A 55,282-nucleotide genomic window follows, 5' to 3' on the forward strand; every position below is an offset into this window, starting at 1 on the left:
CAAGCAGCGTGCCGGCCGGGCACGGCGCGTGCGCACGAGGCCGGCGGCGCGCACGGCGATCATGCGGCGCGCATTTTTTTCATCGCCATCGCAGATAAGACAGGAGGCCACCGTGGCACATCAACAGGACGCACAGGTTCGGGACCCGTATCGCGGCCACGAAATCCTCGTCTGGGCGCGACCCAACGAACAGGGCGCATGGCGCGACGAGGTTCAGGTGTACGTCAATGGGGCGCGCATCGAGTTGACGGTACCGGCGGCCGCCGGTACCGAATGGCTGACCGAGGTCGAGGCGCTGCGCGCGGGGCTGGAACGCGGCCGCTATCTGATCGACAAGCGCGTGGACGACGACTGACCGGCATGGCGCTTGCGGCGCCGCAGGCCGCGACAGCCGCCCCGCAGCATCTCGTCAACCCACCCATGCCGGCCCGCGCCGGGAGGAACCGATGAGCGATCCGCGTACCCTGCATATCTACCGCTACGACCCCGATCGCGACGCGCAGCCGTATCTGCAGCGCTACGAGATCGACGTGAATCCGGACGACCGCATGCTGCTCGACGTGCTCGGCCGCGTGAAACGCGACGACGAGACGCTCGCGTATCGCCGTTCCTGCCGCGAGGGGATCTGCGGGTCCGACGCGATGAACATCAACGGCAAGAACGGCCTCGCGTGCCTGACCAACATGCAGACGCTGCCGCGCGAGATCGTGCTGCGGCCGTTGCCGGGGCTGCCGGTGGTGCGCGATTTGATCGTCGACATGACCGACTTCTTCAACCAGTACCACTCGATCCGGCCATACCTGATCAACGACACGACGCCGCCCGCGCGCGAGCGGCTGCAATCGCCGGAAGAGCGCGATCAGCTCGACGGGCTGTACGAATGCATTCTGTGCGCGTGCTGTTCGACGTCGTGCCCGAGCTACTGGTGGAACCCGGACAAGTTCGTCGGGCCGGCCGGGCTGCTGCAGGCGTACCGGTTCATCGCCGATTCGCGCGATCTGGCGACGGCGGAGCGGCTGGACGATCTGGAGGATCCGTACCGGCTGTTCCGCTGCCGGACGATCATGAACTGCACGGACGTGTGCCCGAAGGGGCTGAATCCGACTAAGGCGATTTCGGAGATACGGACGATGTTGGTTAGGCGGACGGTTTAGCGCAAAGCATCCCGAAGCGGAACCGCCGGCTCCCGCTATTTCTCGACGAACGCGTCCACATGCGCGGCACGCCGTTGCGCCGCTGCGCGACCCTCGGCCGGATAGAACTGCCGCGCCCAGCGCTGAAACACCGGATACGGTCCGTCGCCTGCGACCGGTGTCCCGTAGCCCGTGTAGTCGCGATGGCTCCACACCATGATGTCTTCCTTGAACACCGGCACCAGCCACAGTCGATGCAGCAACCGGCCGAGCGCGGCGTAGACGATTCGCTGCAACGGCGCCGGCCACCGCGACAGCCACGAAAAGCGGAACGAGATACCGTCCCGGAAGGTCCAGCGCAGCGGCGCGATCTGTACGCCGCACGCGAAGATCTTCGCTTCGAGGCCGATCGCCTTCATTTCATGGTCGGACGACACGCAGCCGAGCCCATGAACGCCGATCAGCGTGCTCCATTTGATGTTCTTCCATGCCATGTCCACCTGCATCGAAATGCGCGGGCCGTCGATCACGGGCGCATGCGGCTTCATGTCCTTCCAGCGATGCAGCGCGCCAAAGTGTTCGAGGTCGTAACCGTTTTCGGGCAGGTTCTGCATCACGCCGCGCAGCGTGAAAGCCTGACCGACGGGCGCCGAGAAGCCGGTCATGTCGACTTCCGGCAGTTCCCACGTCGGCGCGAGGCCGTCGGCGTTCTGCCACACGAACACGAAGCCGTTCCATTCGCGCACGTGCCGGGTGCGAAGCGTCAGCGCCTGCCCGCCCTTCGTGCAGCCGGCGGTGGTGCGCCGGCCGTCGGGGCCATACGCGTAGTGATGGAACGGACAGACGATCTGCTCGCCGTCGACCACGCCGCCGTGGCCCAGATGCGCGCCCTGGTGCGGGCAATACGCGTCGACCGCGCACGCGACGCCCGATGCCGTCCGGTACAGCACGACATCGCGTCCCATGAAAGGCGTCGTGAGCACGGTGCCGCGCTTCAACTCGCGGCTGAAACACAGCGCGAACCATCCGTCCGGATAGGGCAGCGGCGCGGTTTCGTCGACGGGGCCGGTTGCATGCATCGCGCGCTCCTGCATTGGCACGGCGTTCATCGCGCGAATTCCCGATCGGCGTGCGCGACAGCCGCCGGCACGGCGTCGCGTTGTCCGTCAGGCGCGTCGCCGCCGGAAGCCGGGTAGAACTGCGCGGCCCAGCGCCGGAACGTCATGATCGGCATCTCGCCCGCCATCAACGTCGGGCGCGCGTCGTAGTCGCGGTGATCCCAGATGCGCAGGTCGCGCTTGAATTGCGGCACGAACCACAACCGGTACGCGGCGCTCACGAGTGTCTCGTGCAGCGCCCGGCGCAGCGGCGACGGCCACGCCGACGCGCGCTCGACGCGCAGCGCCACGAATTCGCGGCAGGTCCAGCGATCGGCTTCGATCTGCGTCGGGAACAGCACGACCCGCGCATGCAGCCCGAGGTCCGGCAGTTCCATGCGCGCGGCCATGCAGCCCAGGCCGTGCATCGTGATATCCAGCAGCAGCCGTTGGCCGAGCAGCACGAGCGTCGAGCGCATCGTCATCCGGTGGCCATCGGCTTGCGGCGGCTCGAGCACCGGATTCGACCACCCGTGCACGGGGCTGAAATGGTTGACGTCGACGCCGTTCTCGGCCGGATTCTGCAGGCTGCCGTTCAGCGTGTGGCACTGGCCGCGCGGCCGCGAATAGCCGTCGAGGTCGAGTTCGGGCAGCGACCACGACGGCGGCGCGCCCGTACGGTCCTGCCATGCGAGCACGAGGCCGTTCCATTCGCACACGTGGCGCTGCCGCAGCGCGGTGGCAGGCGGCTTGCCGTCGCGCCCGGCGCGCACGCAGGTGCCGTCCGGCGCGAACGCGAGGTGATGGAACGGGCACACGATCTCCTCGCCGCGCACGACGCCGCCATGCCCGAGATGCGCGCCGAGATGCGGGCAATGCGGCGCGACCGCGCGAATCAGGCCGGATGCCGTTCGATACAGCACGACGTCCTCGCCCATGAAGCGCGTGACGACGAGTGCGCCGCGTTTGACGTCGCGGCTGTAGGCCAGCGCGAACCAGCCGTCCGGATAGCGATGTCGGGAAGCGGCCGCGGGTTCGGGCACAACAGGGATCGATGCGTGCATGCGCGTCTCCAGTCATCGGGGCGAAGCATGCCGGTCCGCCGCCGCGATTTCCTCGAGCGTCGGCAGTGGCGTCATCGCGACTTCGCCGCCGGCGAAGCGGCCGCCGCCGAGATCGTCGCCGTGGTAGCGGGTGCTGAACGCGTGAAATTCCGCGTTGCCCGCGCTCATGTAGCCCAGCTCCGTCACGTAGGCCTGCGCGTCGGGGTCGTCCGCCAGCGCGCCGGTCGCGACCGCTTCGCGCGCGTCGATCAGGCGGCCCTCGTTCGACGTGCAGAGTGCCGCGAGCCGGTCGAGCGCCGCCTGCACGTTCAACTGCTCGACGCGCATCAGGATCCAGACGGCATTGAATCGCTCGTGCGCGGAGCGTTCCTTGCGAAACGAAAACAGGTCGTTGACGAGGATCACCGAATCGATCGTCCTGTCCCGTGCGTCGGCCAGCGCCGCGTGTTGCGCGAGGCGCTGCTCCATGTCGATGTCGAGCGCGTATTCGGTGAGCAGCGTGATCCAGTGGCCGAAGCCCTCGACGCGGCGAAACGCCAGATAGTCGTCGAGCGACAGGCGCGATGCGTCGGTCGCCGTCGGATCGGCCTGCGTACGGATCTGGTCGCGGATGCATTCGACGAAGCGCTGCCAGAAGGCCGGGCGCGCGTCGCACCGGGTGCGCATCAAGCACAGCGTGTCGTGCAGCAGTCGCGCGGCGGGCACATCGGCCGGCGGCGGCGTGCCGTCGACGGCCGCCAGAAAATGATCACGCAACGTGTCGAGCCCCGCCTGGTCGCCGGTGCGCGCCAGATGCGTGAACGCGTCGTCCATCAGCGTCGTGACGTTCATCATGCGATGAATCGTGTACACGCGATCGGGCCGCGCATTCGGGTAGCACAGGCTGCCATACGCGGGAATGCGCTGCGCGAGAAAACGGCGTGCCGCCGCGTCGCTGCGATAGTGCCGCAGGATGGTCGGATAGTCGTCGATCGCGAGCTGCTGCTCGATCGCTGCGTGCCGCGGGTGCCGGGCAACGGGCAGCGAGAGCCGCGGCAGCGGCAGCACCAGCGTGTGCGTCGCGCTCGGCGGGGCGCTGTCGGCGTGCGGCGTTCCGGATGCTTGCATGCGGCTCTCCGGGTTACGCGTCCGGTTTGACCGCGACGATGCTGTAGGTCGATACCTTGTTCTTGATCAGCGCGACGGACCAGTTTTCGGCGAGCACGCGCAATTCTTCCAGCGTGTCTGGCGCGCGGTGCGGGAAATGGCGGTCGATGTTGGCCTTGGCGTCCATCAGCCAGCGCGCCACGTCGATGTTCGACGGCAGCACGCGCATGTCGCGGATCGCGAACCCGGCGTCGATCAGCACCTGCCTGAAATAGTCGGGCGTCTTCCGATGCTTGCACGCGATCCGGTCGATCTCGTCCGGCGTGTCGGACTCGTATTCGTTGAGTGCGACGTTGTACAGATTATCGGAGATGATCACCGACCCGCCGCCGCGCACGCGCGCATGCAGTGCGCGCATGGCTTTTTCGTACAGCGCGTTCGGGAAATGCGAGATCACGCCGCGAATGATCGCGAGATCGTACGGCGCCGCGGGATCGGGCAGTCGATCGACGTCCTGCGCGTTGCACTGATACAGGTTGATGCGTTCCGCGAGCCCGTGCTGCGCATGAAAGCGTGCGCAGTACTCGAGTTGCTCGCGACTGACGTTGATACCGTCGAGGCGCATGCAGCCGGGGAAGCGGCCGGCCAGATACTTGAGGATGTAGCCCCAGCCGCAGCCGATGTCGAGAATGCGCTCGACGCGTGCGGGAACGGGGTCGTCGAAGCCGGCGAGGCGAAGCTGGCGTTCGAAGTAGCGAATGCCCGATTCATCGAGCGAGATCGGCGGCGTGGAGCGCGGATCGTCGTAGACGCCGAACTGAAACAACAGGTACTCGCCGATCGCCTTGCGCCAGTCGTCCGGACTGCCGGCGTAGGTCGCCTGCACTTTCTGCTCGTAGTCGCTCACCGTTTCGCCGTGCAGCACGCGGATAGGCAGCGCGGGCGCCAGGTGCGGCGCGCGCATGTCGGCGATTGCCTGTTCGCTGATCTGATTCATCGAAATCCTCGCGTCGTCCATTTCCGTCAAACCGGACAAAACAATGCCCGCCGATCGAGCGGGAGCGCACGCCTTCACGAACCGCCGGCGCGAAAATGCTCCGCGCCCCGACACGTGCGATCGTGCGATTGAATGAATCGATGTAATGCTTCTGTCGAAGCGTTATGAAGGCGAAAGATCCGTGCGCATTTATAGGACCCCGAATAAATGGCGGAAAGGGCGCGGTGACGCAGTATCGCGATGCAGGCCCCATATCATGCGCGGGACGTCTGGCGACGCGGGGTTGCGCCGGCTGGCCGGTTCGGCTCCGTATGCCGCTTGCGTTTTCACGATTCGGATACTGCGATCGTGAACCGGAAGCGAAGTGTATTCGTTATATGAGAGGCGATTCGTTTTTTCAAGAATCTTCCCGTCTGTTTTAAAAAGACGGGAAAACGGGCATCGGTAAAAAATATTTAAATCGCGATCGTCAATGGCGATTTGGATTGTTTCGATTCGATGAATCGAAACGGGGCAGTCGCGCCGCGAACGTGCGCGCGCGGCTGCCCGGCCGGACGCGGGCCGGCCCGACCCGCCGGCGCCTACGGCCGCGCGGCAATCTCGTCGAGATGCCACAGCAGATCCGCCGGATCGTCGTACACGCGCAGCGCACCCGCGCGTTCCAGTTCGTCGCTGCCGTACCCACCCGCCAGCAGCCCGACCCCCAGCGCGCGGCAGCGGCTCGCGGCGAGCATGTCCCAGATGCTGTCGCCGACCACCACCGTATGCTCGATCGGCACGTTCAGCTTCGCGGCAGCGGTCAGGAACAGGTCGGGGTCCGGCTTCGCATACTTCACCTGATCGCGCGTGACGACCACGTTCTTCGCCGGATCGACGCCGAGCGCCTCGAGGTTGATCGCCGCGGTTTCCATCCGCCCGCTGGTCGCGATCGCCCAGCGAATGCCGGCATTCGACAGCGCGGCCAGCAGCTCGCGCGCGCCCGGCAGCGGCCGGACCTGCGCGCGCAGCCGCTGGTACGCAGCGGCGTGCAGCCGCGCGAGCCGCTCGACACGGTCGGCGTCGATGTCGCCGTCCGTCTCGCGCAACAGCTGGTTCAGGAACAGGCCGCCGCTCATCCCGATCTTGCGATGGATGCGCCACACCGACAGTTCGATGCCTTCGGCATCGAGCGCTTCCTTCCACGCGAGGACGTGCTGATAGACGCTGTCGACGAGCGTGCCGTCGAGATCGAACAGAAATGACGTTTCAATGCGCATGTGAATCTCCTGGCCCGATGGCATTCGGGCAAATCGTCGGCAAAACCCAATTCGTCACATTATCGGCGCACGGCCGTGTCACCGCCATGTCCCGCGCCGCGCGCGGCGGCGGCGTGTCGAACGGCGCTGGTACAATCGCGCCGATGCGCCGGGCGGGCCGCCCGCGCGCGCCCAACCTTCGTCGAATCCCCGTATGGCAACCCCCGACGCCGTCAGTTCCGAGCAATCGTGGTGGGGCGTTCTGGCCCTCGCGCTTTCCGCCTTCATCTTCAATACCACCGAATTCGTGCCCGTCGCGCTGCTGAGCGCGATCGGCGACAGCCTGCAGATGCAGCCGACCGCCGTCGGCCTGATGCTGACGATCTACGCGTGGGCCGTCGCGGTCGTGTCGTTGCCGCTGACCTTCGTCACGCGGCACGTCGAGCGTCGCAAGCTATTGAGTGTCGCGCTGCTGGTGTTCGTCGGCAGCCATGTCGTGACCGGCTTCGCATGGAATTTCACGGTGCTGATGATCGGCCGGCTCGGCATCGCATGCGCGCATGCGGTGTTCTGGTCGATTTCGATCCCGCTCGCGGTGCGGCTCGCGCCGAGCGACCGCAAGAGCCGTGCGCTCAGCCTGATCGCGATGGGCTCCGCGATCGCGATGGTGGCCGGGATTCCGCTCGGCCGCGTGATCGGCGAGGCGTTCGGCTGGCGCGTCACGTTCCTGATCATCGCGGGCGCGGCGGGCGTCACGCTGCTGTTGCTGCGCGCCACGTTGCCGGTGCTGCCGAGCCAGGGCGCCGGGTCGCTGAGCAGCATCGGCGTGTTCCTGCGCAAGCCGGCGCTGGTCGCGCTGTACGCGATCACCGTGCTCGTCGTGTCCGCGCACTTCACGTCGTACACGTATATCGAACCGTTCGTGCAGAGCGTCAACCATGCGAGCAACAGCCGGATCACGTACGTGCTGATCCTGTTCGGCGTCGCGGGCCTGCCGGCCGCGGTCTGCTTCAATCGCGTCTATCCGCACCGGCCCGACGATTTCCTGCTCGCGTCGATCGTCGCGTTGTCGGGCTGCCTGCTGATCCTGTTCCCGTGCGCGCTGAACATCGTTACGCTGTCCGTGCACACGCTGGTGTGGGGCGGCGCGATCGTCTGTTTCGGGCTGGCGATGCAGGCATGGGTGCTGAAACTGGCGCCGGAGGCGACCGACCTCGCCGTGTCGATCTACTCTGGGCTGTACAACGTCGGGATCGGCGCCGGCGCGCTGCTCGGCAACCATATCGCGGGCGATTTCGGGCTGCCGTGGATCGGCACGTTCGGCGGCGTGGTCGCGATCTTCGCGGGCGGTGTCGCGTGGGCCGCGTTGCGTCTGCATGAACGGCGGGCAGTGGCTTAGTGCAATCGCCGGACGATCGGCTCATCCCGAATCGTCAATGCGACCCGTCGTACCCCATCCCCGCCGCATCGCGCTGCCGAAGTTTCGCGTACAGCGTCGTGCGTGAAATGCCGAGTTGCCGCGCGGCCGCCGACACGTTGCCGTCGTGCTCGTCGAGCGCGCGCCGGATCGCATCGAGCGATTGTTCGTGCAGGCTGGCGTTGGCGTGAGGGCGGCCCGCCGGCGCCGCGTTGCACACGTCCTCCGCGTCTTCGAGCACATCGGCGTGACGCGCCCTCGTCGCCCGGTCGAGCGGCGCACGCACGGTGCGCACCCATACGTGGCTACCATCGTCGCGCGCGATCCGCTGCGGCGTGCGTGCCGGTGTCAGCAACCGGCGCTGCTGCGCGGGCGTCGCGCCCGAAAATAGTTGCCGGAGATCGACCGGCGCCGCCGGCCCGGCGGGCGCGAGGTCGAGCATCTGGCGGGCCAGGCGGCTCACCGCGCGCACGCGGCCCGCTTCGTCGAGCGCGATGACGCCGGCGAGCGGCGTGCCGAGCCAGCGCGGATCGAATTGCACCTGCAACAGATGGCAGTCGCGCAGCATCGCATAGAGCCGCTGCTCGGCGGCGAGCGACGCGTGCCGGAACGGTTCGCGCAGTTGCGCGACGTTGCGCCTGCCGATGCCGGTGATATCGAGCGCGCCGATCACTTCGCCGTCGAAGCCGACCAGCGGCACCGCGAGACAGAACACCCGCGACAACTCGTGGAGATAATGCTGCGCGCCCGCGACGATGGCTTCGCTACCGTCGTGAATCACGCAGCTCGGCGCGGTCGTGCCGATGTTCGGCTCGACGATCCTGCGCCCGGCGACGATCGGCGTCAGCAGCGCGTCGTCGCATTGCGGGCTGCGCCGCGCATGGACGATCGTGCCGTGCGGATTGACGCACATGATCGTCCATTCGGTGCCGCCGAATGCGGCCCACAGCGGCTCGATTTCCTGCGCGACGCAGCGATGGAGCCGCCGATCCGCGCGCGATTCGTCGCGCTCGCGCTGCATTTCATAGCGGGCGGTTTGCCACGGCCGGAGCCCGGCGTCGCGCGAGCGCAGCCACGAGCGCGCGACGCTGGCCGGCAACGCCGTTTCCGGCAGCGGCTCGCCCGCGGCGAAGCGGGCGCGGAGCCGGTCGAGGTCAACCGGCCGTGCAGGGGATTCAGGGGCCATGTTCACGCTGCGCTCCATTCAAGGTCGATATCCGTGCCAGACGTGTCGGCCTGGCGTGTCGCGCGAATGCGTAATATAGCCCGGTGCCTGATGCCGGGTATTTTCCCGAGAAGAGGCGCCGCCGCGTGCTGCCGGCGGCGCCTGTTGCGCTCAATGCGGCAACCGCAGGATCGGCTTGAGCGTGATCCCCTTGCTGCTGTCTTCCGCCGCCTGGTTGATCTGGTCGAGCGGATAGAACTTCACCAGCCGGTCGAACGGAAACCGCCCTTGCAGATACAGCTGCACGAGCTGCGGAATGAACGTCTGCGGCACGCTGTCGCCTTCGACGATGCCGCGAATCGTGTGACCGCCGAGCAGCAGGCTGTTCACGTCGAATTCGGCTTTCGTACCCAGCTTCGGCGCGCCGACCACGCCCATCGTGCCGCGCGAGCCGAGCGCGTCGATTCCTTGCGACAGCACCGCCGGCAGCCCGGTCGATTCGAGCGCGTAGTCGACGCCGCCGCCGGTGATCTCGCGGATCGCGTCGGCCACGTCGACTTCCCGGCTGTTGATCGCGTGCGTCGCGCCGAGCTCCAGCGCCAGCGCGAGCCGCGACGGCACGATGTCGACCGCGATGATCGTCGTCGCGCCCGCGATGCGCGCGGCCATCACGGCGCTCATGCCGACGGCGCCGGCGCCGAAGCTCGCGAAACTGCTGCCCGGGCGCACCGCGAGCGAGTTGATCACCGCGCCCGCGCCGGTCTGGATCCCGCAGCCGAGCGGGCCGAGCAGTTCGAGCGGCGCTTCCTTCGGCACCTTGATCGCGTTGTTCTCGCGGGCGAGCGCGTAGCTCGCGAACGACGACTGCGCGAAGAAATGATCGTGCAGCGGTTGTCCGGCTTCGTCGCGGAGCGCCGTCTGCCCGTCGGCGTCGGCGCCGCCGAAGTTCAGCGCGAAGAACTGCCGGCAATACGCGCCGTGGCCGCCGACGCACGACGCGCAGTGGCCGCACGCGCCGTAGGTCAGCACGACGTGGTCGCCCGCGGCGAGCGTCTTCACGTTCGGGCCGACGGCCTCGACCACGCCGGCGCCTTCGTGACCGAGCACGGCCGGCAGCGGCACCGGGTAGTACTGGTCGCGCACGATCAGGTCGGTATGGCACAGGCCGGTCGCAACGACGCGCACCAATACCTCGTCGCCGCGCGGCGCGCGGATGCGGGCCGCTTCAATCGAGAAGGGTGCGCCGGCGGCGCGGGCGACGGCCGCGGTGACGGCGCGCGTATCGTTGTCGGTGTACATGGTCGGTCTCCTCGTCAAATCGGATACAGCGGCGCTTCGCCCTTGATCGTCAGCCACTGCCACTGCGTGAATTCCTCCCAGTTTGCCGCACCGCCGATGCTCGTGCCGTTGCCCGATGCGCCGACGCCGCCGAACGGATTGATCACTTCGTCGTTGACCGTCTGGTCGTTGATGTGCAGCAGCCCGGTGTTCAACCGCTCGCCGATCCTCAGCGCGCGGCCGACGTCGGCCGACAGGATCGCCATCGACAGTCCGTATTCGGTTTGATTGGCGAGCGCGATCGCGTCTTCGTCGGTATCGAACGGCACGACGATCGCGACCGGCCCGAAAATCTCCTCGTCGAATGCCGGATTGCCCGGCGCGACGCCGCTCAGCACGGTCGGCTCGAAGAACAGGCCACGATGATTGCCGCCCGTCTCGACCCGTGCGCCCGCGCGGCGCGCCGCGTCGACCACGCTCGCCGCATGGTCGCGTTGCGCGGCGTTGATCAGCGGGCCGAGGCCGACGTCGCCGCTGGCCGGGTCGCCGACGCGCAGGCTGCGCGCCTTCTCGACGAGCTTCGCGACGAAGCGGTCGTGAATCGCGCGCTGCACGAGCACGCGGCCGGTCGCCATGCAGATCTGGCCTTGGTGCAGATACGCGCCCCAGGCGGTGTTCGCGACCGCGCGGTCGAGGTCGGCATCGTCGAGCACGATCAGCGAATTCTTGCCGCCGAGTTCGAGCGATACCTTCTTCAGGTGGCGGCCCGCCGCTTCGCCGACCTTGCGCCCGGCCGCGGTGGAGCCGGTGAACTGGATCATCGCGACGTGCGGATCGGCGACCAGCGCCGCGCCGGCCGCGCCATCGCCGGGCAGTACGTGCAGCACGCCCTCGGGCAGGCCGGCGAGCTCGAACACGCGGGCGATCGCGACGCCGCCGCACACGGCGGTACGCGGATCGGGCTTCAGCACGACCGCGTTGCCGAGCGCGAGCGCCGGCGCGACCGCGCGTATCGCGAGATACAACGGGAAATTGAACGGCGAGATCACGCCGACCACGCCGCGCGGGCGGCGGCGCGCGAGCGACAGCCGGCCGGCCGCCGACGGCAGTACTTCGCCGGCCGCGCGCGACGGCAGCCCGGCTGCTTCGTGCAGCGCCTTGATCGTGACCGACGTTTCGAACGCTGCCTTCGCGCGGGTCGAGCCGCTTTCGCGAACGAGCCAGTCGACGATCGAATCGAAGTGCGTTTCGGCGATGGCCGCCGCGCGGCGCAGGACGGCCGCGCGCTCGTCGTAGGGCAGGGCGAACCAGGCGGGCTGGGTGCGGTGTGCGGTAGCCGATGCTTCGGCGATGGCTGCGGCGTCGGCGACGCCGATGCGGCCGAGCGCGTTGCCGGTTGCCGGTTCGATTACGTCGGCGGCGTGCGGGCTGGCGTGCCAGTTTCCATTGAAGGTCTTGCCGCGCCAGATGTCGGTGTCGAACAGTGCGGGGGTGTTGCTATCCATTTGCGCTCCTGGGGAAATTCGGATCGGCCGGATCGGGCGTGGGTTGGCGTCGATCGGCATGCGCGCGAGGGTAGGCAAGCGCGGGGAAGCGGGGCTATCCGGATTTCTTCCCACGCGTGGGAGGCGCGTGGATCGGGACGCGTTTGCGATTCCGTGTGCGGAAATTGAACAGTTGTCGGGCCATTGCGCTCGCGCAGTGGCCTCCCCGTCAGTCGTCCACGGATCATCCATCGGTTGCCCGGGGCGAACATCATCTGCAACTGCTGCGGGTTCGTCATCAAGCCGCGACAACGCACCGCTAGGTGCCGCCGTGCGCGGCGATGAACATGGCGACGGCCGACCGGCAATAGGACTCGATTTCGTTGTCGTTCCGTGCGCTCGCCTCGTCGAAGCGCGCGACAAGCAGCAGATCGCATCCTTTGAAGAGCGCGCCAAACAAGCGGGCGGACCGGTGAGCATCGGGTACGTTCAGCATCGCTTTCGCGTGCAACTGACGCAACACGGCCTCGATTTGGGCAATGACATGGGCGGGCCCCGCTTCGTAATGGAGCTTGCTCAACGATCTTTGATTCGTCTTGTCGGCCAAAACCATGGCTTCGACGCTGCGGACGTCCGGGCTCAACAGCGTGCGAAGCAGCGATGATCCTACCGCCATGAGCTGATCTTCAGCCGAACCGGCGATGCCTTCGGTCAGGGTCTGCGGCGCAAACTGCTGGCAGTGGGCCGCCATGGCCGCGCTGAACAGCGCCTCCTTGCTCTCGAAGTGTCGATAGATGCTGAGCTTGGATATCTTCGCGCGCTGGGCGACCTTGTCCATGGTCGTCGCTTGAAAACCCAATTCCACGAAGAGTTCGCAGGCGGCGTCGACGATCGTCTGGCGAAGCGCGTCGTTGGCGGGCCGGCCGCGGCGGCCCTGGTTGTTTTCGGTCACGATCATTTCAGTACTTGACAGTATTCAAATCCGTGCATTAGGATACCATTCAGTATCATAAATAGGCAAGCCAAGGGTCGGTTTCAACCGGTCGTCCGAATCAGTTTCCCCGGCCGCCCGGCGATATCGAGCGGCATTGTCCGGCCGTTCAACACGGTGACGGCGACTGTCGCGCCGTTGCCGAAGCCCTGCTCGCAGCCCGTCTGGAGCGCGTATCGCTGGACGATATGGCGCACCAAGCCCAGCCCCTCCCACCAGGACACGGAGCCCATCACCATGAATGACGTTATCATCATCGGCGGCAGCTTTGCCGGCCTTGCCGCCGCGCTGCAGCTCGGCCGTGCCCGCCGCGAGGTCACCGTGCTCGATACCGGCCGCCCGCGCAATCGCTTTGCCGGTCACTCGCATGGCCTGCTCGGCCACGATCACAAGCCGCCGCTCGACATCCTGGTCGAGGCGCGGCAGCAGCTGTCGCGCTATCCGACGATCAAGCTGGTCAATGCCCGGGCGGAGAGCGTGTCTGGCGCGATCGACGATTTCTGCATCGTCACCGACGATCACGAAAGCTTGAGGGCGCGCCGCCTGATCCTGAGCTATGGCGTCGCCGACCAGATGCCTGAGGTTCCGGGCTTTGCCGAAAGCTGGGGCACGTCCATCGTGCCATGCCCCTATTGCGACGGCTTTGAAGTCGCCGGCCAGCATTGGGGCCTCGTCTGGTCCGGACCGCAGTCGTACCAGTCTGCCAGGCTGTTCCGCGACTGGACTGACGCGTTGACGGTCTTCACTGACGGTCATGACATCGCGCCCGATATCCGGGCCGATCTGGCGCGCCGCAACCTGTCTGTCGTCGATGGCCGGATCGTCGAGATCGCGCACCAGAACGGCCATATCGCCACCGTCAATCTCGACACGTGCCGCAACGTCGCGGTCGACGTCCTGTTCGCCCAACCGCGCAACAAGCCGTCCGCCAGCCTGCACGAATCACTGGGCCTCGCCACGGTCGATACGCCTACCGGCATCGTTCTCGCGGTCGACGAGCGCCGCCAAACCAGCATGCCCGGCATCTACGCCGCCGGCGACCTCGCCACGCCGTTCTTGCCCTCGGTCACCCAGGCATCATCGCAGGGCGCGATGGCGGGTATCTTCGCCCAGCAGTCGATGGTGGTTTGAGCGCACGGATTCCTGCTCTCGTTGCGTCGTCGCGTTCGAACAGGTCGACATGGATCGACGCGGCGAAAGGCGGATCGTCGGGTCAAGGAGAATGACATGGCAAAGCAAAGTGCTGATCAGGCGGGTGACTGGAATGGTCAAAGCGGCGAGCGCTGGGTCGCCAACCAGGCTCGGCTCGACGCTCTGGTGGCGGTGTTCGGGCAGGCCGCGATCGAAGCCGCCGCGCCCGCGACGGGTGAGCGCGTGCTGGACATCGGCTGCGGCGCGGGCGCGTCGAGTCTGGCGCTGGCTGCTCGCGTCGGCGCGGCGGGCCACGTGCTGGGCGTGGACATATCCGAACCGCTGATCGATCGAGCGCGCGCGCTTGCGCGCCACGATACGCCGGCCCTGTTTCAGGTGTCCGACGCCAGCAGCGCAGCGCTGCCCGAAGGCGCGTTCGACATTCTGTTCTCGCGTTTCGGCGTGATGTTTTTCCCCGATCCGACAGCGGCGTTCGCCCATATGCGACGCGCGCTCCGGCCGGGTGGCCGGGTCGCTTTCGTCTGCTGGCGCGGGGCGGCCGAGAACGATTGGATGCGACTGCCGGTGGGCGCGCTCAAGGACATCGTCCCGCCGAGTGCGCTGCCCGATCCCGACGCGCCCGGCCCGTTTTCGTTCGGCGACCGGGAGCACGTGGCGCGCATCCTGACGGCGGCCGGTTTCGCCGAGATCGTTATCTCGCCCTTCGACGCCGCCGTCCCATTCGGCGAGGGCGAAACGCGGGACGCCGCGATCGCCGACGCAGTGAGGATGACGCTCGAGGTCGGCCCGCTGTCGCGTGCGCTCGCTGGTCAACCCGACGACATCCGCGCCCGTGCCTCCGCCGCCGTTCATGCCGCCTTCGCGAGCCTCCCCGGCGAGGGAGCGGTATTGATCAACGGCGCTGCCTGGGTCGTCACGGCACGAAATCCGGCAGGCTGACAGGGATTAACAGGCGAGACGCGGCCGCTTGGTCGCGCCGGGCGTCGTTGGCCGCTCAGATGGATGTCCATTCCGAGCGCTGAACGAGCGCTCGCCTTGCGACAGGCAGATGGCCGGTTGCGAAGCAGAGCCGACGCCTGAGCGGCCTGCCGGCGGCGCATGCGACCGGCAGTTCGTGGCCGATTTTCGCCGACGTGATCAGGCTGAATCGCTACAATTGCCCCATCTGTCCCCTTCGACGGCATCGAATTCGAGACATGCTGACTTCCTATTTCTGGAGCGGCGACGCCATTCGCAGTCGACGCGTCAGTGACATCGTTCTATCAGGCACGGTCGACGTGCCGGTTCCTTCCGCACGGCTGCTCGCAGATTGGGAAAGAGAGACATCGTCGCGGCTCGTCCTGGAGCCGGGGGACGTCGAGGCAATGCCGTTGGCGCGAACGCAAGCGCGCTGGCCGGACTACAAGCGCTGCGTGCAGGCCATGTCCGACTGGACGGGCGCACTCGGACTGCCCAACGTGCTTGCCGCCAGTGACGTGGCCCTCATGGCCTGTCGTGGCGCGAGGTACCACCATGACGGCGCGCAATATGGCGGTGCGGCCTTCTGCAATCTCTTCCTGAGCGAGGACCGAGGGCTGGACTTGCATTTTCCCGCTACCGGCCATCGCATTCCGCTGACCCGGGGGACCGCTGTGATATTCGATACGGGCCAGCCTCATGGCGTCATTCAGCGCGGCAGTCGCGAATTTAATGCGGTCGACTTCGCGCCAGGCCGCGATTGCATCCAGATATTCCTGACCTGGGAGCTTCCCATCGAAGACGTCCATGTCGGGCAAGCGCTTGACGTCGTCTTCGACACTGCCCGTTCGACCTCGCTGCACCTGGATGAGGAACAAGTCTGGTCGAACGGCGCACCCGCCGCCGTGTGCCCGGCATCCGGTCGCTGGTATCGGCCCGGCGGCCGGTCGCACATACGACCGCTTGCCGACGCCTCATCGATGTCTTAGGGAGCATGTTTGCGTCAATGAGTGCAAGCGTGACGGCCTTCCGGTCGTTCGCCGAAACCGACGCCGACACCGAAGCCGACGGCCCGACGGCGGCCCACCGTTTTTTTCCCTCAGGAAAACCCTGATCGACTCGGCAGGCCGCCGGTTTTCAGCTCGTTTTCCCGCTGCCGCAAGCCGCCTCGGCAGGCCCCCGCCCAAACGATCCCCCGACCCCGCACAACCCGCTCCATCAACCCTCCCAGCCCGTCTGCCTACCCAAACAGGTATGGCGCGCCGCAATATTTCGCATTCATGGGGCGATTTCAATACCAATTAGGTATCGAAAATCCCGCCCAAAAGTATTGGACGCCCGATTTCCCCGCCGCGTATAAATCCGTTCCATGAACAGCCCCCACGCAGCGTGTCCCATGTCCTCCCCCACCATCGAACGCATCGAAACCCGTCTCGTCGACTTGCCGACGATCCGCCCGCACAAGTTGTCGGTGGCCACGATGCACGGCCAGACGCTGATGCTCGTGAAGGTGTTCTGCAGCGACGGCGTGACCGGTATCGGCGAAGGCACGACGATCGCCGGCATGGCCTACGGTCCGGAAAGCCCGGAAGCGATGAAGCTCGCGATCGATGCTTACCTCGCACCGGCGATCATCGGCCGTGACGCGACGCGCGTTCAGACGCTGATGGCGTTCGTCGGCAAGCTCGCGAAGGTCAACCATTTCGCGAAGAGCGCGCTCGAAACCGCGCTGCTCGACGCGCACGGCAAGCGGCTCGGCGTGCCGGTCAGCGAACTGCTCGGCGGGCGTCGCCGTGATCGCCTGCCGGTCGCGTGGACGCTCGCGTCGGGCGACACGGCCACCGACATCGCCGAAGCCGAACGGATGCTCGACCTGCGCCGCCACAACGTATTCAAGCTGAAAATCGGCGCGAAAGCGCCGGAAACGGATATCCGCCACGTGGCCGAGATCAAGCACGCGGTCGGCGATCGCGCATCGGTGCGCGTCGACGTGAACATGGCGTGGAGCGAAACGCAGGCCGCGCGCGCGATTCCGGCGCTGGCCGATGCGGGCTGCGAACTGGTCGAGCAGCCGGTCGCGTCGGCCGCGGCGCTGACGCGCCTGATGCGCCGTTTCCCCGTCGCGCTGATGGCCGATGAAATCCTGCAGGGCCCCGACAGCGCATTCGACATCGCGAAGCAGCACGGCGCGGACGTGTTCGCGATCAAGATCGAACAGAGCGGCGGCCTCTTCGCCGCGCAGCGCGTGGCCGCGATCGCGGACGCGGCCGGCATCGAGCTGTACGGCGGCACGATGCTCGAAGGCGCGTTCGGCACGGTGGCGTCCGCGCACCTGTTCGCGAGCGTCGCGAACCTGCAGTGGGGCACCGAACTGTTCGGGCCGCTGCTGATCACCGAAGAAATCCTGACGCAGCCGCTGGACTACAGCGACTTCGAACTGACCGTGCCGGACGGCCCCGGTCTCGGCATCGTGCTCGACGAGGACAAGGTCAGGCGTTTCACCCGCGACGGGCTGACGAAAGTCGCGCGGTAAGTCGAGTCAGGCAAAGACCGTCATCCCCCCAAATACACGTGGAGACAGCATCATGAGCGTCAAAGTTTTCGATACCCGCGAAGTGCAGGACCTGCTGAAGGCCGCGTCGAACGCGGGCGGGCGCGGCGCCGGCGGCAATGCACGCACGCAGCAGATCGTGCTGCGCCTGCTCGGCGACCTGTTCAAGGCGATCGACGATCTCGACATCACGCCCGACGAAGTGTGGGCCGGCGTGAACTATCTGAACAAGCTTGGTCAGGATGGCGAAGCGGCGCTGCTCGCGGCCGGCCTCGGTCTCGAGAAGTATCTCGACATCCGGATGGATGCCGAGGACGAGGCGATCGGCCTCGACGGCGGCACGCCGCGCACGATCGAGGGGCCGCTGTACGTGGCGGGCGCCCCGGTGCGCGACGGCGTCGCGAAGATCGACCTCGACGCGGACGACGGCGCGGGCCCGCTCGTGATCCACGGCACGGTGAAGGATCTCGACGGCAAGCCGGTGGCCGGCGCGCTGGTCGAATGCTGGCATGCGAATTCGCACGGCTTCTATTCGCACTTCGACCCGACCGGCAAGCAGAGCGACTTCAACCTGCGCGGCGCGGTGAAGACGGGCGCCGACGGCCAATACGAATTCCGCACGCTGATGCCGGTCGGCTACGGCTGCCCGCCGCAGGGCGCGACGCAGCAACTGCTGAACCGGCTCGGCCGACACGGCAACCGCCCGGCGCACGTGCACTTCTTCGTGACGAGCGATGACCATCGAAAGCTGACCACGCAGTTCAACATCGACGGCGATCCGCTGATCTGGGACGACTTCGCGTATGCGACGCGCGAGGAGCTGATTCCGCCCGTGACCGACAAGACCGGCGGCACGGCGCTCGGCATGAAGACCGATGCGTACCAGGACATCGAATTCAACTTCGTGCTGACGCCGCGCGTACAGGGCAAGGACAACCAGATCGTCGACCGCCTGCGCGCCTCAGCCACGGCATAACCCGTCCGGCAGCACGGTGGCGCGCGTGCGTGCGTCGCCGCTGCCGGCCGGTCCCCGAGATTCAACCGATATCGATGCGAGCGTGCTTGCAGGACGCGGCACGCGCATGGAAGGAGCCATCATGTCCGTCACGATCGACGCTACGAACGAACTGGATCACCTGCTGGAAACCGCCGTGCAGGATGACAAGGCGGCCGGCATTTTCCGCTGCCGTCGCGACATCTTCACGAACGCGGAGCTGTACGAACTCGAGATGAAGCACATCTTCGAGGGCAACTGGGTGTACCTGGCGCACGAAAGCCAGATTCCGGACAACAACGATTACTACACGACGTGGATCGGCCGCCAGCCGATCGTCATCACGCGCGACAAGGGCGGCGAGCTGCATGCGGTGATCAACGCGTGTGCGCACAAGGGCGCGATGCTGTGCCGCCGCAAGCACGGCAACAAGGGCAGCTTCACGTGCCCGTTCCACGGCTGGACCTTCTCGAACACCGGCAAGCTGCTGAAGGTGAAGGACGAGAAGACGACCGAGTATCCGGTGCAGTTCAACACGCACGGCTCGCACGACCTGAAGAAGGTCGCGCGCTTCGCGAACTATCGCGGCTTCCTGTTCGGCAGCCTCAACGCCGACGTGCTGCCGCTCGAGGACTACCTCGGCGAAGCGCGCGTGATCATCGACCAGATCGTCGACCAGGCGCCGAACGGGCTCGAAGTGCTGCGCGGCAACTCGTCCTACATCTACGAAGGCAACTGGAAGATGCAGATGGAAAACGGCTGCGACGGCTACCACGTCAGCACCGTGCACTGGAACTATGCGGCGACGATGAGCCGCCGCAAGGAGGACGGCACCAAGGCGGTCGATGCGAACAGCTGGAGCAAGTCGGTCGCGGGCGTGTACGGCTTCGACCACGGCCACATCCTGCTGTGGACCCAGACGATGAACCCGGAAGTGCGGCCCGTGTACCAGCACCGCGACGAGATCCGTGCGCGCGTCGGCGACGTTCAGGCCGATTTCATCGTGAACCAGACGCGCAACCTGTGCGTGTATCCGAACGTGTTCCTGATGGACCAGTTCAGCACGCAGATCCGCGTGGTGCGGCCGCTCGGCGTCGACAAAACCGAAGTCACGATCTTCTGCTTCGCGCCAAAGGGCGAGAGCGAAGCCGATCGCACGACGCGGATTCGCCAGTACGAGGATTTCTTCAACGTGAGCGGCATGGGCACGGCCGACGATCTCGAGGAGTTTCGTGCGTGCCAGGCCGGCTATGCGGGCATCACGGCGATGTGGAACGACCTGTCGCGCGGCGCGCCGCTGTGGATCGACGGGCCGGACGAGAACGCGAAAAAGATGGGGCTGAACCCGCGCATTTCGGGCGAGCGCAGCGAGGACGAAGGACTGTTCGTGTGTCAGCACGAACACTGGGTGAACGTGATGCGCGATGCGCTGAAGAAGGAACGCGGGGAGGTGGCGGCATGAGCTTCGATTACCGGACGATTTGCGCGGCGCTGTATCGCGAGGCGCGCCTGCTCGACGATCGCGAGTGGGACGCGTGGCTGACCTGCTACACGGAGGACGTCACGTACTGGATGCCGGCGTGGGACGACGACGATCGGCCGACCGACGATCCGCAGCGCCAGGTCTCGCTGATGTACTACGCGGACCGCGGCGGCCTCGAGGATCGCGTGTTCCGGATCAAGACCGAGCGCAGCGGCGCATCGACGCCCGAGCCGCGCACCAGCCACAACGTGACGAACGTCGAGGTGCTGGCCGAACGCGACGACGAGGTCGACGTGCGCTACAACTTCCACACGCTGAACCACCGTTATCGCGTGACCGATCACTTCTTCGGCACGATGTTCGTCACGTTGCGCCGGGCGGGCGACGCACTGCTGATTTCGCACAAGAAGATCGTGCTGAAGAACGACTACATCCGGCAGGTGCTCGACGTGTATCACGTCTGACGCCCGTTGTTTTGCCATGAAAGGAAGTGGAGGTGACGCGATGTCCAGCTACAAGATTGCATTGAATTTCGAGGACGGGGTAACCCGCTTCATCGACTGCAAGGCCGGCGAGAAGGTGCTCGACGCGGCCTTCCGCGCGAAGATCAACCTGCCGATGGATTGCTCCGACGGCGTGTGCGGCACCTGCAAGTGCCGCGCGGAAAGCGGGCACTACGACCTCGGCGACGATTACATCGACGATGCGCTCACCGAGGACGAAAAGGACGGCGGCCTCGTGCTGACGTGCCAGATGGTGCCGCACAGCGATTGCGTGATCGCGGTGCCGACGTCGTCGGTCGCGTGCAAGACCGGGCAAAGCAGCTTTGTCGCGACGGTCACGAAGGTCGAGCAGCACAATGATGCGGCCGTCGTGCTCGAGCTCGACGTCGGCGCGAGTGCGCCGGCGTTCCTGCCGGGCCAGTACGTGAACATCGGTGTGCCGGGCAGCGGCCAGCATCGGTCGTATTCGTTCTCGTCCGCGCCGGGCGACGCGAAGGTCGGATTCCTGATCAAGAAGATTCCCGGCGGCGTAATGAGCACGTGGCTTGCATCCGCGAAGTCCGGCGACACGCTCGAACTGCACGGGCCGCTCGGCAGCTTCTATCTGCGCGACGTGCAGCGGCCGCTGCTGTTCCTCGCCGGCGGCACGGGCCTCGCGCCGTTCCTGTCGATGCTCGACGTGCTCGCGCGCAGCGGGTCGCAACAGAAGGTGCACCTGATCTACGGCGTCACGCGCGATCTCGATCTCGTGCTGGTCGACGCGATCGAAGCGCTGGCGGCGAAGCTGCCGAACTTCAGCTTCGCGACGGTCGTTGCCGATTCGGCGTCGAACCACGCACGCAAGGGCTGGGTCACGCAGCACATCCCGGCCGACGCGCTGAACGACGGCGACGTCGACGTGTATCTGTGCGGGCCGCCGCCGATGGTCGATGCGGTGCGCCAGTATTTCGACGATGCAGGCGTGAAGCCGAACAGCTTCCACTACGAGAAGTTCACCCCCAACGTCACGGCAAAGGCGGCATGACCATGCAACGATTCTCCGGCAAGGTCGTCGTCGTCACCGGCGCGGCGCAGGGCATCGGCCGCGGTGTCGCGCTGCGCGCGGCGGCCGAGGGCGGCAAGGTGCTGTTCGTCGATCGCGCGGATTTCGTCGCCGACGTGGCGGCCGAAGCGACCGGTGGCGAGACGGCCGGCTTCGTCGCCGATCTCGAAACGTACGAAGGCGCGCATGCGGCGATCGCGTATGCGGTGCAGACGTTCGGCGGCATCGACATCCTGATCAACGGCGTCGGTGGCGCGATCCGGATGCGGCCGTTCGCGGAGTTCGAGCCGGCGCAGATCGACGCGGAAATCCGCCGCTCGCTGATGCCGACGCTCTATGCGTGTCACGCCGTGCTGCCGCACCTGATCGCGCGCGGCGGCGGCACGATCGTCAACATCTCGTCGAATGCGACGCGCGGCATTCGCCGCGTGCCGTATTCGGCGGCGAAGGGCGGCGTGAACGCGCTGACGTCGGCGCTCGCGATGGAATATGCGGAACACGACATCCGCGTCGTCGCCACCGCGCCGGGCGGCACCAGCGCGCCGCCGCGCCGCGTGCCGCGCAATGCGGCCGGCGACACCGAGCAGGAACAGGCGTGGATGGGCGAGGCCGTACGGCAGGTGACCGAATCGACGTACTTCAAGCGCTACGGCAGCCTCGACGAGCAGATCGCGCCGATCCTGTTCCTCGCGTCGGACGAGGCGAGCTACATCACCGGGACGGTGCTGCCGGTCGCGGGTGGGGATACGGGTTGAGGGGCACGCGTGACGATTTGCTGTGCTTCACAGTGCACGCGCTGCTGCCGTGCGCACGACAACGATCACGTAACCGGTCGGCGCGGCAAACCCGGCCATGGAGACACTCATGAGCAAACGCGAAGCGATCATCCCGGCCGGCATGGAGGCCGTGTACGAAAAAATCGGCTATGCGCCGGGAGTGAGGGTCGGCGATACGCTTTACATATCCGGCCAGATCGGCCGCGACGCCGCGATGCAGCGGGTCGAGGATCGCGAAGCGCAGATCGTGCAGGCGTTCGAGAATCTGAAGCACGTGCTGGAGGCGGCCGGTGCTTCGTTCAACGACGTCGTGGACCTCACGACGTTCCACACCGACATGCGCGACCTGCCGCTGTTCATGCAGGTGCGCGACCGCTATTTCCATGCGCATCCGCGGCCGGCATGGACGGCCGTCGGCGCGCACATGCTCGGCGGTGCGCCCGGTTATATCGTCGAGATCAAGGCGGTGGCGGTGCTGCGGCGGTGATCGACGGGTATCGTTGCGAGGGAACCGTCCTTGCGGCCCCCTTGCGACGATAAGGCGCTTGCATCGATCGTCCGGTCACCCGAGCCGGAATTTCTTGCGCAGGCTCGAATCGACCGGGCCGGCCGGCATGAAGCGCCGCAGCGTACGCAGAAGCGACGCCTCGCCGCTCGGCGCGCGTCGCATGCGCCACGCGCCGAGCGCGGCCTCGACAATGGTGCTCGCCACCCCGTCGGGCTCGGGCGCAGCTTTCACGTTGTCGACGACCGCGCGCGCCGCAAGCGTCCGTTCGCGGTCGTAGTCGGCGATCTTCGCGCTCGCGCGCGGCGCATTGACGTCGAGGCTGGTCCGCGTAAACGACGGTTCGACCAGCGTCGCGCGAATGCCGAACTGGCGCAGCTCGTGATCGAGTGTTTCGGTCAATCCCTCGACCGCATGCTTGGACGCCGCATAGAGGCCCATGTACGGCGCGGGCAGGAACCCGAGCACCGAACTGACGTTGACGATGCGTCCGCCGCGCCGTGCGCGCATGTGCGGCAACACCGCCTGCACCGTGCGCAGGATGCTGAACACGTTGGTGTCGAACAGCGCCGCCGCTTCGACCACCGACGTTTCCTCCACCGCGCCGATCAGGCTCGTGCCCGCATTGTTGACGAGCACGTCGATACGCGCGGCGCGCTCGACGATCGTACGGATTCCGGATTGAACGGACGCATCGTCGCGCACGTCCATCTCGATCAACTCGACGCCGGCGACGGGCGCGGTTCGGGCAATGCTGCGCACGGTACCGAACACCCGGCACCCGTGTCTGGCGAACTGCTCTGCGGTGGTGCGCCCGATGCCCGAAGACACGCCCGTCACGACGACAACGGTAGGGTTCGACATGACTGTTTCCTTCGAGAGTGAATGGTGGGCACGTCAGTTGCGTGCGTCGAGCGCGGCCGCGAGCGTGGAGTCGGTCAGTGACGCCGGTTCGGGTTCGCCGCGATGCGAGCCGGCGGCACGACCCGGCCCGATCCTGAACCAGATCGCGTACATCGCCGGCAGGAACACCAGCGTGAGAATCGTGCCGGCGAACGTGCCGCCGATCAGCGTGTACGCGAGCGTGCCCCAGAACACCGAATGCGTGAGCGGAATGAACGCGAGCACGGCCGCCATCGCGGTGAGGATCACCGGCCGCGCGCGCTGCACGGTCGCCTCGACGACCGCATGGAACGGATCGAGCCCGGCCTGTTCGTTCTGATGGATCTGCCCGATCAGGATCAGCGTGTTGCGCATCAGGATTCCCGACAGCGCAATGAGCCCGACCAGCGCGTTGATGCCGAACGGCTGCCCGAACAGGATCAGCGTCGGCACCACGCCGATTAGCCCGAGCGGGCTCGTCATGAACACCATCACCATCGCCGAGATCGAGCGCACCTGGAAGATGATGATGACGAGCGTGATCGCGAGCATGATCGGGAACAGCGGCAGCATCGCCTTCGTCGCCTTGCCGGATTCCTCGATGGAGCCCGCTTCCTCGATCCTGTAGCCGCTCGGCAACCGCGCGACGATCGGCTGAAGCTGCTTCGTGATCGCGGCCGATACGTCCGGCGGCTGCAAGCCGTCGGCGATGTCGCCGCGCACCGTGATCGTCGGCACGCGATCGCGCCAGCGCAGGATCGGCTCTTCCATCCGTACGTCGACCTTGCCGACCTGCGACAGCGGAATGCGCTGCCCGTTCGCGCCGGCGAGCGTGAAGTCGTCGAGCCGCGCCGGGTCGAGCCGCGCGTCGCCGCCCGAACGCGCGACGACCTGCACGGTCCGGATATCCTCGCGCACCGCGGTGACGGGCACGCCGGTCAGCAGGAACTGCAGCTGCTGCGCGACCGCGCTGGACGTCAACCCGACCGCCTGCAGGCGATCCTGCTGTAGCGTGAAGTGCAGCGTCGGCGCGCGCGTGCCCCAGTCGGCATTGACCGTGCGCATCATCGGGCTGCCGGTCATCACGTGCCCGACGTCGGACGCGATGCCGCGCAGCGTGTCCGGATCGGGGCCGGTGATCCGGTACGCGACCGGGAACGGCGAATACGGGCCGAACACGAGCTGCGTGACGCGCACGCGCGCTTCCGGCGCGAGGCCGTCGGCGACGGCGCGGCGCAGGCGCGCCTTCAACGCGTCGCGTTCGTCCTGGCTGTCGGTGCGCACCACGATCTTCGCGAACGACGGATCGGGCAGCTCCGGCCCCATCGCAAGATAGAAGCGCGGCGCGCCCTGGCCGACGTACGCGGTGACGATCCGCGCTTCCTTCTGCTTCGCGAGCCACGCTTCGACTTTCGACGCGGCGGCGCTCGTTTGCGAAATCGACGTGCCGTACGGCATCTGCACCTCGACGAGCACCTCGGGGCGATCGGAGATCGGGAAGAACTGCTTCTTGACGACCGCCATGCCGAGAATGGCGAGTACGAACAGGCCGACGACGGACCCCGCGACCAGCCATTTACGCGCGATCACGCGCGTCAGCAACTGGCGGAAGCGGTTGTAGCGCGGCGTGTCGTAGATCGCGTCGTGGCCGCCTTCGATTTTCCTGAACTCGGGCAGCATCTTCACGCCGAAATATGGCGTGAACACCACCGCCACGACCCACGACGCGATCAGCGCGATCCCGACGATCCAGAACATGTTGCTCGTGTATTCGCCGGCGGTGGAGCGCGCGAAGCCGTTCGGCATGAAGCCGACCGCGGTCACCAGCGTGCCGGCCAGCATCGGCGCGGCCGTGTGGCTCCACGCGTAGGCCGACGCGGCCACGCGCCCGTAGCCTTCCTCCATCTTCACGACCATCATTTCGATCGCGATGATCGCGTCGTCGACGAGCAGCCCGAGCGCGAGGATCAGCGAGCCGAGCGTGATGCGGTCGAAGTTCTTGCCGGTGGCGGCCATCACGACGAACACCACGGCCAGCGTCAGCGGCACGGCCGCGGCGACGACGAGTCCCACGCGCCAGCCCATGCTGACGAAGCTCACCAGCATGACGACGAGCAGCGCGGCGAAGAACTTGACCATGAACTCGTCGACGGCCGAGCTGATGTTCACGGATTGATCGGTGACCTTGGTCAGGCTCATGCCGAGCGGCAGTTCGCGGTTGATCGCGCCGACTTCACCGTCCAGCGCGCGGCCGAGGTCGAGCCCGTTCCAGCCGTCGCGCATCACGATGCCGAGCAGCAGCGCGGGTTCGCCGTTGTTGCGGATCATGAACGTCGACGGATCTTCGTAGCCGCGCTCGACGGTCGCGATGTCCGACAGCTTCAGCGTGCGGCCCTGCGAGACGATCGGCGTGTCGCGGATCTTCTGCAGCTTGTCGAACGCGCCGTCCACGCGAATGAAGATCTCCGGCCCGCGCGTCTCGACGGAGCCGGCCGCCGTCAGCACGTTCTGGCCGTTGAGCGCCGCGAATACGTCCTGCGGGCTCACGCCGAGCGTCGCGAGCCGGTCGTGCGACAGCTGCACGTAGATGCGCTCGGCCTGCTCGCCGATGATGTCGACCTTCTTCACGCCCGCCACGTGCAGCAGCCGCTGACGCAACGCTTCGGCGTCGCGCACCAGCAGGCGCTGCGGTTCGCCCCTGGCCTTCAGCGCGAACAGCGCGAACGTGACGTCCGCGTATTCGTCGTTGACCATCGGGCCGATCACGCCGGCCGGCAGGTTGGTCGCCTCGTCGCCGATCTTTTTCCGTGCCTGGTAGAACTGCTCCTGCACTTCGGACGGCGGCGTGCTGTCGAGCAGCGTCAGCGTCGTGATCGCGAGGCCCGGACGCGTATAGGTTTCGGTACGGTCGTACCAGCGCAGCTCCTGCATGCGCTTTTCGATCTTTTCGGCCACCTGGTCGTGCATTTCCTGCGCGGTGGCGCCCGGCCATGCGGTGATGACGGTCATCACCTTGATCGTGAACGCCGGATCTTCCGCGCGGCCCAGCTTGAAGAACGACACGAGGCCGGCCAGCGAAATCAGGCAGACCAGGAACAGCGTGATCGCGCGCTCGCGCACGGCGAGCGCGGACAGGTTGAAGCGGCGTTCGCTCACGGCCGTGCTCCTTCGCTCGCGATGGTGGCGGCCGGCGCAGACACGCGGACCGCTTCGCCTTCGTGCAGCAACTGCGCGCCGAGTGCGACGACGCGCTCGCCTGGCTTGAGCGTGCCGTCGCCGGCCACGCGCGCGCCGTCGTCGTCGAGATGTTCGACCTTGACCGGCCGCCACGTCACCTTGGCCGGTTCGCCGGCGACGACCCACACGCCGGGCCCGTTGCCCGCGTCCAGCAGCGCGCCGATCGGTACCTGCATGCCGCGTGGCGAAGCCGTGCGCGCGTCGTCCTGCAGGCGGACCGTGACGGTCGCGCCGAGCGGCGCATTGGCCAGTGAGCCCTGCAGCACGTAGCGCGCTTCGAACGTACGCGTTCTCGCGTCCGCGGTATCGGAAAGCTGGCGCAGCGTCGCGGGGACGCCGACGTCCGGCTTGCCGAACAGCCCGGCCTGCGCGAGCGACCCAATCGCCGGGCGCAGGGTTTCCGGCAGCTGGATCACGGCCTCGCGGCTGCCGGCGTGCGCGAGCCGCACCACCGGCTGCCCCGCGCTAACGACCTGACCGGGCTCCGCGAGCGTTTCCATTACCACGCCGTCGCCGTCCGCGACGAGTTGCGCATAGCCGGTCGCATTGCGCGCGACGTCGGCGTCGGCCTCGGCGGCGCTCAACTGCGCTTTCGCGGCATCGGCCGCGGCCTTGGCCTGGTCGTACGCGGATGCCGATATCGCACCGGTGCCGCGCAGGTCGCGGTAGCGCGTTTCGTCCTCGGCGGTCTGCCGCGCGCGGGCCCGTGCGGCGGCGACCGCCTCGTCGCGGGCGCGCGCCGCGAGCTTCAGGTCGACCGGGTCGAGCCGCATCAGCGGCTGGCCGCGCCGCACGGTTTGCCCGGTATCGACGAGCCGCTCCAGCACCTTGCCGGCTACCCGGAAGCCGAGATCGCTCTGCACGCGCGCGGCGACGGTTCCGGTAAACGAGCGGGACGCGGGGACGGCCGCCTGCACGACGGCGGTGCGCACGAGCGGCGCCTCCGTGCGCGGATCGGACGGCGCTTTTCCGCTGCAGGCGGCTAGCGCGACGGGCAGTGCGGAAGCGACTGCGAAGAAAGCGAGGCGACGCCGAACCATGAAAGACCCAGTGATGAAGTGATCGGGGCTTTCATTGTGTATCTAGTGACCAATATAGTCAATGGTCACAAATGGGAGCACATCACGGTGCGAGGCTTCGGAGGACGAGGCTGGACAGTTGGGCGGGCGCGGCGTCGGTCGTGTCGAGGTTGTACTGCAGCAGCAGCGGGTTCAGGTACGGCCGCATCACGAGGTAGATCGCGGTCGCGGTTTCGTCCAGCGGCGTCTTGCGCTCGAACTCGCCGTTTTGCCGGCCTTCCTGCAGGACGTCCTGCAGCAGCTTCTGCACGCGCGCCTCGTAGGCCTGCACCGACGGCCAGTTTTCGGTGGCGGCCGACGCCGCGATGTCGTACAGCTTGCGGTCGCGGAAAAACAGCCGCAGGCTCGCCTCGGTGAAGACCTTGAACATTCGCCGCAGCTTTTCGGTAGGCAGTTCGGCCTCGGCGACAGCCGCGCGCACGTCCGTCTCGATCTCGTGCAGGCAGTGCGCGCAGATCATCTCGCCGATCGCCTGTTTCGACTCGAAGAACTTGTAGATATAGGCCTTCGAGAAGCCGATCGCCTTCGCGAGGTCCGACACGGTCGTCTTTTCGTAGCCGTACCGGCTGAAGTGCTCGGTGGCGGCGGCCACGATCTGGTCGCGGACGTCGTGGTCGGCCGGGCCGCGCGCGGGCGCCGGGGAAGGGTCGATTTTTTTCATGGGCTGCAACGGACAGGAATGGACAAAAAGTGACTATTTGGTATTATAGTCACCACCGGATTCTTGCTAAAGCCCACATGCTACCCAAACCCATCGTTGCCGCGGCGCTGGCCGCCATCTTGTCGGCGGGGTGCGCCGTCGGTCCCGACTATGTGCGGCCGGACGTGGCGATGCCGCAGCAGTTCCAGGGTCAGCGCGCCGTGGACCAGCGCCACGCGGCGGCCGACGCCGACCTCGCGACGTGGTGGACGGGCTTCGGCGATCCGCAACTGACGCAATACATCACGCTGGCGCTCGCGCAGAACCTCGATCTTGCGCAGGCCGCGGCGCGCGTCGAGCAGGCGCGCGCGGGGCTCGGTGCGGCGAACGCGGCGCTGCTGCCGTCGGGCAATGTAAGCGGGCAGGCCGCGCGCGTCTACCAGTCGGTCGAAACGCCGTTGGGGCGCGTGTTGAATTCAACACCCGGTTTCGACCGTCATGGCAACGACTACGAGGCCGATCTCAACGCGAGTTGGGAACTGGACGTATTCGGCGGGTTGCGCCGCGGCCGCGAAGCGGCGCTCGCCGATTATCAGGCATCCGAAGCGGCGGCGGTCGCGACGCGGCTCGCCGTCGCCGCGCAAACCGCGGACACCTACATCACGATTCGCGGGTTGCAGGGCCGCCTCGACGTCGCGCGGCGCCAGGTGCGGACCGAGCAGGATCTGCTGTCGACGCTCAACCTGCTCTATGGAAAGGGCCTCGCGGCGGAGCTTCAGGTGAGGCAGGCCGAAGGCGCGCTCGCGCAGGTACGCGCGACGGTGCCGGTGCTCGAAGCGGCGCTGGACGCGGCGATGAATGCGCTCGACGTGATGCTCGGCGCGCAGCCCGGCACGCATCGCGCGGAATTGCTCGCCGGCGGCGACGTGCCGGTTGCGCCTCGGATTGCGGCGACGGGCACGCCCGGCGAACTGCTCCGGCGCCGGCCCGACCTGATCGTCGCCGAGCGGCGCGTGGCGGCGTCGAACGCGCGCATCGGCGTGGCCATCGCCGAGTATTACCCGAAGTTTTCGCTGAGCGGGCTGATCGGCAGCGCGACGACGATGGGCGCGGGCAACCTGTTTGCCGGCGGCGCGAACCAGGCGGCGGGCGTGCTCGGGCTGCGCTGGCGCCTGTTCGACTTCGGCCGGATCAATGCGCAGATCGCGCAGGCCAAAGGGCAGGATGCCGAAATGCTGGCCGCGTATCGGCTCGCGGCGCTGCACGCGACCGAGGACGTCGAGAATGCCTTCTCGGCGCTCGTCAAGCGGGACGAGCAGGCAGCCATTCTCGGCGACGGCGTGAATTCGCTCGGCCGCGCGCGGACCGCATCGTTCGCGGCTTACCAGAAAGGGGTGGTCAGCCTGATCGAGGTGTTGCAGGCCGACGAAAGCCTGCTGCGCGCATCGGACGAACGCGTGCAGGCGCGAACCGAAGCGGCGCGCGCGGCGGTCGCGGCGTTCAAGGCGCTTGGCGGTGGATGGCAGGCGCCGGAAGCGCAGGCTGTTGCGAGCCGGTAGCGGAACGGACCGATGGCCTTCGACCCGGTCGGCAGCGCCGCGATCAGCACTGGAGGATTGAAGATGAAAATCAGCGAACTGGCCGAATTCGATGGCTCGAAGTACCTGAAGGACGAAGAAGCGATTCGTCACGACCTGGCGCAGGCGTTCGAAGATGGGGATCCTCGACTGATCCAGGCCGCGCTCGGGAATGTCGCGAAGGCGCGCGGCATGACGGCGCTGGCGCGCAAGTCCGGTGTGAAGCGTGAAGCGCTCTACCGCGGCGGCCCACGGCTGATATCGTCAGGGCCGGGCTGAAACATTCGTGCCGGGCCGGTCCGCATTGATCCGGCCGGCATCGCAGGGGAAGCCCCGCGAGCAGCACGCCGCTACCGCTTGATCGCCCCCCGCAACCGCCTCACATCCTGCTCCGACACCGGCGCCGCCCGATTCCCCCACGCCCCGCGCACGTAGCTGACCACCGCCGCGATCTCGCCGCTCGTCAGCGCGCCGCGCATCGCCGGCATCCGCTGCACCGGCCCCGGCTTGCCTGGCGTGGGCTGCGCACCTTCGACCACGATCCGGATCGTGGTCGTCGGATCGGCCGCGAGCACGATCGAGCTGCCCGCGAGCGCCGGCCCGTGATCCGGCACGCCTTTACCTTCGGCGCCATGGCAGCGTGCACAGAACCCCGCATACACGCCGGCCCCCGGCGCCTGCTGGCCGCCTTCCGGACGCGGGCCGGCAACCGTCAGCCGCGGGACACCGACACCGAGCGGATTCGTCGCGGCAGTCGGTTGCGCGGGCAACGACTTGAGGTACACGGCGATCGCACGACGATCGTCCTCCGTCAGCAACGCCGTGCTTTCGCCGACGACCGGCGCCATCGCGCCGAACACCGCGCCGCGCGCCGCATGACCGCTGCGGAGGAACGCGGCGATGTCGTCGGCCGACCACCGGCCGAGGCCGCCCGGAACCGCGCCGGTCAGGTTCGGCGCGAACCAGTGGTCGTTGATGCCGCCGGTCAGGAACGCGGGGCTGCGTTCGTCGTAGCCGCGTTCGTTGTAGGCCGGCCCGCGCGGCGTATGGCACGCGCCGCAATGGCCGAGCCCCTGTACGAGATACGCGCCGCGATTCCATTGCGCCGATTGCGACGGCTGCGGCGTGAACCGGTCGCGGTTCGCGAACACGAGGCTCCACAGCCCGAGCGCCCAGCGCTGGTTGAACGGAAACGGCAGTTGCGTGAGTTTCGCCGCATTCGCGGACGGCGCGACGCCGCGCATGAAATACGCATACAGCGCGCGCACGTCGTCGTCGCTCAGGTGCGCGAACGACGGGTACGGCATGGCCGGATACAACCGGCTGCCGTCCGCGCGCACGCCGCGCCGCATCGCATCGTCGAATTGCCGTAGCGTGTAGTGGCCTATGCCGTGCGTCGGGTCCGGCGTGATGTTCGGCGCATAGATCGGCCCGAACGGCGAATTCACCGGCTGGCCGCCCGCGTACGGCGTATGGTCGGCCGCGTCGTGGCACGCGGCGCAATCGCCGGCGAGCGCGAGATAGCGGCCGCGTGCGAGCGTCGCGGCGTCGGCGCTCGCGGCCGCCGCCGCGATTATCGGGCGGCGGGCAGTCGAGGCAGACGCAGCATCGGGCGGCGGAGTGGGCGCCGCGGACGATGTCGCATCCGCCACTGACGCGTCCCGGTCGCGTGACAGCCGACGGTCGTCCTTCACGCGAGCGGACATTGACGCGCCGGCATCGGCCGCCGACGCGCGAATCCGCACGAACCGCCAGCCCGATGCGGGCTCGGGCGCTTCCGCCGCCGACGCGGCGTCGGCCGTGTCGCCGGCCGCGGCCGCGTTGTCGTCGCGCTGCATGTCGCATCCGCCGAGCGCGATGCATACCGCAAACGCGACACCCGCGCGGTGGCCCAGAGCTCGGAACGGGAACGGAAACGGAAACGAAGCGAACGGGATCAGCGCCATGGACTGCAAGGCCCCACGAAAGCGGTGACGATCCCCGTAAACACCAGACCGATCACGAAACCGAGCGCCGCGAGCATGCCGCAGCGCGCGAGAAAGCGCGTACTGCCGTCGCGCGTCGCGGCACGCGCATCGGCATCGTGCCGGTGCCGCCACGCGTGCGCGAGCCAGGTCGCGCAGGCCGCGGCCAGCGCGAACGCGCCCGCGGCGATCAGCGCGAGCCACACGCCGACGTGCGCCCAGCGCGGCGCGGCCTGCGCGACACCGAGCGGATAGCACGCGGTGGACGCGAGCGTCTCCGACACCAGCATTTGCGCGAACCACAGCGCGGGCGCGCCGACGAGGCCCGCCGCGATCGCGAGCAACGGTGTCCACGCGCGTCGTGCATCGCTCATCCCGTGCTCCTCAGCCAGAACGGCGATACATACAGCGCGGTGAAGATGAACAGCCACACGATGTCGACGAAGTGCCAGTAGAACCCGCCGACCGTCAGCGCGACGCGTCGCTCGCGGCCGAAGAAACCGGCGGCCGTCCACGCGGCGAGCAGCGCGAGGATCGCGAGACCGGCCACGACGTGCGCGAGGTGGAACCCGGTGATCGTGAAGTAGAGGCTGCCGTACAGGTGCGCGGTCGGGCCGTACGGATGATCGCGCCATTCGTGCAACTGAACCAGCGCGAACACGGTGCCGAGCACGAGCGCGACGACGAGCAGCGCGACCGCGCGCGCCTGCCGGCCGGCCCGCACCGCGCGCTCGGCGAGCCACACGAACACGCTGCTCGACAGCAGCACGACCGTGTTGGCGGCCGCGAGCCCGATCTTCGGCATCCCTTCGGGCGGCCACGGTGCGGACCACTGCGACTGTAGGTAGAAGTAGCAGAACAGCAGGTAGCCGAACAGCCCGGCCTCGGTCACGATCAGCGTGAGCATGCCCCACCAGCCGCCCGCGCGTTCGCCGCAACTGCCGACCGGCAGCGGCTCGATGCACGCGGCCGGCGCGGCTGCCGGCGCCGTCGCCGACGGCGGCTCGTCCGGATGACGCCCGGCGGCCGCGGCAGGCGCCTGCGTGTCGGCGCGGACCGGCAGGCGCGCGCGTTGTCCGAGTTCGCGGCGCGGCCACAGCCACGCGGCGGTCGCGATCGCGCAACCGGCGACTGCCACGCACACGAGCGTCGGCGAGCGCGCGAGCATCGCCGCGAACACGGCGGTCGCGAGCAGCGCGAGCACGAACGGCATGCAGCTGTCTTCGGGCATCTTCAGGATCGCGCTCGGCGCGGCGGCGAGCGGCGTGACCGCGAGCGCCTCGCGCCCATCGGCGAGCCGGTAGCCGACCCGCAGGCTGGTGCGCGCCGGATCGTCGCGCGTTTCCCACAGCGGATGCCGCGACGCGACGAGCGGCAGCACCGCGAAGTTGTACACGGGCGTCGGCGACGCGACCGACCATTCGAGGCCCGCCGCGCCCCACGGATTCTCGCTGGCGCGCACGCCGCGCCGCGCGCTCACCAGCGCGTTGACGACGAACATCACGATGCCGATCCCGAACACGAACGAGCCGATCGTCGTCAGCAGGTTCGACGTGTCCCAGCCCATCCCGGACGGATAGGTATAGATGCGGCGCGGCATCCCGAGCAGCCCGGAAATATGCATCGGGAAGAACCCGAGATTGAAGCCGACCAGCACGACCCAGAAGGTCAGCTTGCCGAAGCGCTCGTTCATCATCCGCCCGGTGAATTTCGGGAACCAGTACGCGACGCCGCCGAGCACCGGAAACACGTTGATGCCGAGTAGCACGTAGTGCAGGTGCGCGACGACGAAGTACGTATCGGTGAGCTGCCAGTCGAGCGGCACGGCCGCGGTCATCACGCCGGACACGCCGCCGATCACGAACATCAGCACGAAGCCCGCGAAATACAGGAACGGCGTGCGAAACACGGGGCGGCCGGTCCAGATCGTCGCGATCCATGCGAACACCGCGACCGCGCTCGGAATCGAGATCAGCATGCTCGCGGCGCCGAAGAACGCGAGCGCGAGCGGCGCGATGCCCGTCGCGAACATGTGATGGACCCACACCTCGAAGCCGATCAGCATCGTCGCCACCGTCGATACCGCGACGGCCTCGTATGCGACGAGCGGGCGTCGGCAGAAGGTCGGCAGCGCGTCCGACACGATCCCCATTGCCGGCAGCACGACCACGTAGACCCACGGATGCGCGAACATCCAGAACAGGTGCTGCCACAACAGCGGACGGCCGCCGTGCGCGACGTCGAAGAAATGCGTGCCGGCATTGCGGTCGAGCCACAGCAGCAGGAACGCGAGGCTCACCGACGGCACCGCGACGAGGTTCGCGACCGACGCGGTCAGCGTGCCCCACACGATGATCGGCACCCGGTCGATCGACATGCCGTGTGCGCGCATCCGCAGCAGCGTGACGACGAAGTTCGCGGCGCCGCCGGTCGTCGAGATGCCGAGCAGGATCATCCCGAGCGCGTAGATGTCGATGTTCGCGCCGGCGCTGTAGTCGAGCGACGTGAGCGGCACGTAGTTGAACCAGCCGCCGTCCGGCACCGCGCCGAGCGGAAAGCTCGCGTACAGGAACAGCCCGGCGAACAGGAACGCCCAGTACGAGAACGCGTTCAGCCGCGGAAACGCCATGTCGCGGGAGCCGAGCATCAGCGGCCACAGATAGTTCGCGAAGCCGGACAGCACGGGCAGCGCGTACAGGAAGATCATCGTGACGCCGTGCATCGTGAACAGCGAATCGTATTGCGCGGGCGTGAGCAGCGTCGCGTTCGGCCGCGCGAGCTGGATGCGCATCAGGAGCGCCTCGACGCCGCCGAGCAGCAGGAATGCGAACGCGGTGACGATGTAGCGCAGCCCGATGCGCTTGTGATCGACGGTGCCGAGCCAGCCGCGCCAGCCGGGTTCCGATTCCCACAGCTCGGCCAGCGCGCGCTCGTGCGCGGAACCGGGCGGCGCGTCGCCGAGATCGGGTACGCGGCTGAGCGGGGCGGGCGTGTCGCGGGCAATGGCCATCGGCATCCTCGGTTCAGTGCAGCGTCGCGAGATACGCGGAGAGATCGTCGGCGTCGCGCGGCGCGAGCGCGATCGACGGCATCAGCGATTGCGGCTTGATTTGCTGCGCATGCGCGATCCAGCGGCGCAGGTTGTCGGGCGTGTTGTCGAGCGTGCCGGCCGCGAGCAGCCGGCGCGTGCCGACGTGCGTGAGATCGGGGCCCGTGTCGCCCGTCGCGTCGGTGCCGCGCACCGCGTGGCAGCCCGCGCAGCGCGCGGCGAACACGCGCTGGCCGCGTCGTTCGGCGCCGGCGCTCGCCGTGGGTGCCTGGGCCGGTTGGCGCTGCGCGGCGAGCCACGCACGAAACGCGTCCGGCGGCTCGGCCACGACTTCGAACGCCATGTGCGCATGCTGCGCGCCGCAGTATTGCGAGCATTGGCCGCGGTAGATGCCCGGCCGGTCGGCCTGCAGCCATTGGCGGTTGGTCTGGCCGGGAATCGTCTGCGTCTTGCCGGCGAGTTGCGGCACCCAGAACGCATGGATCACGTCGGCGCTCTTCAGTTCGATCGCGACGGGCTCGCCCACCGGAATATGGATTTCGTTCGCGGTGACGAAGCCCGGGCCGTTCGCATCGTCCGGATAACGAACGGCCCACCACCAGTCTTGCGCGGTGACGACGATCGTCAGCGCGGGCGGACGCGGCGGCGCCGCGATCGCGCCCAGCACGCGCAGCATGTACACGAGCGCGCCGAACAGCAGCAGGATCGAGATCGCGGTGCCCACGGTCACGATCGTCAGCCCGCTGCCGTAGCCGCCGCCCGCCTGCGCGCGACGACGAAACAGCGCGATCAGCAGCAGCACCGCGATCGCGACGCACACGAACGAGCACAGCGCGAGCAGCGCCCAGCCGAGCACGAAGACCGGCTGCGCGGCGGGGCCTGCCGCGTGGATCACGTACGCGAGCGGCAGCGGCGCGGCCGGATTGCCGGGCTCGGCACGCTCGGCGGCCGCGCGCGCGACGATCGGCGCGGCCGCCCAAGCGAACGGCGCGATGCATGCGATATGACGCGTGTTCCTGGACAGCGGGACGAGCAACGCGACTCCTTGCCGCATTCGGCGGCGTGACGACAACCGTTCGCGGCAGCGCAAGTTTCGTGCGCGCGCGGCTCGCACGTATGCAGTCGTGCGGGGGTGCGGAATGCCGCGCGCAACGGCCGGTACGTCACAGCCGGCTTGTAAATTGAGTGACGCGTTTTTACGCGCGCGTGTGGCGGGCGGAAGGTCGTTTGCTGTGCGGATCAAGTTCCGGAACGGCGCGACAGCGACAGCGGCGGCGTGCCGGCCATCATCGCAAAACGCCAGAACCGACCGTGAACGTCGCGCCGTCCCGCGGCCTTACGATTCGCCTTTCCCGTCCTTGCTGCCCTTGCCGGCCTTGTCGGCCTTGTCGCCGTGGTCGCCCGGCAGCACGGCCGACAACACCTGCCGCGCGGTCTCGACGATCACGTTGCCCTCGCGCGGATCGCCCCTCACCAGCGTTTCGGCGAAATGCTTCGCCTGCTGCAGCGTCACGTGCGGCGGCAGCGGCGGCACCTCCGGGTCGCTCTTCACTTCGAGCACGACCGGCCGGTCGGACGCGAGCGCTTCGTCCCACGCGGCGCCGAGCTGTTCCGGATCGTCGACGTAGATACCCTTGAGGCCGAGCAGCGTCGCGAAGCGGTAGTACGGCACGTTCGGGATCCGCTGCGACGCGTCGAACTTCGGGTCGCCTTCCATCACGCGCTGCTCCCACGTGACCTGGTTCAGGTCCTCGTTGTTCAGCACCATGCAGATCCAGCGCGGATCGGGCCACTGGCGCCAGTATTTCGCGACGGTAATCAGCTCGGCCATGTTGTTCATCTGCATCGCGCCGTCGCCGACCATCGCGATCACCGGGCGCACCGGATGCGCGAATTTCGCGGCGATCGCGTAGGGCACCGCGGCGCCCATCGACGCAAGCCCGCCGGACAGCGAGCCCATCATCCCGCGCCGCATCATCAGGTCGCGCGCATACCAGTTCGCGCAGGAGCCCGAATCGCTCGTCAGGATCACGTCGTCGGGCAGGCGCGGCGACAGCTCGGTAAACGCGCGCTGCGGATTCACGCCGCGCCCGGCGCTCGCCTTCGCGGCCGCGCGCGCCGCGAGCGTGTCGTGCCAGTCGCGGTTCCATTTCGCGATCCGGTCGCGCCACGCGGTGTCGCGCCGCTCGTTCAAGAGCGGCAGCAGCGCGCGCAGCGTCTCGGCGCTGTCGCCGACCAGATTGACTTCCATCGGGTAGCGCAGGCTCAGCATGTCGGCCTTCAGGTCGATCTGCACGCCGCGCGCCTGGCCTTCCTTCGGCAGGAATTCCGAATACGGAAAACCGGAGCCGACGACCAGCAGCGTGTCGCATTCGGTCATCAGCGCGTAGCTCGGCTTGGTGCCGAGCAGCCCGATCGAGCCGGTGACCCACGGCAGGTCGTCCGGCAGCGCGGCCTTGCCGAGCAGTGCTTTCGCGGCGCCCGCGCCGAGCTTGTCTGCTACCGCGATCACTTCGTCGGTCGCCTTCAGCGCGCCGGCGCCGACCAGCAGCGCGACTTTCGAGCCCGCGTTGAGCACGTCGGCCGCGCGTCGCAGGTCGTCCGCATACGGCACGACTTTCGGCGCGGTATAGCCGACCCCCGAATGCACGGTGCCGTGCGCGCGTTTCGGCGGCGCGTAGTCGAGTTCCTGCAGGTCGTTCGGCAGCACGAGCGCGGTGACCGCGCGCGCGCCGAGCGCGGTGCGCACCGCGCGGTCCACCAGATGGCGCACCTGGCCCGGCACCGTCGCAAGCTGAACGAATGCGCCTGCAACGTCCTTGAAAAGCGCCGGAAGATCCACTTCCTGCTGGTAGTGGCCGCCGAGTGCCGCGCGCGCCTGCTGGCCGACGATCGCGAGCACCGGCATGTGGTCGAGCCGTGCGTCGTAGAGGCCCGTCACGAGGTGCGCGGCGCCCGGGCCCGACGTCGCGACGCATACGCCGAGCTCGCCTGTAAATTTTGCATGCGCGGACGCCATGAAGGCCGCCATCTCCTCGTGGCGCGCCTGGATGAATTCGATCTTGCCGTCCGCGCGGTTCAGCGCGCCGAAAAATCCGTTGATGCCGTCGCCCGGGTAGCCGTAGATGCGGCGCACGCCCCAGTCGTACAGCCGCTCGACGATGAAATCCGCCACTGTCGCCATGCCGTTTCTCCTTGGTCCCGGATGAGCCGATGCGAGGCGGCCGCGCAAGGCACGTGCCGCGCTGCGTGCGTCGGGCACATCGGTTGCCCGCCTGTGGCCGATACGACGTGTGCTGACGAGCGAGGATGCCGCACGCGAACCGTTCACTTTCTTGTCGAGGAATCGTCACATGTCTGCATTCAACCGTTCGTTCATACGCCGCGGTGCAGCCTGCGCGTTGCTGGCCGCGTGCGCAGCGGCGCTGCCCGTGGCGGCACAGTTGCGTCCTCCCAATCCAGCCAGCGTGCCCGACACGTCCACGCAGGCGTTCAAGCGCGCCGACCGCAAGATGATGGAAGCGATGGACAGCGCGCCATACACGGGCGACGCCGACCGCGATTTCGTCGCGCACATGGCGCCGCATCATCAGGGCGCGATCGACATGGCGCAGGTCGAGCTCAAATACGGCAAGGACCCGACGCTGCGTCAGCTCGCGAGCCGGATCGTCGCCGCGCAGCGCGACGAGATCGCGCTGATGGAGCGCTGGCAGAGGGAGCACGGCACGACGCGGTGAACCGCGATGCGACACGGAGATACGCAGGGCGATACGCAGCCGGCCGTCCCGGCCGTTCCGGCCGTTCCGCGGCCGGCGAGCGGCGATGCAAGCGCCGATCCCGGACCCGCGCCGACGCAATGGCCGCGCGCACGGGCAGCCGCGGCAGGAGGCACGATGCATGGACGATAAGCGTGCGGCCGAAGATCGCGCGATCGACAGCGTGGCCGACTACATGGCCGTGATCGGCGCGCAGCGGCAGACGATGGCGCTGCGGCTGTTTCGCGGCCAGTGCAACGCGGGCTGGCCGCTCGTGCCGGGTATCGCGCGGCAGCGCGCGTCGCCCGACGTCGAAGCGCGGATGCTCGACGAATTCACGCGGCGCGCGCTGCCGCATCTCGAACCCGGACAGAACCTCGATGCGTGCGACTGGCTCGCGCTCGCGCAGCAGCACGGGATGCGCACGCGCTTGCTCGACTGGTCCGGCAACGCGCTGGCCGCGCTGTGGTTCGCGGTCAGGCGCGCGAGCGAATCGGGCGGAGACGGCGTGGTGTGGTGCCTGTCGCACGACGCCGACGACATCGCGACCGCCGCCGAACGGCGCGCGCCGCTGGAGGTCACGCGCACCAAGGTGTTCCGGCCGCGTCACGTGATGCCGAGGATCACCGCGCAGGACGGCTGGTTCACGATCCACCGTTATGACCCGCGTGGCGAGCGCTTCGTGCCGCTCGACGAGGACGCGGACCTCGCCGGCCGCGTCATGCGGATCGTCGTGCCGGGCGGCCGGTTCGCGACGATCCGGCAGGAGTTGGCCGGCGTCGGCGTGAGCATCGCGACGATCTTTCCGGATCTGGACGGCATCGCGCAACTGACCGACACGCGCTATTTCCCGGACGACGAGGACACGCACTCGCCGCAGTAACCCCCGCGCGGGCCGTGCGGCCGGGCACGCGCGATGCTCGTCTGGACGGCGCGCACACGGGACCGAACCCCAAGTCCCCAGCTTGCGACCGGTTCGCGGCGGGCGGCAAGGCGGCTCATGCGCGCATTCAAACAAACGATCGAATCCGGAGGCATTCATGCGCAAACCCCACGAACCCCCGAGCGGCCGTCGCGACAAGGCGTGCGAGCCCGGCGCCGGTTCCCGGCCGGCCGGGAACACCGTCACCCGCGCGTTCGAACGCTTTGCGTCGGGCGTGACCACCTGGGCCGGCTCGCCGGTGGCGTTCGGCAGCGCGGTCGCCATCACCGTGCTGTGGCTCGTCAGCGGGCCGCTGTTTCACTACTCCGACGCGTGGCAGCTCGTGATCAATACCGGCACCACGATCATCACGTTCCTGATGGTGTTCCTGCTGCAGCGCAACCAGAATCGCGACAGCGTGGCGTTGCACCTGAAGCTCGACGAACTGCTCGCGGTCACGCGCGCGGCGAGCGACCGGCTGATCGGGATCGAGGATGCGTCGGAGGAAGAATTGCGCGCGTTGGCGCAGACCTACGTGGAAATGGCGCAGCGGGCGGCCGAGCGCGGCGACGACGAGCCGGGCGGGACGCGCGCGGAAACGGCCGACACGCCGCCCGCATCGTGATCGCCGGATCTTCGGATCCTCCGATCGAGCGGTGCGCGGCCCGATGATTTTTCAAACGCTTGTCGTTTCCGGCGCCGCGTCGCGGCGCGACCGCGTGCACGCGCCGCCTGCAGCGGGGAACGGCACGTGCTGCACACCGAGACGAAGCCCGGTCGTTCCGGGTATTGCGTATGGTGCTTCCATGAACTCCAGAACTCCTTCGAATCCGCTGTTGAATATTGCGGTGGCCGTCGCCTGCGGGGCGGCCGCGATGTACTTCCTCGATCCGTCGTCCGGCCGGCGTCGTCGCGCTTATCTGCGCGACAAGGCGGCCGCGGGCCGGCACGGCGTGACCGATTACGCGAATACGCAGGTGAAGCGTGCGGCCGACCATGCGCGCGGCGCGATCGCCGGCCTGCGGGCCGACTGGCTCTCGGGCGATGCGAACGACGTGCAGGTCGCCGAGCGCGTGCGTGCGGCGCTCGGCCGGCTCGTCGGTCGCCCGCGCGACATCGACGTCAGCGTCGAGCACGGCAACGTGTGCCTGACCGGACAGGTCGAGGAGGCCGAACGGCAGGCGCTGATCGACGGCGTCGCCGCGCTGCACGGCGTGCATCACGTCGAGGACGCGATGGGCGCGCGCAGCGAATACAAGGCGTCGCCCGACGGTCATTCGCACTGACGCGGCCGCGGCTGCCCGCACTGGCGGGGGGCCGGCGAACGAGTACGACACGCATTCGGCGCACGCACGGCTGCCGGTACGACGGCAGCCTGGCGCCTCAACCGGAGCAAGCCCATGACCGACCGCCAGCCCCCCGATACGACGCCCCCGCATCCGGAGCCCGGCGCGCACGACGCGCTCGAACACCTGCTCGGCAGCCTGCATCGGCACGGCTTCCTGCGCTTCGCGAACGAGGTCGTCAGCGCGAACGCGCGGCTCGCCGACACGTTCGTCGACGCGCTCGACAAGCCCGGCATGCAGAGCGGCATGCAGAATCTCGCGATGCTGGTGACGGCGCTGTCGCGCATTCCGCCGGAACAGTTCGGTCGCGCCGCGTTCGCGGCGGCCGACGCGCTGCATCACGTCGGCGCGTGGCAGCCGGCGCAGCACGAGCATGTCGCGCCCGGCGTGCGCGGCATCTATCGCCTGCTGCACGACGCGGCGCTGTGGGATGCGTTGACGCCGCTGCTCGAAGGGCTGAAAGTCTTCGCGCAAGGGCTCGCGCGCGATCCGCAGCCGCCGGTCGCCGGGCTCAACGAGACGACGAAAGGCGCGTGACCGCGTCCGGTTGCAAGCCGCTGGCGATGCACAGGCCCGCGAACTGACGGATGATGCGCTGCGTCGGCGCGCTCGCCGGCCAGTGCGATACCGCGTCGATGCCGACCCAGCGGCACAGCGCGATTTCGCGGCCCGGGCACGCGTGCGCGCCGCGCGGCAGACTCGCGACGAACACGTGATGGCGCTTCACGCTGCCGTCCACGTAGAAGAAATACGCGAGCTCGAGATCGACAAGTCCCGTTTCCTCCCGAAGCTCGCGATGCGCGGCGTCGAGTGCCGATTCGCCGCGCCGGATCACGCCGCCCGGCAGCGTCCAGCGCGACGATCGCCCGCGCGCGACCAGCAGCACGCGCCGGTTGCGAACGCAGACGATCGTGGCGCGTTCCTTCGCCAGCGGCGCGAGCGGCACCGCGCGGACGGGGAAATCGGACGGGTCGGGTAGCGTCATGCAGGGCAGGGGGTGGGTGATTGAAAGATCCATGCGCCGGTGCCGCAACGTGCGTTCCTGCGTCGCCGTCGCGCGGGGCGGCGTGTGGACGATTCGGGCGAACGCGTCGATCGTCGCCCGCGAATTTTCAACGGCTTGTCATTTCTGCCGCCGTCCGGTGCGGCCGCTTCGGGACGGCGGGCGGGCCGCGCGAGGCGCGGCGATCACGTGCGGCCGTGTTCGCCGGATGGCGGACGATGCGGCGACGTGCCGTTTTCCTTCCCGGCCGGCTTGCTTTCGGCGGGGTCGTGCGCGCTGCGTGGCGGCGGCGTGGTCGTGCCGCGGCGCTTGCCCTCGGGGCCGGGCGTGCTGTCGCCGCGATCTTCGTCGCGTGTGTCGGTGTCGAGTGAGGTCGAGCGTGTCATGGTTCGGGCGTCCTGTCGGGGCGGTTGAAGCGTACGCAGCGCGCATCGGGCGTGCCGCGGTCGAACGCAGCCCGTTGCCGGGCCCGCTGTTTGCTTGATCGCGCGCTTGAGGTCGGCGCGGGCAATGACGCCCGCGCCCGCCGCCTGGAGCTCCGTTTCATGCCCGATGCGATCTTGTGCCCGTTATCCGTTCGTCAGCGATTCGGCGTCGCGTTCCGGCGCGCGTCGACGCCCGGACGGGACGGCGCCGGCGCGCCGGACGCGCTTGCGCCGGCGATGGCCGGCGTCGTACCGTCGACGCCGCTGCGCGTGCCGTGGCCGGCGTTCGAGCGCCGGCCGCCCGCCGTCGCGCGGGCGGGCGACGGCCAGTCCGGCGCCGGCGGCCCGGGCGCCGCGCCGGGCGGCAACGGCGAGCGGCCGACCGACGCGCCGGGCGGCGGTGGCGGCGACCACCATCCGCACGACGATCGCGGCGGCCGCACCGGCGGCGACGGAGACGGCAACAACGGCGAAGGCGAACGCAAGCGGCCCGGCAAGAAGCCGCTGATCATCCTCGGCGCGGTGGTGTTCGTGCTGCTCGTCGGCGGGCTCGTGTGGTGGTTCGCGACGCGCAACCAGGAAAGCACCGACGATGCGTACACCGACGGCAACGCGGTCGCGGTCGCGCCGCACGTGTCCGGCTACGTGACGCGGCTGGCGGTCGACGACAACACGTTCGTGCGGCGCGGCGACGTGCTCGTCGAGATCGATCCGCGCGACTACCGCGCACAGGTCGACGCCGCGCAGGCGCAGCGCGGTCTCGCGCAGGCGCAGCTCGATGCGGCGCGCGTGCAGCTCGACATCGCGCGCGTGCAGTATCCGGCCCAGTACCGGCAGGCGCGCGCGCAGATCGAATCCGCGGAAGCCGCGTACCGGCAGGCGCTCGCCGCGCAGGCACGGCAGCGCGCGGTCGATGCGCGTGCAACCTCGCAGCAGGCGATCGACGCGGCCGACGCGCAGCGCGCGACCGCCGACGCGAACGTCGCGATGGCCCAGGCGCAGGCGCGCACCGCGAGCCTCGTGCCGCAGCAGATCCGGCAGGCCGAGACGGCCGTCGAGGAGCGCCGCCAGCAGGTGCTGCAGGCGCGCGCGCAGCTCGAGACGGCCAACCTGAACCTGTCGTACTGCGAGATGCGTGCGCCGTCCGACGGCTGGGTCACGCGGCGCAACGTGCAACTGGGCTCGTTCCTGCAAGCGGGCACGTCGATCTTCTCGATCGTCACGCCGCGCGTGTGGATCACCGCGAATTTCAAGGAGTCGCAGCTCGAGCGGATGCGCGTCGGCGACCGCGTCGACGTGTCGGTCGACGCGTATCCCGATCTCGATCTGCACGGCCACGTCGACAGCATCCAGCTCGGCAGCGGCTCGCGCTTCTCCGCATTCCCGACCGAGAACGCGACCGGCAATTTCGTGAAGATCGTGCAGCGCGTGCCGGTGAAGATCGTGCTCGACGGCCCGCTGCCGAACCGTCCGCCGCTCGGTCTCGGCCTGTCGGCCGTGCCGACCGTCCACCTGAAATGACCGGCCGCCGTGCCGCGACCGGTGTCGACCGGAGCGATCCGATGCCCGATACCCGCATGCCGTTCTTGCCTGACGAGGCCCGCCGATGAACCGGCCGCCCGAGCGCAGCGGCGCATCCGATGGCACATGGCGTCCCGCCGCGAACCCGTGGCTCATCGCGATCGTCGTCACGCTCGCCGCGTTCATGGAGGTGCTCGACACGACGATCGTCAACGTCGCGCTGCCGCACATCGCCGGCACGATGTCGGCGAGCTACGACGAGGCGACCTGGACGCTCACGTCGTATCTGGTCGCGAACGGCATCGTGCTGCCGATCTCGGGGTTCCTCGGACGCCTGCTCGGCCGCAAGCGCTACTTCCTGCTGTGCATCGCCGCGTTCACCGTGTGCTCGTTCCTGTGCGGCGTCGCGACCAACCTCGGCGAACTGATCGTGTTCCGCGTGCTGCAGGGGCTGTTCGGCGGCGGGCTGCAGCCGAACCAGCAGTCGATCATCCTCGATACGTTCCCGCCCGCGCAGCGCAACCGCGCGTTCTCGATCTCGGCGATCGCGATCGTCGTCGCGCCGGTGCTCGGGCCGACGCTCGGCGGCTGGATCACCGACCATTTCTCGTGGCGCTGGGTGTTCCTGCTCAACGTGCCGATCGGCGCGCTGACCGTGCTCGCGGTGATGCAGCTCGTCGAGGATCCGCCGTGGCGGCGCGGCGCCGAACGCGGGATTTCCATCGACTACATCGGCATCGGGCTGATCGCGATCGGGCTCGGCTGCCTGCAGGTGATGCTCGATCGCGGCGAGGACGAGGACTGGTTCGGCTCGAACTTCATCCGCGTCTTCGCCGTGCTGTCCGCGCTCGGGCTGGTCGGCGCGACGCTGTGGCTGCTGCGCACGAAGAAGCCGGTGGTCGACTTGTCGTGCCTGCGCGACCGCAATTTCGCGCTCGGCTGCGTGACGATCGCGACGTTCGCGGCCGTGCTGTACGGCAGCGCGGTGATCGTGCCGCAGCTCGCGCAGCAGCGGCTCGGCTACACGGCGACGCTCGCGGGGCTCGTGCTGTCGCCCGGCGCGCTGCTGATCACGCTCGAGATTCCGCTCGTGAGCCGGCTGATGCCGCACATGCAGACGCGCTATCTGGTCGGGTTCGGCTTCGTGCTGCTGTGCGTTTCGCTGATCTATTCGCGCACGCTGGTGCCGGACATCGACTACACGCACCTGATGATGATCCGCTGCGCGCAGTCGCTCGCGATCGGCTTCATGTTCGTGCCGATCACGACGCTCGCGTACCTGACCGTGCCGCAGCGGCTCAACGACGACGCGTCCGCGCTGTTCACGATGTTCCGCAACGTCGCGGGCTCGATCGGCATCTCGGTTTCGACCGCGCTGATCCGGGAGCGCACGCAGGCGCGCATGGCGCATCTGTCCACGCACATGTCGACGCTGTCGCAGAACTTCCAGGATGCGCTGCAGGAGAACGCGCGCGCGGTGGGCGCGTTGACGGGGGCGCCGCCGTCATCCGCGCTGCAGACGGCCACCGGGCGGCTGTACGAGACGTTCATCGCGCAGGCGACGATCCTCGCGTATATCGACGTGTTCGCGATCCTCGCGGTCTTTTGCGCGTTCAGCATTCCGCTGACGTTCCTGTTCTCGCCGGCGAAGGCCGCGGGCGGCGCGGGAGGGCATTGACATGCGCATGCATCGGAACAATCGTCGCCGCCACCTGATTCGCCCCATCGTGTGCCGCGCGGTGACGCTATTCGCGGGATGCGCGATCGTCGCGGGCTGCACCGTCGGACCCGACTACCAGCCGCCGCAAGCGGACGTCCCGGACATCTGGCATGCGATGCGGGCGGACGGGCAGGCGGCCGCCCCCGCGTCCGGCGTCGCCGCACGGTCGTCGCCGACGGTCGACGCCGATCCCGATCCGCGCTGGTGGCGCGCGTTTGGCGATCCACTGCTCGACCAGCTCGTCGAGCGCGCGGCGCACGACAACCTCGACGTGCAGGCCGCCGTGCTGCGCATCGCGCAGGCGCGCGCGCAGGTGCGGGCCGCTGCCGCACAGGGCTTGCCGGACGTGCGCGCGAACGCGAGCTACCAGCGCGAGCAGCTCGGCCTGAAAGGCATCGTCGAGGAGCAGGGCATCGACCAGCGCGTCGATCGTCTCGGCGCGCCGGGCTCGCCGCTCGACCGGTTCGGGCCGGGCACCGGCGAGAGCGTGCAGCAAGGCGCGCGCGGCGCGCTCGATGCGCTCGAATCGCCGGTCAACCTGTGGCAGGCCGGGTTCGACGCATCGTGGGAGCTGGACCTGTTCGGGCGCGTGCGCCGCTCGGTCGAAGCGGCCGGCGCGCAGACGCGCGCGGCGGTCGCGGGCCGCGACGATGCGCTGCTGTCGCTCGAGGCCGAAGTCGCGCAGACCTATCTGCAACTGCGGGGCGCGCAAGCGCAACGCGCGCTGGCTGACGACCTGCAACGCGCGCAGCGCGAACTGGTCGACCTGACGCGCGAGCAAGCCGCGCACGGTCTCGCGAGCGATCTCGACGTGCGCAGCGCCGAGGCCCGGCTCGCGCAGATCCGCGCGCAACTGCCGCAGTTCGACCAGCAGATCGTGCTGCTGCGCAACGGTCTCGCGTATCTGGTCGGCGGCGCGCCGGGCGCGCTCGACGACTGGCTCGACGCGCCGCGCGCGTTGCCGGACGTGCCGCCGACCGTGCCGGTCGGCCTGCCGTCGACACTCGCGCGCCGACGCCCCGACATCCGTCGCGCGGAGGCCGAGCTGCACGCGGCCACCGCCGACGTCGGCGTCGCGGTCGCGCAGTTCTATCCGGACGTCTCGTTGACCGGGCAGGTCGGCCTGCGCGCATCGCACGTGCGCGAACTCGCGCACTGGTCGCACCTGTTCTATGCGTTCGGGCCGGCCGTATCGCTGCCGATCTTCTCCGGCGGGCAGCTCGTGTCGAACCTGCGGCTGTCGCAGGCGCGCCAGGCCGAAGCGGCGCTCGCTTACCGGCAAGCCGTGCTCGTCGCGCTGCGCGACGTCGACAATGCGCTGGCCGTGTACCGCACCGACCAGGCGCGCGCGGCCGCGCTCGACGACGCGGTGCGGGCCGAACAGGGCGCGCTGGACCTCGCGCGCGATCGATACCGGAAGGGTTTGTCGCCGTTCCTCGACGTACTGGACGCCGATCGGCAATGGTCGGAGGGCCGGCAGCAGGCCGAGCAGGGCGCGTTGCAGACGACGACCGATCTCGTCGCGCTGTACAAGGCGCTCGGCGGTGGATGGCAGGCCGGACCGGATACGGATACCGGTACGGCACGGGCGCAGTAGCCCCGAGCGCGCGCCGGGCATCGCGGGCCGCGCGCTACGCAGCTCGTCCGCTCACGCGCGGCCTCAATCCCACGCGTGCTTGCTGAACTGATAGCCCTTCGAGCGGATGGTCTTGATCCGTTTCGGTTCGTTCGCATCGTCGCGCAGCTTGCGGCGCAGCTTCGAGATGCGGCCGTCGATCGAGCGATCGAGGCCGTCGAACGCGATGCCGCGCAGCAGCAGCGTCAGGTCTTCCCGGCTGACCACCTCGCCGGCGCGGCACGCGAGCGCCCACAGCAGGTCGAATTCGGTCGACGTCAGGCGCGGCATGCTGCCGTCCGGAAGATGCACGCGGCGGTCGGCCCGGTCGATGGAGAACTTGCCGAACACGTATCGCTGCGGCGAATCCGGCACGGGGTCGCCCGTCGGCGCGCGCGTACGCCGCAACTGCGCCTTGATCCGCGCGAGCAGCAGGCGCGGCTCGACCGGCTTGCGGAGAAAGTCGTCCGCGCCGAGTTCCAGGCCGAGCAATTCGTCGAACGGTTCGTCGCGGCCCGTCACCATCATCACGATGCCGTCGTAGTGCATGCGCGCCTCGCGGCAGATCTCGAAGCCGTCCTTGCCCGGCAGATTGACGTCGAGCAGCACGAGGTCGGGGCGGCTCGCGACGATCGCCGGCACCGCGCCGGCGCCGTCGAACAGCGTATCCACTAGGTAATGATGCTTGCGCAGATAATCGGCGATCAGCGCGGACAGCGGGACGTCGTCTTCGACGAGCAGGATTCGGATGGGCATCGCTAAACGAAGGGGCAAACGGGAAGGTGGCGAGCGGTCAGGCCCAGTCCGAGCGCGTCGTAGCCGAAGCGACGTGGATGATACTGCGCAACATTCCAACGGAATGTGGCGAATTCTGAATCGTTCGGTGAGCTTAGCTATGGGGGAATCGCCGCTGCCGGGTGAAACGCGGGGGGGAGCGGGGCAGGGCCGCGCGCGGCCGAAACGGGTCGATGCGAGATCCGGCGCGGCGCTCGCGACGATGCGCGAGCAGGCATCCTTCAGACGAAAACGTTTGCGCCGATGCGCTGTCGCGAACGTCGTTCGCACCGGCCGAACCCAGGCCAGGCAAGGTTAGTCGACATATCATTACAAAATATTACCGACGTCCGGGCATCCTGCTCCCTACAATTCCCGAACCTGACTGACGCGCCTCGCATCGTGCGATCGCCGCTGGTTCCCGAGCGCGTCGACGGCCGGTTTCGACGGCACGTCGCGTCATGCTGCTCGGGTGCGGAACCGGCTGCGCGTGGGTCGAATCGACGCCGCGCCGGCTCCCGACGGGCCCGCAAGCGGACAGTACGAATCATTCACGGGGAAACGAAATGACGCCGTTGCAAGTCGTCCAGCGTCTCGATGCACTCACGCACGCGATCGAAGCCGCGGTGGCGCGTGCCGACTGGAACGAGGCCGTCCGGGCCGCCGAGATGCGTTCGGCGTTTATCGTTGCGCTTGCACCCAATCAACCGGCCGCGGTCGTGTCGGCGCTGATGAAGGTGCAGGAGATGGACGTCAGGATTTCCACGGTCGCGCGCGACACGCTGGAGGCGCTCATCGCGGAGGGCTGGCAAGCGTTGCACGAAACCCGCTTGGCAACGAACGCACTGAGGGCGCAGCAGCGGTTGCCCGATCCGGGCGCGGCGACTACGCGACACTAAGACTCGCTTCCTTCGGTGGTGGAATGAAATTCAAGAAACGCACCGGTCACGTCGATGCAACGCGGTGGTTCGCGGACGGCGACCATGAACGGGTGGAGCGCCGTCACGGCGGGTGGGCGGTCGCGACGCCGGAAGGCTGGCGTTCGGTGAAGCCGGGCGACTGGATCCTGCGCGACGAATGCGGTAACTGCTGGCCGATGGACGACGGCCTCTTCATGCATTGCTACGAACCGGTCGCCGACTGACTCGCCCGCCGGTTCGCCCAACCTATCGACGCTTGCGCGAAAACATCAGCGACTCCGCGTCGTTGAAGCGGATGCGCTGCGGCGCGCCGTAACCGGCTTTCTCCGCGACCCGGATCGACGCGACGTTGGTCGGCGCGATCAGGCACACGCTGCGCTCGAATCGCTGCTGCGCGTCGAGCCATGCGAGCGCGGCCGCGAGCGCCTCGGTCGCATAGCCGTTGCCTTGCGCCCACGTCGCCAGCGCCCAGCCGGCCTCCGGCACGCCGCGAATCGACGGCTCGATGTTGCGGTGGAAATCCGCGAAGCCGAGATCGCCGACATACCGGCCCGACGCTTTTTCCCGAATCGCCCAGTACCCATAGCCGAGCAGCGGCCACAGCCCGCGATACGCGAGCATGCGCATCCACGAGTCGCGCGGCGTGGAAGGCGTGCCGTTGAAGATGTGCGCGACGACGCCGGGCTCCGCCCACATCGCGGCGAGCGCGTCGAAGTCGCCGAGCGGGTGGCCTTCGAGGATCAGGCGTGGCGTGTCGAGAACGGGCGGGGACGAGACGGGTGGCACGGCGCTGATTGTCATCGGGCGTTCCATGAGGAAGGGACGGCGACGCAGGGCGCCGCGCTTGGGTCCCGTACGATACCGCGTAAACGGCGATGCGGACGCAATTCCCCGCCCGCATCGGGGTAGGCATGCGCATCGCGCGGATGGCCGGGGTTCGGCGGTGGCAGGGGTTACTTGCGGCTTTTCAGAAAGGAGCGCCCTTCGGCCGTGATCGACGCGCCGGAGCGCCCGTGCGCGGGATGGCTGACGAACCCGGCGTTGACGAGCTCCCGCGCGATCGACCAGCCGAGCGCCGGCGCGTCGCGGCCGTAGCGAACATCGGCGAGGCGTTCGAGCGCCCAGATCGCGGAGGCCGACAGATTGGGGGTGTTGGGCGTGAGAGTCTCGTTCATCGCTTCCTCGTGAAATGGCGTTTCGGGATGGACGGCGCGTGGCCGCCGGATCGGCGGCGCACGCGTCAGCTTGCTTGCAGCAACGGCAGCAGCGCGTGCAGCGCCGCTTCCTCGTCGGGGCCGGTGGCGAGCACCTGCGCCGACGTGCCGCCGTGAACCTGCAGCGACGCGATCGCGCCGCTGTCTTTTGCGTTGCAGCGGTGCCCGTTCGCGATCAGCTGGATGTCGCTGTCGAAACGGCGTGCCGCGTCGACCGCCGCGTCGCGCGCGGCGCGGCCGCGATTGCGGTTCCATGCGGGGCCGATTTCAACGTACACAACGGTTGCCACGATGCTGGAAAGCCTCCGGACAGGTGGGCGGGGCGGTGCGCGACATGCACGGTGCACGGTTGCGCACGTGTTGCGGACATCGGGCGGCCGGCATGTCACGATTTCCCGCAGGGTCGCGGGGCGCCGGCCGGGCGGATTGCGCGCGCCATTCGGCGCGAACGTGCCGACATCCGCTGCGAAGGCGCATTCAAGTTCGCGGATTGTCGGAAGTGGACGATTATAATGCATCCGCCAGATCATGTGAATTGCATTATAATGCCGTGTGCGCCGATGCCGGCCCGCCGCACTGCCGGCGGAGCGAGTCGCCGCGCCTCCGGGCGCGCAACGTGCTCGCCCGGCATCGTCGATCGACCCGAACCCCTCCCCGAATGGAAGCCGCAATGAACGCCCCTGCCTGCCCGCAATGCGCGATGGAAAACACTTACCCGGACGGCGCGCTGACCGTGTGCGCGGACTGCGGCCATGAATGGTCGGCCGACGCCGGCGCCGAGGCCGGCGACGAACCGGCGGGCGACGTCGTCAAGGACGCGAACGGCAACGTGCTGTCGGACGGCGATTCGGTCGTGCTGATCAAGGACTTGCGCGTGAAGGGTTCGTCGATCACGCTGAAGATGGGCACCAAGGTCAAGAGCATCCGGCTCGTCGGCGGCGATCACGAGGTCGACTGCAAGACCGACATGGGCGGCTTCATGCTGAAGGCGTGCTACCTGAAGAAGGTCTGAGCGCACGGTCCAGGCGACCGTTGCATCCGCGTTTTCATTCGCTGCTTTTTCAGCCGCTGCTTGTCAGCCGATTACCCGCACATGGCCGAGGATCGAACTTCCTACGACGCGTTCGTCAGGTTCCTGGCGACGCCGCTGAACGACGGCCGGCCGTTCGTGCTGGAGACGCAGCACGCGGTCTCGCTGCACTTCGATCATCTCGGCACCCAGAGCTTCATGTCGCTGCGCGATCCGGTGCGGCTCGCGCTCGGCTATACGCGCGTGATGATGGGCTTTCTGCTGTTGCAGCCCGAGCCCGCGCACATCTGCATGCTCGGGCTCGGCGGCGGGTCGCTCGCGAAGTACTGCTACCGCCACCTGCCCGGCACGTCGATCGACGCGGTCGAGATCAATCCGGACGTGATCGCGCTGCGCGACGTGTTCAGGATTCCTGCCGACGACGCGCGCTTTCGCGTGGTATGCGCCGACGGCGCCGATCATCTGGAGCGGGCGGATGTGCGCACGGATGTGATCCTGCACGATGCATTCGTCGCCGACGGCATGCGCGGCCGCTGTACGGGCGGCACATTTCTCGATGCGTGCCGCGCGCGCTTGAGCGAAGCCGGCGTGCTCGCGATCAACTTCATGGACGACGATCCGGCATTGCCGCAGCACCTCGAGCAGTTGCGATCGGTATTCGGCTCGTCGTATGCGCTGGTGCCGTGCGGCGACGACAACAACTTCGTTGCATTCGCATGGAAGGACGGCAGCCGGCTGCCGTCGCTGCGTATCCTGCTGGAGCGGGCGCTTGCGTGCCCGCAGGCGGGAGAACTGAAGCTGGCCGCCACCGCGAGGCGCATGAAGCACGGCGAGGGCATCGATCCGCGACGGCTGGTGTGGCGTGCGCAATCGCACGAACGTTGGGAGATCGGCGCGTGATGGTGACGGAGGTGGCGGCGGCCGTGGCTACCGCGCCGACGCCGCGCGCCTTTGCGGCCGCGCTTACTTCACGCGCTTGCCGATCGCGCTGCGAGTCTTGTACGTGACGCCGTGCCGGTCGAGATATTCGCGGATCAACTGCCGCACGACTTGCGACGGCGTAAGATCCTGCTCCGCGCAGAGCATCTCGAAGGCTTCCTTCTTCGCGGGATCGATCAGGACGGTCAGGCGGGCGGTTTTCGTTTCCATGACGGGGCGAGAGTGATCAGTATGTTAATCAAATTATAATCGATGCGCTGTCGGCTCGAGCTCCGGAAGCGCCCAAGTGCCGCCCGTGGCACACGATCAGCGCTTGGTGCGCAGCAGCGCGAACAGGTCGTCGAGCACCGGCACGATCGCGAGCGTGACGAGTACCGCGGCGAGCGGCACGGTCGATACGTAGCCCACGTGCTTGAAGCCGATGGCGCCGGCCAGGCCGCCGACGAAGAACGACGCGAGCATCGTCGCGTGTATCCTCAGTTTCGAACGGTTGGCGATCACCGCATGCGCGTCGACGTCGATGGCCGACCGATTCCAGTAGAACAGCTTGCCGAGCTCGATGCCGAGATCGGTCACGATGCCGGTGATGTGCGTCGTGCGGATTTCCGCGCCGGACAGCTTCGTGATCGTCGCGTTCTGCAGCCCCATGATGAAGCACAGCAGCGTCACGGTCACCGGCACGAAGAACGTTTCCCACAGCGCGAGATGGCTGCCGAGCAGTCCGAACAGCAACAGCAGCGCGGCCTCGACCAGCAGCGGCAGCATGAACTGGCTGTGCAGCCCGCGGCGGCGCCCCCAGTTGACGAGGATCGCCGAGCAACTGGCGCCGATCAGGAACGACCCCAGCGAACTGATGCCGGCGAGCGCGAGCCGCACGTCGCCGAGCGCCGTCTGGTCGGCGATCGCCGATACGATGCCGCTCATGTGCGACGTGTATTGCTTGACCGCGAGAAAGCCGCCGGCATTGGCCGCGCCGGCGACGAACGCGAGCGAAAACCCGAGCTGGCGGTTCGCGGTCGCGCTGCGGTGTTTTCCCGTCAGGGTTCGAAAGTACTGCGCTGGCATAAGGGCTTCGCTCGATCGTCGCGGATTCGCGGGTACAGGCGGAAAACCGGTGCGGATGGCGTGACGGGCACGCTGCTTGCACCGGATCCCGGGGCTGTCGAATCATGTGATGAACATGATAATGTCATTATCATACTCTGTTGGCAGGATGGTGCTTTCAGTACAATGATGCAACGCGCGGCGGCTGGCGGTTTCGACGCCGCGCGGCGCTCGCTCACTCGCGATTCCCTTCTGCTCACCGCTTCATGACCCCGATCAAGTTCATCCTTCGCTACACGGCGATCCCGTTCACGGCCATCGTCGCCGTGGTGATCTGGACCGTCATACCTTCGTCGAAAGAGATCGATGCGAGACAATATGCGGCGCTGTCGCGCGGGTACGCAAGTTTCCCGCTGCCGTTTCGGCGCGAGATCTCGGACACGATGGAACACGGCACGATCAACGACCGGCGCTACCAGGCGCTCGTGCGCGATTCGCTCGGCAACGGCGTCGCGCTGGACTGGCCGGCATCGGGTGTCGGCGGCGTCGCCGACGAGCGGCAAAAACTGGCCGAACTGATTCAGGCCGATTCGGATCTTCAAAGGCAACGGCAATGAAAACCCTGCTGGTTTCTGTGGCATTCGCGATGATCATCGCGAGCCTGATCTTCGCGCTGTACTTCATGAATCACGATCGCGGCAAATCCAAGCGGATGGCGTGGTCGCTCGCCGCGCGCGTCGGGTTGTCGGTCACGCTGTTTCTGTCGCTGCTGATCGCGTACAAGCTCGGCTGGATCGAACCGACCGGGTTGCCGATCGGGCGGTGACGCGCGGTTGTCGCGCGGGCGGCGGCGCGCGTCGCCGTGAATACCGACCGCGTCGAGTCCTTCGCCGATGATCCAGCCGACCGGATAGCGCGGGTCGAACGAACCGTACGGGTCCCGCGCGATCCGTTGCAGCCGTGTACGGCGGGCGCGCCGCCGCTGCACGGGCTCGGCCGGCCGGACCGGGAAGACCTGCTGCTCAGCGGCTTGCTGCCCGAGTTGCGGCGGCGCGATCTGCTCGATACCGACCATATGGGCGGCGATTTCCGCGCGAATCTGGAACTGCCGGCGTTGCGGCGCGAGGCCGTGGCGGCGTGAACGACGGATGAACCGCGTACCGTGCCGGACGTCGAACGGTACGCGGTTGCGCGCATATCGCGCGATCAGATATCCATCGAAAAAATAACCATTTGGTACACGCTTCGGCGCGCATTACAGTCACGCCTCCTGCCGGCTGCAACGCCGGTCGTTCCGACGTTATTCCAGAAATGCGCCACATGAATCGTTTGATGCGTTCCGGGGGCCGCCGTGTCGCGGCCGCGCTGTTCGTGCTCGGCCTTGCGCCGGTTTCCCGTGCGGCCCAGCCGACGGTGCGCGTCGGCATCGACGCCGAGTCGTATCCGCCGTTCTTTTCGAAGGATGCCTCCGGCAAGTGGAAGGGCTGGGAAATCGACGTGCTCGAGGCCGCGTGCGGCAAGCTGAACGTGCGCTGCGAGCTTACCGACATTGCGTGGGACGGCCTGATTCCGGCGTTGCAGAACCGCAAGATCGACGTGATCTGGTCGTCGATGACGATCACCGGTGAGCGGCAGAAAGCCATCGATTTCAGCCGCGCGTATTACGAATCGCCGACCGTGTTCGTCGGTGCGAAAAGCGACCGGCGCCGCGTCGAC

Annotated in this window: 57 protein-coding genes and 1 pseudogene (1 of these 58 cut by a window edge); 31 read left to right on the plus strand and 27 right to left on the minus strand. The window is 68.0% G+C overall.

Annotated elements, in window-relative coordinates; genetic code table 11:
• The first annotated feature begins 112 nt into the window (after nt 1-112).
• Both J8I33_RS19865 and J8I33_RS19870 read left to right on the plus strand, forming a co-directional pair.
• Complete coding sequence (locus tag J8I33_RS19865; protein WP_209924435.1) at nt 113-355, plus strand: DUF6566 family protein; 243 nt, start codon at nt 113-115, stop codon at nt 353-355.
• A 91-nt stretch (nt 356-446) separates the two neighbouring features.
• Nucleotides 447-1,154: a succinate dehydrogenase/fumarate reductase iron-sulfur subunit gene (locus tag J8I33_RS19870; protein ID WP_050013958.1), complete on the plus strand. Its 708-nt coding sequence runs from the start codon at nt 447-449 to the stop codon at nt 1,152-1,154.
• 35 nt (nt 1,155-1,189) lie between these two features.
• Here J8I33_RS19870 and J8I33_RS19875 read toward each other — a convergent pair whose 3' ends face one another.
• The 5 genes from J8I33_RS19875 to J8I33_RS19895 form a co-directional block, all read right to left on the minus strand.
• Nucleotides 1,190-2,242 (minus strand): Rieske 2Fe-2S domain-containing protein, encoded by a 1,053-nt coding sequence (locus J8I33_RS19875; RefSeq protein WP_209938840.1) that lies wholly within the window; start codon nt 2,240-2,242, stop codon nt 1,190-1,192.
• Nucleotides 2,239-3,294 (minus strand): Rieske 2Fe-2S domain-containing protein, encoded by a 1,056-nt coding sequence (locus J8I33_RS19880; protein ID WP_209924432.1) that lies wholly within the window; start codon nt 3,292-3,294, stop codon nt 2,239-2,241. Before J8I33_RS19880 ends, J8I33_RS19875 begins: the two co-directional genes overlap by 4 nt.
• Before the next feature lie 12 nt (nt 3,295-3,306).
• On the minus strand, nt 3,307-4,401 hold the full coding sequence (locus J8I33_RS19885) for a methyltransferase type 12 (RefSeq protein ID WP_209938843.1): 1,095 nt from the start codon (nt 4,399-4,401) through the stop codon (nt 3,307-3,309).
• A gap of 13 nt (nt 4,402-4,414) precedes the next feature.
• Nucleotides 4,415-5,377: a class I SAM-dependent methyltransferase gene (locus J8I33_RS19890; RefSeq protein ID WP_209938845.1), complete on the minus strand. Its 963-nt coding sequence runs from the start codon at nt 5,375-5,377 to the stop codon at nt 4,415-4,417.
• 581 nt (nt 5,378-5,958) lie between these two features.
• Nucleotides 5,959-6,633: an HAD family hydrolase gene (locus J8I33_RS19895; protein WP_050013954.1), complete on the minus strand. Its 675-nt coding sequence runs from the start codon at nt 6,631-6,633 to the stop codon at nt 5,959-5,961.
• A gap of 193 nt (nt 6,634-6,826) precedes the next feature.
• Between J8I33_RS19895 and J8I33_RS19900 the strand changes: the two genes are divergently transcribed.
• On the plus strand, nt 6,827-8,011 hold the full coding sequence (locus tag J8I33_RS19900; RefSeq protein WP_209938851.1) for a sugar transporter: 1,185 nt from the start codon (nt 6,827-6,829) through the stop codon (nt 8,009-8,011).
• A 34-nt stretch (nt 8,012-8,045) separates the two neighbouring features.
• Here the strand turns inward: J8I33_RS19900 and J8I33_RS19905 are convergent, their stop codons facing one another.
• From J8I33_RS19905 to J8I33_RS19925, 5 genes are all read right to left on the minus strand, one after another.
• The gene (locus tag J8I33_RS19905; protein ID WP_245172251.1) at nt 8,046-9,215 is read right to left on the minus strand and encodes a helix-turn-helix domain-containing protein; all 1,170 of its coding nucleotides are present in this window, start codon (nt 9,213-9,215) and stop codon (nt 8,046-8,048) included.
• A gap of 150 nt (nt 9,216-9,365) precedes the next feature.
• Complete coding sequence (locus tag J8I33_RS19910; protein ID WP_209938865.1) at nt 9,366-10,493, minus strand: NAD(P)-dependent alcohol dehydrogenase; 1,128 nt, start codon at nt 10,491-10,493, stop codon at nt 9,366-9,368.
• A 14-nt stretch (nt 10,494-10,507) separates the two neighbouring features.
• A complete protein-coding gene (locus J8I33_RS19915; protein WP_209938867.1) occupies nt 10,508-11,977 on the minus strand; it encodes a benzaldehyde dehydrogenase in 1,470 nt (489 codons plus the stop codon).
• Between the two features lie 298 nt (nt 11,978-12,275).
• Entirely contained in the window at nt 12,276-12,908 is a 633-nt protein-coding gene (locus J8I33_RS19920; protein ID WP_209938977.1) for a TetR/AcrR family transcriptional regulator, read from the minus strand.
• An 83-nt stretch (nt 12,909-12,991) separates the two neighbouring features.
• Entirely contained in the window at nt 12,992-13,186 is a 195-nt protein-coding gene (locus tag J8I33_RS19925) for a hypothetical protein (protein WP_050013949.1), read from the minus strand.
• Here J8I33_RS19925 and J8I33_RS19930 point away from each other — a divergent pair.
• The 10 genes from J8I33_RS19930 (at nt 13,185) to J8I33_RS19975 (ending at nt 22,892) form a co-directional block, all read left to right on the plus strand.
• Nucleotides 13,185-14,078 carry an NAD(P)/FAD-dependent oxidoreductase gene (locus J8I33_RS19930; protein WP_209938869.1) on the plus strand — a complete coding sequence of 298 codons (894 nt, stop codon included), beginning with the start codon at nt 13,185-13,187 and terminating at the stop codon, nt 14,076-14,078. The genes J8I33_RS19925 and J8I33_RS19930 overlap by 2 nt on opposite strands.
• Nucleotides 14,079-14,174: 96 nt before the next feature.
• Nucleotides 14,175-15,038 carry a class I SAM-dependent methyltransferase gene (locus J8I33_RS19935; RefSeq protein WP_050013947.1) on the plus strand — a complete coding sequence of 288 codons (864 nt, stop codon included), beginning with the start codon at nt 14,175-14,177 and terminating at the stop codon, nt 15,036-15,038.
• A 257-nt stretch (nt 15,039-15,295) separates the two neighbouring features.
• On the plus strand, nt 15,296-16,045 hold the full coding sequence (locus J8I33_RS19940; RefSeq protein ID WP_050013946.1) for a hypothetical protein: 750 nt from the start codon (nt 15,296-15,298) through the stop codon (nt 16,043-16,045).
• A gap of 407 nt (nt 16,046-16,452) precedes the next feature.
• Complete coding sequence (locus J8I33_RS19945) at nt 16,453-17,589, plus strand: muconate/chloromuconate family cycloisomerase (RefSeq protein ID WP_176016221.1); 1,137 nt, start codon at nt 16,453-16,455, stop codon at nt 17,587-17,589.
• Nucleotides 17,590-17,641: 52 nt separating this feature from the next.
• Entirely contained in the window at nt 17,642-18,583 is a 942-nt protein-coding gene (catA, locus tag J8I33_RS19950; protein ID WP_209938871.1) for a catechol 1,2-dioxygenase, read from the plus strand.
• A 121-nt stretch (nt 18,584-18,704) separates the two neighbouring features.
• Entirely contained in the window at nt 18,705-20,063 is a 1,359-nt protein-coding gene (locus J8I33_RS19955; protein ID WP_050013943.1) for a Rieske 2Fe-2S domain-containing protein, read from the plus strand.
• Nucleotides 20,060-20,548 carry a benzoate 1,2-dioxygenase small subunit gene (benB, locus tag J8I33_RS19960; protein ID WP_050013942.1) on the plus strand — a complete coding sequence of 163 codons (489 nt, stop codon included), beginning with the start codon at nt 20,060-20,062 and terminating at the stop codon, nt 20,546-20,548. The genes J8I33_RS19955 and benB overlap by 4 nt, the downstream gene beginning before the upstream one ends.
• Before the next feature lie 40 nt (nt 20,549-20,588).
• The gene (gene benC / locus J8I33_RS19965; protein ID WP_209938873.1) at nt 20,589-21,611 is read left to right on the plus strand and encodes a benzoate 1,2-dioxygenase electron transfer component BenC; all 1,023 of its coding nucleotides are present in this window, start codon (nt 20,589-20,591) and stop codon (nt 21,609-21,611) included.
• Nucleotides 21,608-22,384: a benzoate diol dehydrogenase BenD gene (gene benD / locus J8I33_RS19970; protein ID WP_124630987.1), complete on the plus strand. Its 777-nt coding sequence runs from the start codon at nt 21,608-21,610 to the stop codon at nt 22,382-22,384. Before benC ends, benD begins: the two co-directional genes overlap by 4 nt.
• Nucleotides 22,385-22,493: 109 nt before the next feature.
• Nucleotides 22,494-22,892: a RidA family protein gene (locus tag J8I33_RS19975; RefSeq protein WP_209938875.1), complete on the plus strand. Its 399-nt coding sequence runs from the start codon at nt 22,494-22,496 to the stop codon at nt 22,890-22,892.
• Between the two features lie 75 nt (nt 22,893-22,967).
• Here J8I33_RS19975 and J8I33_RS19980 read toward each other — a convergent pair whose 3' ends face one another.
• The 4 genes from J8I33_RS19980 to J8I33_RS19995 all read right to left on the minus strand — a co-directional run bounded on the left by J8I33_RS19980 (nt 22,968) and on the right by J8I33_RS19995 (nt 28,769).
• Nucleotides 22,968-23,774 carry an oxidoreductase gene (locus tag J8I33_RS19980; RefSeq protein WP_209938877.1) on the minus strand — a complete coding sequence of 269 codons (807 nt, stop codon included), beginning with the start codon at nt 23,772-23,774 and terminating at the stop codon, nt 22,968-22,970.
• Nucleotides 23,775-23,807: 33 nt separating this feature from the next.
• The gene (locus J8I33_RS19985) at nt 23,808-26,948 is read right to left on the minus strand and encodes an efflux RND transporter permease subunit (protein ID WP_209938883.1); all 3,141 of its coding nucleotides are present in this window, start codon (nt 26,946-26,948) and stop codon (nt 23,808-23,810) included.
• Nucleotides 26,945-28,069 carry an efflux RND transporter periplasmic adaptor subunit gene (locus tag J8I33_RS19990; protein WP_209938885.1) on the minus strand — a complete coding sequence of 375 codons (1,125 nt, stop codon included), beginning with the start codon at nt 28,067-28,069 and terminating at the stop codon, nt 26,945-26,947. Before J8I33_RS19990 ends, J8I33_RS19985 begins: the two co-directional genes overlap by 4 nt.
• Before the next feature lie 82 nt (nt 28,070-28,151).
• The gene (locus J8I33_RS19995) at nt 28,152-28,769 is read right to left on the minus strand and encodes a TetR/AcrR family transcriptional regulator (RefSeq protein ID WP_050013935.1); all 618 of its coding nucleotides are present in this window, start codon (nt 28,767-28,769) and stop codon (nt 28,152-28,154) included.
• A gap of 77 nt (nt 28,770-28,846) precedes the next feature.
• On the opposite strand from J8I33_RS19995, the gene J8I33_RS20000 reads away from it, so the two are divergent.
• Together J8I33_RS20000 and J8I33_RS20005 are read left to right on the plus strand one after the other, a co-directional pair.
• Entirely contained in the window at nt 28,847-30,307 is a 1,461-nt protein-coding gene (locus J8I33_RS20000) for an efflux transporter outer membrane subunit (protein ID WP_124630983.1), read from the plus strand.
• A gap of 63 nt (nt 30,308-30,370) precedes the next feature.
• Nucleotides 30,371-30,568, plus strand: a pseudogene (locus J8I33_RS20005) (addiction module antidote protein); the annotation flags it as partial.
• A 107-nt stretch (nt 30,569-30,675) separates the two neighbouring features.
• On the opposite strand, the gene J8I33_RS20010 reads toward J8I33_RS20005, so the two are convergent.
• From J8I33_RS20010 to J8I33_RS20030, 5 genes are all read right to left on the minus strand, one after another.
• Nucleotides 30,676-32,271: a cytochrome c gene (locus tag J8I33_RS20010; RefSeq protein ID WP_209938887.1), complete on the minus strand. Its 1,596-nt coding sequence runs from the start codon at nt 32,269-32,271 to the stop codon at nt 30,676-30,678.
• Entirely contained in the window at nt 32,262-32,663 is a 402-nt protein-coding gene (locus tag J8I33_RS20015) for a hypothetical protein (protein ID WP_050013932.1), read from the minus strand. The genes J8I33_RS20010 and J8I33_RS20015 overlap by 10 nt, the downstream gene beginning before the upstream one ends.
• Nucleotides 32,660-35,299, minus strand: coding sequence for a cytochrome c oxidase subunit I (gene ctaD, locus J8I33_RS20020; protein ID WP_209938889.1), 2,640 nt, complete (start codon nt 35,297-35,299; stop codon nt 32,660-32,662). The genes J8I33_RS20015 and ctaD overlap by 4 nt, the downstream gene beginning before the upstream one ends.
• 13 nt (nt 35,300-35,312) lie before the next feature.
• Nucleotides 35,313-36,374, minus strand: a complete 1,062-nt coding sequence (gene coxB, locus J8I33_RS20025; RefSeq protein ID WP_209938891.1) for a cytochrome c oxidase subunit II — start codon at nt 36,372-36,374, stop codon at nt 35,313-35,315.
• A gap of 300 nt (nt 36,375-36,674) precedes the next feature.
• Nucleotides 36,675-38,522, minus strand: coding sequence for a thiamine pyrophosphate-requiring protein (locus tag J8I33_RS20030; RefSeq protein ID WP_209924407.1), 1,848 nt, complete (start codon nt 38,520-38,522; stop codon nt 36,675-36,677).
• Nucleotides 38,523-38,691: 169 nt separating this feature from the next.
• Between J8I33_RS20030 and J8I33_RS20035 the strand changes: the two genes are divergently transcribed.
• The 5 genes from J8I33_RS20035 to J8I33_RS20055 all read left to right on the plus strand — a co-directional run bounded on the left by J8I33_RS20035 (nt 38,692) and on the right by J8I33_RS20055 (nt 41,898).
• A complete protein-coding gene (locus tag J8I33_RS20035) occupies nt 38,692-39,075 on the plus strand; it encodes a DUF305 domain-containing protein (RefSeq protein ID WP_050013928.1) in 384 nt (127 codons plus the stop codon).
• Between the two features lie 160 nt (nt 39,076-39,235).
• Complete coding sequence (locus J8I33_RS20040; protein WP_209938893.1) at nt 39,236-39,976, plus strand: FRG domain-containing protein; 741 nt, start codon at nt 39,236-39,238, stop codon at nt 39,974-39,976.
• A gap of 157 nt (nt 39,977-40,133) precedes the next feature.
• Nucleotides 40,134-40,640 carry a low affinity iron permease family protein gene (locus J8I33_RS20045; protein ID WP_209938895.1) on the plus strand — a complete coding sequence of 169 codons (507 nt, stop codon included), beginning with the start codon at nt 40,134-40,136 and terminating at the stop codon, nt 40,638-40,640.
• 181 nt (nt 40,641-40,821) lie between these two features.
• Nucleotides 40,822-41,301 carry a BON domain-containing protein gene (locus tag J8I33_RS20050; protein ID WP_209938902.1) on the plus strand — a complete coding sequence of 160 codons (480 nt, stop codon included), beginning with the start codon at nt 40,822-40,824 and terminating at the stop codon, nt 41,299-41,301.
• Between the two features lie 114 nt (nt 41,302-41,415).
• Nucleotides 41,416-41,898, plus strand: a complete 483-nt coding sequence (locus J8I33_RS20055; protein ID WP_124593666.1) for a DUF1641 domain-containing protein — start codon at nt 41,416-41,418, stop codon at nt 41,896-41,898.
• Here the strand turns inward: J8I33_RS20055 and J8I33_RS20060 are convergent.
• Together J8I33_RS20060 and J8I33_RS20065 are read right to left on the minus strand one after the other, a co-directional pair.
• Complete coding sequence (locus tag J8I33_RS20060; RefSeq protein WP_089490374.1) at nt 41,873-42,346, minus strand: NUDIX hydrolase; 474 nt, start codon at nt 42,344-42,346, stop codon at nt 41,873-41,875. The genes J8I33_RS20055 and J8I33_RS20060 overlap by 26 nt on opposite strands.
• A 203-nt stretch (nt 42,347-42,549) precedes the next feature.
• Complete coding sequence (locus tag J8I33_RS20065; RefSeq protein WP_209938906.1) at nt 42,550-42,750, minus strand: hypothetical protein; 201 nt, start codon at nt 42,748-42,750, stop codon at nt 42,550-42,552.
• A 159-nt stretch (nt 42,751-42,909) separates the two neighbouring features.
• Between J8I33_RS20065 and J8I33_RS20070 the strand changes: the two genes are divergently transcribed.
• The 3 genes from J8I33_RS20070 to J8I33_RS20080 all read left to right on the plus strand — a co-directional run bounded on the left by J8I33_RS20070 (nt 42,910) and on the right by J8I33_RS20080 (nt 47,627).
• Nucleotides 42,910-44,310 (plus strand): HlyD family secretion protein, encoded by a 1,401-nt coding sequence (locus tag J8I33_RS20070; protein WP_124630975.1) that lies wholly within the window; start codon nt 42,910-42,912, stop codon nt 44,308-44,310.
• Between the two features lie 85 nt (nt 44,311-44,395).
• Nucleotides 44,396-45,988 (plus strand): DHA2 family efflux MFS transporter permease subunit, encoded by a 1,593-nt coding sequence (locus J8I33_RS20075; RefSeq protein WP_209938908.1) that lies wholly within the window; start codon nt 44,396-44,398, stop codon nt 45,986-45,988.
• Between the two features lie 7 nt (nt 45,989-45,995).
• Nucleotides 45,996-47,627 (plus strand): efflux transporter outer membrane subunit, encoded by a 1,632-nt coding sequence (locus J8I33_RS20080; RefSeq protein WP_245172238.1) that lies wholly within the window; start codon nt 45,996-45,998, stop codon nt 47,625-47,627.
• A gap of 63 nt (nt 47,628-47,690) precedes the next feature.
• On the opposite strand, the gene J8I33_RS20085 is transcribed toward J8I33_RS20080, so the two are convergent.
• Entirely contained in the window at nt 47,691-48,401 is a 711-nt protein-coding gene (locus J8I33_RS20085) for a response regulator (protein WP_209938916.1), read from the minus strand.
• Nucleotides 48,402-48,985: 584 nt separating this feature from the next.
• Here J8I33_RS20085 and J8I33_RS20090 point away from each other — a divergent pair.
• Nucleotides 48,986-49,318 (plus strand): hypothetical protein, encoded by a 333-nt coding sequence (locus tag J8I33_RS20090; RefSeq protein WP_209938918.1) that lies wholly within the window; start codon nt 48,986-48,988, stop codon nt 49,316-49,318.
• 23 nt (nt 49,319-49,341) lie between these two features.
• Entirely contained in the window at nt 49,342-49,563 is a 222-nt protein-coding gene (locus J8I33_RS20095; RefSeq protein ID WP_050017809.1) for a hypothetical protein, read from the plus strand.
• 22 nt (nt 49,564-49,585) lie between these two features.
• Here J8I33_RS20095 and J8I33_RS20100 read toward each other — a convergent pair whose 3' ends face one another.
• The 3 genes from J8I33_RS20100 to J8I33_RS34530 form a co-directional block, all read right to left on the minus strand.
• Nucleotides 49,586-50,152 carry a GNAT family N-acetyltransferase gene (locus tag J8I33_RS20100; protein WP_050017810.1) on the minus strand — a complete coding sequence of 189 codons (567 nt, stop codon included), beginning with the start codon at nt 50,150-50,152 and terminating at the stop codon, nt 49,586-49,588.
• A 140-nt stretch (nt 50,153-50,292) separates the two neighbouring features.
• The gene (locus J8I33_RS20105; protein ID WP_050017811.1) at nt 50,293-50,514 is read right to left on the minus strand and encodes a hypothetical protein; all 222 of its coding nucleotides are present in this window, start codon (nt 50,512-50,514) and stop codon (nt 50,293-50,295) included.
• 65 nt (nt 50,515-50,579) lie between these two features.
• A complete protein-coding gene (locus J8I33_RS34530; RefSeq protein WP_245172240.1) occupies nt 50,580-51,083 on the minus strand; it encodes an HPr family phosphocarrier protein in 504 nt (167 codons plus the stop codon).
• 140 nt (nt 51,084-51,223) lie between these two features.
• Here J8I33_RS34530 and J8I33_RS20115 point away from each other — a divergent pair, with 140 nt between their 5' ends.
• Complete coding sequence (locus J8I33_RS20115) at nt 51,224-51,565, plus strand: zinc ribbon domain-containing protein YjdM (protein ID WP_006489167.1); 342 nt, start codon at nt 51,224-51,226, stop codon at nt 51,563-51,565.
• A gap of 81 nt (nt 51,566-51,646) precedes the next feature.
• Complete coding sequence (locus tag J8I33_RS20120; RefSeq protein WP_209938919.1) at nt 51,647-52,483, plus strand: spermidine synthase; 837 nt, start codon at nt 51,647-51,649, stop codon at nt 52,481-52,483.
• A gap of 63 nt (nt 52,484-52,546) precedes the next feature.
• Here J8I33_RS20120 and J8I33_RS20125 read toward each other — a convergent pair whose 3' ends face one another.
• Complete coding sequence (locus tag J8I33_RS20125; RefSeq protein ID WP_006489181.1) at nt 52,547-52,732, minus strand: ribbon-helix-helix protein, CopG family; 186 nt, start codon at nt 52,730-52,732, stop codon at nt 52,547-52,549.
• A 96-nt stretch (nt 52,733-52,828) separates the two neighbouring features.
• Nucleotides 52,829-53,587, minus strand: coding sequence for a YoaK family protein (locus J8I33_RS20130; RefSeq protein ID WP_050017814.1), 759 nt, complete (start codon nt 53,585-53,587; stop codon nt 52,829-52,831).
• 245 nt (nt 53,588-53,832) lie between these two features.
• On the opposite strand from J8I33_RS20130, the gene J8I33_RS20135 reads away from it, so the two are divergent.
• The 4 genes from J8I33_RS20135 to J8I33_RS20150 all read left to right on the plus strand — a co-directional run.
• Nucleotides 53,833-54,183 (plus strand): hypothetical protein, encoded by a 351-nt coding sequence (locus tag J8I33_RS20135; protein ID WP_050017815.1) that lies wholly within the window; start codon nt 53,833-53,835, stop codon nt 54,181-54,183.
• Entirely contained in the window at nt 54,180-54,392 is a 213-nt protein-coding gene (locus tag J8I33_RS20140) for a twin transmembrane helix small protein (protein ID WP_006489184.1), read from the plus strand. Before J8I33_RS20135 ends, J8I33_RS20140 begins: the two co-directional genes overlap by 4 nt.
• A gap of 36 nt (nt 54,393-54,428) precedes the next feature.
• Entirely contained in the window at nt 54,429-54,707 is a 279-nt protein-coding gene (locus J8I33_RS34535; protein WP_245172242.1) for a hypothetical protein, read from the plus strand.
• Between the two features lie 179 nt (nt 54,708-54,886).
• Nucleotides 54,887-55,282: the 5' portion of a transporter substrate-binding domain-containing protein gene (locus tag J8I33_RS20150; RefSeq protein ID WP_209938921.1), read on the plus strand. 408 nt of this gene lie beyond the right edge of the window; only the first 396 of its 804 coding nucleotides appear in the window; its start codon is at nt 54,887-54,889; the stop codon falls past the right edge of the window.

The sequence above is a fragment of the Burkholderia sp. AcTa6-5 genome (genome assembly GCF_017815075.1).
GTDB classification, from domain to species: domain Bacteria; phylum Pseudomonadota; class Gammaproteobacteria; order Burkholderiales; family Burkholderiaceae; genus Burkholderia; species Burkholderia sola.

Bases quoted from the DNA above. Each gene is read 5' to 3' on its own strand.
- J8I33_RS19870 (WP_050013958.1), top strand. From the start codon at position 447: ATGAGCGATCCGCGTACCCTGCATATCTACCGCTACGACCCCGATCGC.
- J8I33_RS19875 (WP_209938840.1), bottom strand. From the start codon at position 2,242: ATGAACGCCGTGCCAATGCAGGAGCGCGCGATGCATGCAACCGGCCCC.
- J8I33_RS19880 (WP_209924432.1), bottom strand. From the start codon at position 3,294: ATGCACGCATCGATCCCTGTTGTGCCCGAACCCGCGGCCGCTTCCCGA.
- J8I33_RS19885 (WP_209938843.1), bottom strand. From the start codon at position 4,401: ATGCAAGCATCCGGAACGCCGCACGCCGACAGCGCCCCGCCGAGCGCG.
- J8I33_RS19890 (WP_209938845.1), bottom strand. From the start codon at position 5,377: ATGAATCAGATCAGCGAACAGGCAATCGCCGACATGCGCGCGCCGCAC.
- J8I33_RS19895 (WP_050013954.1), bottom strand. From the start codon at position 6,633: ATGCGCATTGAAACGTCATTTCTGTTCGATCTCGACGGCACGCTCGTC.
- J8I33_RS19900 (WP_209938851.1), top strand. From the start codon at position 6,827: ATGGCAACCCCCGACGCCGTCAGTTCCGAGCAATCGTGGTGGGGCGTT.
- J8I33_RS19905 (WP_245172251.1), bottom strand. From the start codon at position 9,215: ATGGCCCCTGAATCCCCTGCACGGCCGGTTGACCTCGACCGGCTCCGC.
- J8I33_RS19910 (WP_209938865.1), bottom strand. From the start codon at position 10,493: ATGTACACCGACAACGATACGCGCGCCGTCACCGCGGCCGTCGCCCGC.
- J8I33_RS19915 (WP_209938867.1), bottom strand. From the start codon at position 11,977: ATGGATAGCAACACCCCCGCACTGTTCGACACCGACATCTGGCGCGGC.
- J8I33_RS19930 (WP_209938869.1), top strand. From the start codon at position 13,185: ATGAATGACGTTATCATCATCGGCGGCAGCTTTGCCGGCCTTGCCGCC.
- J8I33_RS19925 (WP_050013949.1), bottom strand. From the start codon at position 13,186: ATGGTGATGGGCTCCGTGTCCTGGTGGGAGGGGCTGGGCTTGGTGCGC.
- J8I33_RS19935 (WP_050013947.1), top strand. From the start codon at position 14,175: ATGGCAAAGCAAAGTGCTGATCAGGCGGGTGACTGGAATGGTCAAAGC.
- J8I33_RS19940 (WP_050013946.1), top strand. From the start codon at position 15,296: ATGCTGACTTCCTATTTCTGGAGCGGCGACGCCATTCGCAGTCGACGC.
- J8I33_RS19945 (WP_176016221.1), top strand. From the start codon at position 16,453: ATGTCCTCCCCCACCATCGAACGCATCGAAACCCGTCTCGTCGACTTG.
- catA (WP_209938871.1), top strand. From the start codon at position 17,642: ATGAGCGTCAAAGTTTTCGATACCCGCGAAGTGCAGGACCTGCTGAAG.
- J8I33_RS19955 (WP_050013943.1), top strand. From the start codon at position 18,705: ATGTCCGTCACGATCGACGCTACGAACGAACTGGATCACCTGCTGGAA.
- benB (WP_050013942.1), top strand. From the start codon at position 20,060: ATGAGCTTCGATTACCGGACGATTTGCGCGGCGCTGTATCGCGAGGCG.
- benC (WP_209938873.1), top strand. From the start codon at position 20,589: ATGTCCAGCTACAAGATTGCATTGAATTTCGAGGACGGGGTAACCCGC.
- benD (WP_124630987.1), top strand. From the start codon at position 21,608: ATGACCATGCAACGATTCTCCGGCAAGGTCGTCGTCGTCACCGGCGCG.
- J8I33_RS19975 (WP_209938875.1), top strand. From the start codon at position 22,494: ATGAGCAAACGCGAAGCGATCATCCCGGCCGGCATGGAGGCCGTGTAC.
- J8I33_RS19980 (WP_209938877.1), bottom strand. From the start codon at position 23,774: ATGTCGAACCCTACCGTTGTCGTCGTGACGGGCGTGTCTTCGGGCATC.
- J8I33_RS19990 (WP_209938885.1), bottom strand. From the start codon at position 28,069: ATGGTTCGGCGTCGCCTCGCTTTCTTCGCAGTCGCTTCCGCACTGCCC.
- J8I33_RS19995 (WP_050013935.1), bottom strand. From the start codon at position 28,769: ATGAAAAAAATCGACCCTTCCCCGGCGCCCGCGCGCGGCCCGGCCGAC.
- J8I33_RS20000 (WP_124630983.1), top strand. From the start codon at position 28,847: ATGCTACCCAAACCCATCGTTGCCGCGGCGCTGGCCGCCATCTTGTCG.
- J8I33_RS20010 (WP_209938887.1), bottom strand. From the start codon at position 32,271: ATGGCGCTGATCCCGTTCGCTTCGTTTCCGTTTCCGTTCCCGTTCCGA.
- J8I33_RS20015 (WP_050013932.1), bottom strand. From the start codon at position 32,663: ATGAGCGATGCACGACGCGCGTGGACACCGTTGCTCGCGATCGCGGCG.
- ctaD (WP_209938889.1), bottom strand. From the start codon at position 35,299: ATGGCCATTGCCCGCGACACGCCCGCCCCGCTCAGCCGCGTACCCGAT.
- J8I33_RS20030 (WP_209924407.1), bottom strand. From the start codon at position 38,522: ATGGCGACAGTGGCGGATTTCATCGTCGAGCGGCTGTACGACTGGGGC.
- J8I33_RS20035 (WP_050013928.1), top strand. From the start codon at position 38,692: ATGTCTGCATTCAACCGTTCGTTCATACGCCGCGGTGCAGCCTGCGCG.
- J8I33_RS20040 (WP_209938893.1), top strand. From the start codon at position 39,236: ATGGACGATAAGCGTGCGGCCGAAGATCGCGCGATCGACAGCGTGGCC.
- J8I33_RS20045 (WP_209938895.1), top strand. From the start codon at position 40,134: ATGCGCAAACCCCACGAACCCCCGAGCGGCCGTCGCGACAAGGCGTGC.
- J8I33_RS20050 (WP_209938902.1), top strand. From the start codon at position 40,822: ATGAACTCCAGAACTCCTTCGAATCCGCTGTTGAATATTGCGGTGGCC.
- J8I33_RS20055 (WP_124593666.1), top strand. From the start codon at position 41,416: ATGACCGACCGCCAGCCCCCCGATACGACGCCCCCGCATCCGGAGCCC.
- J8I33_RS20060 (WP_089490374.1), bottom strand. From the start codon at position 42,346: ATGACGCTACCCGACCCGTCCGATTTCCCCGTCCGCGCGGTGCCGCTC.
- J8I33_RS20065 (WP_209938906.1), bottom strand. From the start codon at position 42,750: ATGACACGCTCGACCTCACTCGACACCGACACACGCGACGAAGATCGC.
- J8I33_RS20070 (WP_124630975.1), top strand. From the start codon at position 42,910: ATGCCCGATGCGATCTTGTGCCCGTTATCCGTTCGTCAGCGATTCGGC.
- J8I33_RS20075 (WP_209938908.1), top strand. From the start codon at position 44,396: ATGAACCGGCCGCCCGAGCGCAGCGGCGCATCCGATGGCACATGGCGT.
- J8I33_RS20080 (WP_245172238.1), top strand. From the start codon at position 45,996: ATGCATCGGAACAATCGTCGCCGCCACCTGATTCGCCCCATCGTGTGC.
- J8I33_RS20085 (WP_209938916.1), bottom strand. From the start codon at position 48,401: ATGCCCATCCGAATCCTGCTCGTCGAAGACGACGTCCCGCTGTCCGCG.
- J8I33_RS20090 (WP_209938918.1), top strand. From the start codon at position 48,986: ATGACGCCGTTGCAAGTCGTCCAGCGTCTCGATGCACTCACGCACGCG.
- J8I33_RS20095 (WP_050017809.1), top strand. From the start codon at position 49,342: ATGAAATTCAAGAAACGCACCGGTCACGTCGATGCAACGCGGTGGTTC.
- J8I33_RS20100 (WP_050017810.1), bottom strand. From the start codon at position 50,152: ATGGAACGCCCGATGACAATCAGCGCCGTGCCACCCGTCTCGTCCCCG.
- J8I33_RS20105 (WP_050017811.1), bottom strand. From the start codon at position 50,514: ATGAACGAGACTCTCACGCCCAACACCCCCAATCTGTCGGCCTCCGCG.
- J8I33_RS34530 (WP_245172240.1), bottom strand. From the start codon at position 51,083: ATGATCTGGCGGATGCATTATAATCGTCCACTTCCGACAATCCGCGAA.
- J8I33_RS20115 (WP_006489167.1), top strand. From the start codon at position 51,224: ATGAACGCCCCTGCCTGCCCGCAATGCGCGATGGAAAACACTTACCCG.
- J8I33_RS20120 (WP_209938919.1), top strand. From the start codon at position 51,647: ATGGCCGAGGATCGAACTTCCTACGACGCGTTCGTCAGGTTCCTGGCG.
- J8I33_RS20125 (WP_006489181.1), bottom strand. From the start codon at position 52,732: ATGGAAACGAAAACCGCCCGCCTGACCGTCCTGATCGATCCCGCGAAG.
- J8I33_RS20130 (WP_050017814.1), bottom strand. From the start codon at position 53,587: ATGCCAGCGCAGTACTTTCGAACCCTGACGGGAAAACACCGCAGCGCG.
- J8I33_RS20135 (WP_050017815.1), top strand. From the start codon at position 53,833: ATGACCCCGATCAAGTTCATCCTTCGCTACACGGCGATCCCGTTCACG.
- J8I33_RS20140 (WP_006489184.1), top strand. From the start codon at position 54,180: ATGAAAACCCTGCTGGTTTCTGTGGCATTCGCGATGATCATCGCGAGC.